Consider the following 57,671-nt stretch of genomic DNA (forward strand, 5'->3'; position numbering starts at 1 on the left):
GGTTTTAAACTTATTTATTTCGTTGCGTAAACACTTGAAAACAAACACCATATTTATCCGTAACAATTCCATAAGCTGGGCTAAAGGGCATTTCCCCGATCGGCAGGTGCACTACACCTTCTTCTATTAGTGCAGCATATATTTGTTCTGCTCTTTTTTTATCAGGTATGGTAATACAAATATTGACTTGTGTACCTGTTTGATGTGGAAGCTGAGGAATACGATCCGAGATCATCACTTTACTTTCCCCGATTTTTAAAACAGAATGGTCGACTCTATTTTCATCTGCTTGAATAAAAAGAACTTCAGCATCTAACGTTTTTTGATAAAAAGATATTGCTTCTCTTGCATTTCCATTTAACATAACAAAAGGTACCATTTCTAAACCCATATTTTCATCTCCTCTGTTTGTTCTACAACTATAGTTTAGTACTTAATAGTGTCAACTATTGTCACTGATTTAATTTTTTATCCTGACAATGCCTGTCAAGGCAGTTTAAAGTAATTTTATAAAGGCTTAGAGGAGATGATGTAAAATGAATTTTTCTAATGAATCTGATTTTCTACAATTGCCAGTTGAGATGCTAGCTTGATATAGTCGTAGAAAGAGAAAGGAAGGTGAAATAAATTGTCCTCTCCATTTCAAGTACTATTAAATTATTTTCATCGAGAAAACATGGATTTTTATCATTTATGTAAAGTTGCGATGAAGGAAAATTCAACATTACTACATGTCAAATTTGATTCAGGTAGTGACTTGGTTGATTCAACTACAAAAGTGTCCGTACTTCATATGGCTGCAACAACGGCAGAACCAGAAGTACTCCAGTATCTCATTAAAGAAAAAGAAATAGCTGTAGATAGTATAGATTTTTTGGGTAATACCCCTCTGCATTTTGCTGCATTGTCTGGTAATAAAAAAGCAGTAGATTTTTTGCTAAAAAAAGGTGCAAATAAGTATCATCAAAATGATTTAGAGCAAATGCCATGGCAAGTTGCTGTTACAGGAGAACTATTAAAGTTATTAATAGATCAAGAAACAAAACAAAGTGTTAAGTCCATACCTTCCCTTTCCTTACAAGAAGCAATCTGCGAGCAAAATATCTCGATTGTAAAAGATTTGCTAGAAATGGGAGTACATCCTGATATGTTGAATTACAAGGGATATCAATTGCAATATAGGTTACCCCTGCATCATGCAATTGAAAGTGGAAATAGGCAGATTGTAAAACTGTTACTAGAATATGGGGCTGATTTGTCTTATTCTAATGATTTTTTAGAACTAGCTCTGAGGCATACAGAAATTATGAAGTTGTTACTCGAATACGGTGCAGATCCAAATCCATATACCGGATCACTGAGTTTATTACATATTGCTACGAAAAATAATCAGCTAGAAATCATGGAACTGCTACTAAAAGCAGGGGCTGATACGGAAGCTCAGGTGAGGGGACATTATTTCTACCATCCTCCGCTTCGAGAGGCACAATCCAAAGAAGCAATTGATCTCCTTCTGCGGTATGGAGCAGAAGTAAATTCAGAATTAATGGGAAGGTTTAGTTTTTTTACCTGGCCTGTTGATCGTGGATTAGTGGAGGTTGTAGAGAGGTTTATCGACATAGGGGTACCGATTGATTCAGGGGATTTATGGGACATGGTTATTAGTGGTAGAAACAGCTATGAAATATGCAAATTATTTTTAGAAGCAGGTTTAGATGTCAACTTACCATTGAAATTTGATCCTTCTGTTTTATTTAAAGTAATCTCGTATAATAAATCAGATCTCATTCCTTTACTTCTTCATTATGGTGCCGATTTGGATATAAGGAATGACCAAGGATATCGCCCTTATGAATTTGCTCTGATAAGAGGAGATTATCATGCTATAATCCATATTACTGAATTTTGTAATAAACATAACAAACCATTGCCAACCTATGAAGAAATTCCTTCAATAAAAGAGATTATGCAGGAGGGGCATAATGAAGTTGTACAGTTAACTTGGTATCATTCCGCTGGGGTTTATGATGCGGATAAGTGGATATCAGCAATAATGGGGAGATTAGGATATTCAGCACGTATATTACCCAGACAAATGTATATTTCAAATGAAATAGATTATGAAGAGGATTTTGACGAAGAGACTTATGCCCCCCCTTTGATGTCCTATGATGTTGCTTTTGATTCACACGATCCGAGATATTTTATTCTGATAGCAACTTATTATGATGAGTTCAATTATGCTTATTCTTATGATTTTTATGTTCGTTGTCATCCGAACGATGTAAAAAAGCTAAAGGAAGCAGTCCACCAGATGTTTGATTCAGAAGAAGCTGGAGAAAAGATGATTTATATATCACATCAAGATGATGGAAATGCTACTTTAGAAATGAACAAAAAATGGATAGAAGGGGATAAACATTTAGTTGATTCACATTCCATTTTAATGGAAAGAAAATAGGTAGTTGAAAAGAGAGGGCGACCGTGACCAATTACTGGCCACGGTCGTTGCGTATGACAGCTGATTAATACTGTCCTACGATGTGCTCCTTGGAACAGGTACAAAAAGTAATGCCTCGAAGGGTGCAATGTTCCTTTCTGGTGGGATCGATTATCAAAAAGCTTCGAAGACCACTAGTGGGAACAATATGGTATATCTCTCCTGAGATGAGATGGGTGAAAATCAAGTCAGGGAAGTAGAGCTTCCATTTGTTAGACAGCGAAGTACATATTCCCCTCACTTGATATTGACCCAATGTGCCGACGACTTCAAAATTCTTTCTGTTACGTGTTTCGGGAAGATGAAGTGGCATCTGTACCTCTCTTTGGAGTCAGGTGAATTCCATTATAAAGGAAAATGGATGAAAGGGATAGGTTGATTGTAATTTAAAAGATTGTCACGTATATTATAGATAATTAGTGTCCTTAATGGGGGAGGAGGTATGGATGATGAATTTTAGTGTAGGTGTTGAATATGCATTGCATTGTCTTGTTAATATTATTCCTCTGAATAGACCAATTGGTATAAAAGATTTGGCAGAGTTTCAAGGTGTTTCCGAATCTTACCTATCTAAAATCTTTACCAAACTAGCCAAAGCTAGAATAGTACAATCTACACCAGGAGTAAAAGGAGGATATGAGTTAACCAAATCTCCTAAAAAAATTACATTTTATGATGTTGTTATTGCAATTGAAGGTTCGCAACCGATTTTCCAGTGCAAAAATATCATCGCAAAAGCGTTTACAAATGAAGCTCTAGAAGCTGAAGAAGATGAGGATGAAGTTCCATGTTTAATCAATCGTACCATGTTAGAAGCAGAACAGCAGATGTACAATTTTTTAAAGGAAAAAACGCTGATGTGGCTAAGAGAAACATTAGACAACGAATTATCTCCAGACATTCTGGAGAAAAATAGAGAATGGTTTCAAAAAAAATTAGTGCAGAATTGAATTTGAAAGCACACTTACTTTTGTTATTTTGGCAAACCGTAGCAACGAACCTTTCGAATAATGTAAGAAATCAGTAGATAAGCGAACAAACCTACCCTTATTTTTACATAGAAAGGGGTGGGTTTGTTCGCTTGAAACTTGACAAATGTAGTGATATATAATTATCTATTTTTAGACTATTAGTTCCATTATGCACAATTTTAAAAGGAGGTTCACCTGTTGAGTATAGATACATATAATTCTGATTCCATCCAATCACTGGGGATTTTAGGTGGTGTACGTGCCAAACCAGCTTCGATTGGACTAGAAAATCATAACCATACTTTTATTGAGATATTAGCAAACGCGATAGATGAATATCGAGAAGGATTTGGGAAAGAAATTATTATCACCAAATATCTAGATAAGTCTATTATGATTCAAGATTTTGGTCGTTCTGTTCCAATGGATAAAAATAAAGAAGGAGAATACGCTTACAAAAAAGTCTTTGATGAGTTGTGGTCAGGCGGAAAGTATAACAACAATGATACTACTGGAAACTACCAATTTTCATTAGGAACCAACGGAGTTGGAGCTACAGGAACAAACTACACAAGTGATTTTTTTGAATGTACTGCTATCAATCCAAATGGTTACAAGTATTACATCCGCTTTGAAAAAGGCTTACAGGTAGGAGACTTAATCAAAGAAAAGCACAAGCTTGACTATCGCGGCACACGTATTCACTGGCTGCCTTCTGCTGAAGTGTTTCGCGGTGAAAATGAAGTGGATACTGACTTTATTAAAGAAACACTAAAAAATCAAGCCATCGTCAATAGCGGATTAAAGTTTATTTTTCATAATGAGATGGATGAGACAACAGATGTGTTCCTTTATGAAAACGGTGTAAAAGATTATATTGCAGAGTTAAGCGATGGGAAAAACTTTACGGAAATCGTTCAATTTCGAACAGAGACACAAGGAAAGGAAAAGAATGAGGAGTCTGAGTTTAAGTTTAAAGCAGAAATTACATTTGTGTTTCATAATGAGGTAAAACAGATGCATTATTTCCACAACTCATCTTTATTAGAGCATGGTGGTACTCCAGAAAATTACATCAAAAACGCATTTACGAAAGCAATTGATAATCTTCTCAAAGATAAGTATACCAAAGGGGAGAAAAAGGTCAGTTTTGATGATGTGAGAGAGAGTCTGATTGTCATAAGCAATTCCTACTCTACTGTTTCGTTATATACGGATCAAACAAAGAAAAAGATGGAGTCTAAGTTTGTCCAAGAGTATATGACCCAGTATTTGCGTGAAAAATTAGAAGTTTATTTTATTGAAAATCCATTGGAAGCTCAAAAGATTGCCGATCAAATTCTCATCAATAAACGCAGTAGAGAAAAAGCAGAGAAGACACGGTTAGATGTGAAAAAGAAGCTTCAGTCCTCTGTAAACAATATTACCAATCGTATTGATGGCTTTATCAATTGTAAATCAAAAGATAAGAATCAAACGGAATTATATATTGTGGAAGGGAAATCGGCGCTAGGTTCTACTAAGCAAGGAAGAGACGCTGAATTTCAAGCCATTTATGCACTTCGGGGGAAAATTTTGAATTGTTTAAAGGCGGATTATGACAAGATTTTCAAGAACGATATTATTGTGGATTTGGTGAAACTTTTAGGCTGTGGAATCGAAGTGAAATCTAAATTTAATAAAGATTTACATACATTTGACCTTCAAAACCTACGTTGGTCTAAAATCATTATTACAACAGATGCAGACATTGATGGTTTCCATATTCGTACTTTATTGTTAACTGTAATTTATCGATTGATGCCTACTTTAATCGAATCAGGAAAAGTGTTTATAGCAGAATCTCCCCTTTATGAGATTACACACAAAGAAAAATCTTATTTTGCCTATAGTGATAAAGAAAAAGATGCCATTGTCAAGAAGTTAAAAGGAAAAGTAGTGATTCAACGTTCCAAAGGATTGGGAGAGAACACTGCAGAAATGATGTGGGAGACGACGATGAACCCAGCAACTCGTAAGCTGATCCAAATTGTAAAAGAAGATGTTGAATTGACAGGGCGTTATTTTGAATTATTTCTTGGTGATGATCTACAAGGAAGGAAACAGTATATCGAGGATAACTTACATGAATATATCGATATCGCGTTAGATTAGCGTGAAAAGGAGGGAATTATAGTATGATTTTACAAAATATAACGCAAAGTTTGAAAGATAATTATATGCCTTATACCGCACATGTTATTATGCATCGTGCACTGCCAGAAATTGATGGCTTAAAGCCCAGTCAGCGGAGAATTCTTTATACGATGTTCCAAATGGGTTTATTAAAAAGCGGTCGAAAAAAATCCCAAGGGGTAGTGGGACAAACCATGTTTTTACACCCTCATGGTGATATGGCGATCTATGAGACTTTGGTGAGGTTAACCAAAGACAACGAATCGCTGCTCCTGCCCTATATTGATTCCAAAGGTAACTTCGGAAAGCAATATTCTCGTGATATGAAGTATGCATCAGCCCGTTATACAGAAGTAAAGTTGGCAGACATTGCAGCAGAATTGTTTCAAGATATTGATAAAGATACAGTAGATATGATCGAAAACTATGATGGTACACTCCAAGAGCCCCGTCTGCTACCAGTGACTTTTCCATCGATCTTAGTAAATACATCAAGTGGTACAGCAGTAGGAATGGCTAGTAGCATTGCGCCATTCAATTTAAATGAAGTGATTGATTACACAATCGCTAGTATTAAAAATCCAGATACAGAAGTAAGCGAATATATTCAGGCTCCTGATTTCCCTACAGGTGGAAACATTATCTATCATGATAAAGAGATGAAGCATATCTTTCACACTGGTAAAGGCTCTTTCAAAATTCGTTCTTCTTATCGTATAGAAGGTAATTCGATTATATTTGAGGAGATTCCTTATACTACTACCTTTGAAGCGATTATTGAAAAGATAAGCTTGCTAGTAAAAGAAGGAAAAATAAAAGATATCGTAGACATTGATGATATTTATGGAATTCATACAAAAGGAATAGAGATTACTGTAAAGAACAGTACAAACAAGGAACTGTTGGTAGAAAAGTTATTTAAGATGACTCCACTGCAAGATACCTTTTCTTGTAATTTTAATTTAATTGTTAATGGTAGACCACAAACATTGGGAATAAAACAGATAATTCAAGAATGGGTTACTTTTCGTGGCAATGCTATCAAAAGAGGGGCCCAATACGATAAAACAAAGAAGGAACAAAAAAGACATCTTTTATTGGCTTTTAAGCAAGTATTACTTGATATCGATAAAGCAGTTGCTATTATTCGTGAGACAAACAAAAATAGCCAAGTTGTTGCAAACTTGATGGAAGCTTTTCACATTGATGTGCTACAGGCCGAGTATGTGGCAGAAATTAAGTTACGACATTTGAATAAGGAATATCTTCTTCATCGTATCGAAGAGATAGAAACGTTAGAAAAAGAGATTGCAGATTTGCATGACATCATTCATAACAAAACAAAATTGAATAAAAAGATGATCCAACAATTGAGAAATGTGAAAAAAACACATGGAATAGAGAGAAAATCAAGGATCATATTTGCTGATGATTTACCTATTGTAGCACCAGAAGAGATAACCATTGATAACTACAATGTTCGAATAAGTGTTACCAAAGAAGGGTACTTGAAAAAAGTACCTTTGACCTCACTTCGAGGTGGAAATGCGATGAAAGTAAAAGATGGAGATGAAATTATTTATCAATACAGTACTACCAATAATTCTGACCTCTTAATCTTCACGGACAAATACAATTGTTACAAATATAAAACGTATGAGATAGAAGATCATAAATTATCAAGTCTTGGAGAGTATCTTCCAACACTACTGAATTTACAAGATGAGACTATTCTTTTTGTAACTGTTACGAATGACTACAAGGGAGATCTCCTTATTGGTTATGAAGATGGAAAGGTTGCAAAAATAGCATTGTCGGCTTACTATACCAAACAAAATCGTTCCATGTTGAAAAATGCTTATGCCAATAAGAAAGCTCTCTATTGGGATCATATTTTTGAAGATAAGGAAATTTTGGCAGTTTCTACGATCAAAAAAGCAATTGTCTTCCATACTTCTATGATAAACTCAAAAACTAGCAAAACCACTATTGGAGTTCAAGCGATGAAATCAAAGAAAAATAGTGTGGTAAGAGGGTACTATGATCTCAGTGGTAGTGAATTCGAAGAAAAATCGTATTATATGACCAAAGGTGCAGGGATTGGCAAGTATTTAAAAGGAAACGATTTTGCTTCTATTCTCGATCAAGGTTCACTGTTTTAATTTTAACAATACAATGGATCTATGTATCATGTGAAATCTATCATGGTCTGTGATAAGGCCATGGTTTTTTTGATATAATTACAAAACATAAAGGAGATGATAAAACGAAAGTAGGAATCCTATGAAGATTTCTTTTATAGAAAGAATCCCAAATTCCACTGACCTATATAACCTTTATGAATACGAACATTGGAATGATTTTCTTCAATTATCAAAAGATCAGTTATACACAGCAATGAAAAATAGTTGGTACATACTGAGTGTTTATCATGGTGATAAGTTGATAGGTACAGGTAGAGTCGTATCTGATGGAATGATCATTGGCTATATCACTGGTTTAATTGTTCATCCTGATTATCGTAACAGGGGAATAGGAAGGGATATTATGCAAAAGCTTATAGCAAAGTGCAATCAATCTTATTTGACTATTCAGCTTTTAACAGCTAATGATTGTATTTCCTTTTATCAACAATTAGGTTTTCAGTCCTTTGCAAATGGGCTGATTTATGTGGAAAGATAGTGTGTACATAAAGGAGTTAAAAAATGGCGGACATACAATATGAAATAAAAAGAACATTAGGTGTACTATCTGAATCCCCAAAAGGATGGAAAAAAGAATTAAATTTGATCAGTTGGAACGGAAAAAAAGAGAAATATGATCTTCGTGAATGGGCTCCAGATCGTGAAAAAATGGGTAAAGGTGTTACGTTTACTACAGAAGAATTGAAGGTTCTACGGGATTTATTAAATAGCTTGGATTTATGATTTTTAATTGGCTGGGGTGTAGCAGATATGCAGTTACAAAACACAGATATACTCCATTATGTACGCAAAATTTGTTCGAATCTTTCAGAAGTCATGGAACATAAAGATGGTTTTGGTTATGTAACATTTCAAGTTCATGGAAAATCTTTTGTCAAAATAACAGATCGAGCAGGTTTGTGTTTTAAGTCCAATCGAGAAATGCAAGAATTACTCATACAAGAATCGAAGTTTTTTAAAACTCCGTATATTGGTCGCCATGGTTGGGTTTCCATTCGAAATCCGCAAGAAGAAGACTGGACTTACCTGATGGAATTGATTCAGGAAGCATATTTACGTGCAGCTCCAAAGTATTTAGGGCAAGAGTGGAGAAAGTTAAATCAAAGAAAGTTAGTTGAAGAAAAATGATCCTCTCTTCGGATCATTTTTTGTTTAAATCCTCTTTAAAAATTAGGGCAGAATAAATATTGACCTTTCCGTTACGTTAAGGTGTAGCATTTAAATTGTCAGGAGGAGATGAGATGGAATACACGGTTCAGAAACTGGCACACTTAGCAGGTATTAGCACAAGAACTTTGCGATTTTATGATGAGATTGATCTTTTAAAGCCGGCTAGGATCAACTCATCAGGTTATCGGATTTATGGAAAGAATGAAGTAGATGAGCTTCAGCAAATCCTCTTTTACCGAGAACTCGGATTTTCCTTAGATCAGATTAAAGAGATTGTGCATGCTCCAGAATTTGACAAAACCGAAGCTTTAATAAGACATCGTATTCAACTCCTAGGCAAAAAGAGGCAATTGGAAACATTGATTATCAATGTAGAAAAGTCCATTGCCGCTCGGGAAGGGAGAATAAAAATGTCAGATAAGGAAAAGTTTGAAGGTTTGAAACAAAATATGATAGATGAAAACGAAATAAAGTATGGCAAAGAAATCCGAAAAAAATATGGTGATGAAGCAGTTAATCGATCCAATGAGAAGGTAACGGATTATGAGGCAATCACTCATTTGGAGAAAGAAATGATTGAAACATTGGTGGAAGCTTTTCATGATGGAGATCCTGCTAGCCCAATTGCTCAAAAAGCGGTTGATTTGCATAAACAATGGCTTATGTATTATTGGCATGATTACAGTTTAGATGCTCATAAGGGGATCGCTCGAATGTATGTGGATGACGAAAGGTTTACTTCCTATTATGATAAATATCAACCTGGATTAGCATTATTTTTAAGAGATGCCGTTCAAATATATACAACCAATTAAAACAAAAACCTCAGCTATGATTTGATACATAGCTGAGGTTTTCACTCGACTCCGGAAATATCAGTATTTGGTATTTCATCATATCCCATCTGTCGAGCCATTGTTACGATTTGCCCTTTATGATGGAATTCATGAGTGATGGCATGGATAAAGAGTTTGTTTGGGGTAGTAGTGATAATTTCATCATTATTTCTCCATAGAGCTTCTCTTTCAATGATAATGTTTCTTTCATCAGTAGATAATGTTGTATAAAAATCGTTAACATATTTGTCAGCTAAAAAAAACCTCTCCCGAACAGCTTGGACATCCATCTGCCTAAGGAATTCTTTTGGAGTAAGTGGTTTTTTTGTTTTTAGAAGCACAAACGATCCTAGCCAAGCTATATAACAATCTGCAACATGAACAAGTAAATTACGAATGGATGAAAATCCGAATCCTGTCATCTGTCGGGTAAAGTCATTTGGCTCTATTTCCTCACAAAAATCTAAAAGAATATTTCTAGTCTGTTTCACCCATTCATAATGGTTTTGATCCATTTTCTACACCTCAAAATTAACTTCAAATTATGATATTATTATTTCATAAAATATTGAACTCGACAAAATGTAAAATATACCTACATGAACACACTTTATTTATTTTGCATTTTTTTGTCTAACTAATCAAAAGAGGAAGATAATAGTGAAGAAACCATCTATTGTGGGGATGATTTGGAGACCTCATGTGGAACTTGAACGAGTTCGGTTACATCCAGCAGTTTGGCTTCCATTGGCGATAATTTCTATTGTACATGTCTTAGGTATGTTAGGAATTACGAGAGTAAAAACAGAAGAATGGCCACTTAATTCTGTTCAAACACCTCCTACCATTACGTATTCGTATATGTCAATGGATCTTCTAATCTCTGATCTCATAACTTTTCTCTTATCCGTATGTATCGTTTCGCTCCTGATTTTTGCAATTGCCAAATCGTTTCGCAAATCAGTGACCCTCAAACAGGTATTATCTTTATCTGTTTTTCTACAAGTCATTCCTACATTAGGTTTACTCCTACAAGCAGCTGCTCATTTGTTGGAATGGGGAGAAAATATTTTTAGCTACAGTCTTCAAGATTTGTTTCATTTGACTTCTAGTCATTTTTCGTTTGTCTTTGGTTTTGTTACTATCTTTATCATTTGGAATTGGGTGATAACAGTAGTCGGACTTCACAAAGTTATTGGTTTTCCATCCATTATAGCTATTGTCCTTACAATTATTATGTGGTATTTACCTGTGTGGATCAGCAGTTTTTTTGTAATTCCTCAAGGATAGATAAATGCAGATCAATATTTTGTGATGTTTACTTATTTGTCCTTTGATGGAAATTGGGAGTGTGGTGAAATGATTCCAAAGTGTCCAGATGTTCCCCCTCTTACACAAGAGCAAATAGATCTTCTCACCAAAATTGTCTTTCTTGATGAAGATCAAGTTTTCCCTACGAATAAAAAATGTGATCTATTATTTGTTTTTGGCGGAACTCATCCGGGATGTTGGGAAACAGCATTTGAAATATATCAAGCCAAAAAAGTAGAACGAATACTCGTGACAGGAGGGATTAAACCTGGAGCAATTCGACATTCCACCTGGAAATATGGAGATCGTCCAGAAGCTCATGTGATACGTGAAAAATTACTAGAGTTAGGAGTTTCAGACAAAGTAATTTTGATCGAAGATCGATCTACTGATACACTAGAAAATATTACATTTGCAAAAGCGTTGTTCGACTTTTCCTCTATTCAAACACTTGGTTTTGTATGTAAAAGTTATGGAGCAGGAAGACAATGGAGAACTTTGCAGAAACAGTTGCCAGCAAACCTTTCCTACATTCCTTATCCATTTGATACTTCTCCATGGGAAAATCGACGTATTTCTCGATTCAATTGGATGCATACCCCAGAGGGCAAATCCTATGTTTATGGTGAGTATTTGCGTATTTTGCATTATGGTCAGAAAGGTGATCTGTCACCATTATCCAAAAAAATATCTGGACTGTGATAAAATAAAAAAAGATAAATTATCATCATCTCAGTGGTAGATTTATTTTGTATGGTTGAAATATCACACAAGAAGGCCTTTGCATGACTACTAATGTGAATCAAGTTGTTAAACTACATAATGGTGTTGAAATGCCTTTGTTGGGTTTAGGTGTTTGGAAGACCCCTGAAGGTTCCGTAGTAGAACAAGCAGTTGATTATGCAATCCGTTCTGGTTATCGTAGTATTGATACAGCAAAGATTTATCAGAATGAAGTAGGTGTGGGCAAAGGGATTATTCAAAGTGATGTGAAGAGGGAAGATCTTTTTGTTACGACAAAGGTTTGGAACAGCGATCAAGGGTACGAATTTACTCTAGCTGCTATTGAAGCAAGTCTTGAGCGTTTACAACTCGATTACCTTGATTTATATTTGATTCATTGGCCTGTAGCTGGGAAGTTTACTGAAACTTGGCGGGCGTTAGAAACACTATATAAAGAGAAAAAAGTTAGAGCGATTGGTGTCAGTAACTTTCAACCTCATCATCTGGATACATTACTTGAGAAAGCAGAAATAGTTCCAATGGTTAATCAGGTGGAATTACATCCCTACCTTACACAAATATAAGCGTACTCCAGCACAGATTATTCTTCGATGGGACATTGAAAACTCGGTAGTGACCATACCAAAATCCATTACCCCCAGTCGGATCGAGGAAAATGCAAACATCTTTGATTTTCAATTGGAAGCGGAAGACATTCTAGTATTAAATCAGTTAAATAAAGATCATCGATTTGGTCCAGACCCAGACAACTTTAACTTTTAATATCAAAATACCCTGTCGATACGACATGGTATTTTTGGTGCTTGATGGAAATGTCCGAAAGGTGGTACCATACAAAAAAAGCATTAATCTTTAAAGAATTTAGGGAGATAGGCAAATGGAAATATATCAAAATCGAAATAGAAGATTACAGATGTTAGTCATAAATATCTTCCTATTTGTTCTTTTTATAGTTATTACTTTTTTTCTTTTTTTTATTTTCCTCGGCTCAATTGCGGCAGATTTTGTACAAAATTCTATTATAAATCGCCAGGATTTTGTTTTACTTGCTCCTATTTTTTTATTTGGATTATCAGGGTTACTCTCTTTTTATAGTGTTCGAAAGCATTGGAATTTCCTAAAACTAAAAAATCCTATTATGACTGTTACCGACAAAGGGTTAGAAGTATATCATTCTTTTCATGATAAAATAATGAAATCTTGGGACGAAATTGGAGAAATTGAATTTCGTTTTTACATGAGGCATTATGGGCGACGCCGCAAAAGTTTGTTAATTAAAGATATGGATGATACACCATTGGCTAATGTTCCTATAAACATGTTAGATGCCAGCATAGAAGAAGTATTAGTAGAAATAGAGAAATATATGAAAGTAAACCGTACTTAATATAATTAGTTTCATTGATTTGAGGTTGTTTTTGCAAAAATGAACAAAAAACACAGCCCTTTGTATGAACGGCTGTGTTTTTTGTTTAGAATATTTCATCCAATAACTTTTTAGCTCTGTATTTGGAGATATTAAAGGATTGCCAATCTTTTTCTTTATCCAGTTGGCTTTTTATCATTTTAAGATTTTTATCAATAATGGGTTTTAACTTCGGTTCACTTCTCAATCTTATCAGTTGTGGAACTGCTGCATAGGAAAGTTGATTGAGATAAGAAATATCTACATATTCACTATAGCGATATCGATTCTTGTTACTATATGGAGCTGATGTTGATAGGTTTTGTTTTGTTGAGTAATATCTCTTTACATTTTGCTCTGCGATAATTTGATCGATGTTAATATAGTTAAGGGTAACATACCAGATTAGGATTACAATAGATGATATTCTTATCAGGGATATATCATTTTTCCATGTTTTCATGAGAGAGATTATCATGAAAGATAAAAGCAAGATCATAAAAGCATGAACTAAAATGCGAGTATAAGTGTACCCGTAAACTCCTTCATATAGAGAAAGCTTTTGAAATGCAGAAACCAAAATAAAAGCTGTACAAGCAGTCAATATACTCAGTAAAACTTGCACAATTCGGTATATAGTAATTTGCTTTTTTTGAACCAAGTAAATGACTAAGATCACAATGAAAATGTTTAATATGGTTACGATTACAAGTTGATAAAAGCCTTGTGTAGCATATTCTGCATACGTAACCCCAGTTGGTAATAAGCGTTTTGCTGCTCCAAATAAATAAGAAACTTGGATAGCCGTAAACAAGATATAAATAATATTGATAAGAAATAGGATAGTTAAGGTGATAATACCATCGATTCGAAATGGTTTTCTTTCGAATTCAACAGAAGGTAGTTCAATATCTTCAAATGGATGCTTCAATGACCAAAAAAAGGTGAATATAATGAAAAAGACAATTAAAATAAGAAATATTTGAAAAGGAATATCTCCGAAATCCATTTTCCAAAAAAAGTTAGGGATTTCATTTATCCAATGATTAAAAATACTGTCCGCAGAGGTGAGTAAGACTACAATAACCCCAATAAGTGGGAGGGAAAATAATATCCCAATGAGCACTTTTCCAATGACTCCATAAGCTGATTTATTGCTCTTTAACCGCACCCATTCTCCTATTATTTTGAATGGAACTAAAATATTTGCGATTGATTCCATGGTCTTATTAAAAACCTCACCAAGAAAAGGAAGTTTATACCAGGGGTGTTTATTGTTCTTTGTTAATAATATTGCTTGTACGATAAATAACAAAGAAACAATGAGAGCATTGAGTACGTGGAATTCGTCATTTGAATACAAAACAAAAGTTAAAATTAAAAAGAAAATGGGAATAGTTAAAAACCATGCGAAATTTTTATCGAATTGAATTTTTTCTTTGAAAATAAAGTAGAAAAAAACATAGAATAGAAGCCAAAAGATTAGAAAAGATATACCAACTGTTATGTCGTAAAACAGATAGTCAAAAAGAACTCCCATGAAAAGACTTCCAAATAAAAGAAATACATTGAGTTTTGTTAGTTTTGAAGACTCACTCATACATGATCTCCTTATTTTTATGTATATTTTAAATATTAATCATTATATTACAAAATGATAGATAATACGAAAATAATGTGGATGCCAGTATTTTTTTAATTAGTATTGCATGAAATGATTCATAGACATGGTATCAAATATATTTATTTGGCTCAGAAAATAAATGCGAGACTGGATAACAAGATATTGTTCGGTCAAAAGGTCAAAGAAATCACCTTACATATCCTGAGAGACAACAAATTTCTTCATTTAAAATTAAAATAATTGACATAGATATTCTCTTTTCAATAGTTGCATTTTTCGATATGCTAAGTATGTTATTTAAATAGAAAGAGGAGAAAAAGATGCAACGATTGAAGGGGTATGTTTACTTTACTTTCATTTTGACGTTTGCAATGTTAGTTGGAATTACTCTTCCGACTCATACAAATGCTGCTCCGGTCTCTTATAAAATAGAGATCAGCAAGACCACTGATAAAACACCTAGCAAACTATATCTTTACCGCAATGGAAAAGTAATAAAGGTTTATCCAGTGGCAACTGGAGCAAATACGGCAAAAATTCCAGCTGGTTCCAAAGTATTTCCAGCTTCTGCTACACCAGAAGGAACTTTTCCAATTGTGATGAAAACCGTAAATCCTCAATGGAAAAATGTCCCTGGTACGATCAACGGTAAACCAAATCCAAATAATCCTTTGGGTGTTCGCTGGCATGGGTTGAATGTAAATGGGGATGGGGGAAGATATTATGGTATTCATGGTACCAATAACCCTAGCTCGATTGGGAAACATGTTTCCCACGGATGTATTCGGATGTTCAATAAAGACGTAGTAGAGTTGTTTAACATCGTTCCATTAGGAACCCCTGTTTGGATTCATACAGGTCCCTCCACAGGAGTTTGGAAAGGGGATCCGAACGTAGGAGCAAAAACTTCAGCGAACAGTTATACAGCATCCTTTCCTGGCAAGCAATACTTTAAAAAAGGCGCAAGCAATAAATATGTTTATCAATTAGGTGTGATGTTGCAAAGAGTGGGAAAAGGGAAACATTATCGTGTTGGTCCATCCAACCAATTTACGGAAGCAGATCGTCTGAATGTACAAGAATATCAATTATCACAAGGCTTTAAAGGTACAAAACCAGGACAAGATGCGGATGGTTATCCTGGTCCAGAAACGTGGAATCGTCTTGTTAAACAAAGTAAGATTTTAGAGGTAAATACAACTAATAACTAATTGATAAAAACAACTACTGTAAAAAGGTAGTTGTTTTTTGTGTGTAGTAGCTTTTTTCTGTTTTGGCTTAAGGAATCACTTTTTTAAGTTGTTTGTCTTGATCGCGAATATAATGAGTGAGTTCTACGCTCATCTGCCAAAAGGAAAATGGTGTAATCAAGTAAATACCTCGAAATTTCTCCATTGCACCATCCAGTAAATCTTTTGTAATATCGATACCGAGTTGTCTTGCCTTTTCTGGCTCTGGTGTTTTTTCCATTTGAGCTAATACGTGATCTGTAATTTTAATTCCTGGAATTTCATTGTGCAAAAACAAAGCGTTTCGATAACTAGTGATGGGCATTATCCCGATAAATATAGGAATTGGAATGTGTTTGGTCGCTTCATATAAACGATGGATACTTTGATGGTCATACAGAGGTTGTGTCATCACAAAATCGGCACCAGCTTCTATCTTTTTTTCTAATCGTTCTACCGCTTTTTCAATTTTCCGTACATGAGGGTTAAAAGCAGTACCTACTATAAAATTGGCGGTTTGATTTAATCGTTTTCCTGAAAAAGAAAGTCCTTGGTTTAACTGTTTTACCATACGGATTAATTCAAAAGAAGTAACATCATAGATAGAACTAGCACCAGGTAAATCACCGATTCTGGATGGATCACCTGTGATCACAAGTATTTGATCAATTCCTAACGCATGTAACCCCATCAAATGTGATTGTTGACCAATTAGATTACGATCACGACAAGCAATATGAAGAAGGGGATTCAATCCGAGCTGGGATTTTAGGATTGCTCCTAGAGCTAAATTGCTCATTCGTGTTGTGGCAAGTGCATTATCAGCCATGGTGATAGAATCGACCCCGGCCTCATGCAATTTTTGCGCACCTACTAGAAACTCAGTAGTATCTAAATCTTTAGGTGTATCAAACTCGCAGATAATCGTTCGTTTTTGTTTGACTTTGGAAAGAATGGAGTCTTGATTTTGTCGATGAACCAACACATGTCGAGTATGATTAATGGAAAATTCATCAATTGATGGGTTGATGCGTTTGACAGGCTTTACATTTTCCACAATATCTTTCATTTGTGCGATGTGTTCAGGCGCTGTCCCACAACAGCCGCCGATGAGATTGACGCCTTGGCTGATCATTAGCTTCGATATCTCAGCAAAATAAGCAGGGTGGGATTTATACTTAACTTCTCCGTCTGTAATTCCTAGTCTGCCGGCATTTGGAAAAGCGGAAAGCAGGAGGGACTCTGGAACAATTGATTTTTCCAAACTACGTAAAGTTTCTACAGGTCCGAGCCGACAATTTAATCCTACTCCATCGACTTTTTCTGCGATTTCTTTAAAAGCTTCTGATAAGGAATAAGCATCACGCGTTCGTCCAACCTCAATTAAGGAAAATTGAGCGAATAAGGGTAAATCTGTGAGATTACGAATAGCCTTTACAGCTAGTTTTAACTCATGTACATCCAAAAAAGTTTCTAACAATATCCCATCTACGCCTCCATATAAAAGGGCAGTTGCTTGCTCTTCAAACAAATCTAGATATTCCTCTGGATCATACTCCATCACTCGCCCTGCTAGTATGGAACCAATAGATCCAAAGACATATGCATCCTCTCCAGCAGCTGTTTTGGCAATAGTAACGGCTTCTCGGTTGATCTTTGCTACTTTATTTTCCAAACCATAACGTGAAAGACGTTCTCGATTTGCACCATAAGTGTTAGTCTCGATCATCATGGAGCCTGCCTTCACGTATTTACGATGCACATTTTCAATGAGCGTTGGCTCGCTTAAATTTAGTTCTTCTTGGCAGGTGTGAACGGATATTCCCTGTTGGAACAAGTAAGTAGCCATCGCTCCATCGCCTAAAAGAATATGGTCTTTCATGTATGCTCGAAAAGGTATCAAGTTTATCCCTCCTAAATCGCATTGAAATAACGAGCTTGTGGGTGGGCAAATACCATTGCAGAGACAGATGCTTCGGGTTCCATCATAAATCCTTCTGTTAACTCTATTCCGATATCTTCTGGTTTTAAGAGATGAAATAATTTACTTTGGTCTTCTAGGTCAGGACATGCAGGATAACCAAAAGAGACTCGAATTCCTTGATAACGTGCCCCAAACCGTTCTTTCATTGTCATTTCTAGGGGATCTGGGAAGCCCCATGCGTTCCGCATGATCTGATGTATTCTTTCTGCAAAGGCCTCGGCTAGCTCTAAAGCTAAAGCTTGAATCATATGAGAGTATAAGTAAGATCCATTATTTTTCCAGTTTTCCGCGAGCTCTCGTACCCCTTTTCCAGCAGTGACTGCAAAAAATCCAACGGTATCCATCTCCCCTGAAGTTACTGGACGAAGGAAGTCAGCTAAACATAAATGAGGCTCTATCTGTTGTCTTGGAAAATGGAACTGTTCTACTATTTGCGATGTATTGGTAGGGTCATATATTAGTACAGTGTCTCCATCGGATTGTGCTGGGTAAAATTGATATAAACCTTGGGGTGACAAATATGAATTGGCTATAACTTCATTCCAAAGGTGATCCAATTGCTCTTTTAGTTCAACCGTTTTTGGATCACCACTTTCTAATAAATTTGCTACATTTCCTTTTATACCTAAGTGTTTTCCCAAGAGCATCTGTTCATTGATATAGGCTTTCAGATGTTGAAGGGGATAATTTCGTAAAACATGACGTGCATAATCAGGAGCAGCAAATAATTTTGCTTTTCGGTCGATTGGTGAGCGAGTCACAGGTGTTCGAGTGATGGGAACTACTGATTCTATGGTTTCTCGTTTTTCTTTTATTTGTTCTTTTCTCTGATGCATTTCCTCGACAATGGTTTTTCTTTTGTTAGGAGAGCTTAATTGGTTTGCTAAATCTAAGCCATGCATAGCATCTTTGGCATAAAGAACAGGTCCTTCATAAGCTGGAGCGATTCGGTTTTCGGTAAATTTCCTAGTTAAAGCAGCCCCACCTACTAAGAGAGGAATGTCGATTCCAACTGATTGTAGATCTTGAGCAGTGATAACCATTTGTTGTGCTGATTTTACTAAGAGTCCTGATAAACCAATTGCATCGGGTAGTTCTTCACGGCAAGCAGCAATTAATTGTTCTGGAGTTACTTTAATTCCGAGATTTACAATGCTATAGCCATTATTGGACAGAATAATTTCAACTAGATTTTTCCCAATATCATGAACATCTCCTTTTACAGTAGCTAAAATGATTTTTCCTTTGGAGGAAGTTTCTTTCTTGTCCATATGAGGCTCTAGATGTGCAACAGAGGCTTTCATCACTTCTGCACTTTGCAGCACTTCGGCTACGATTAATTGGTTATCATTAAAGAGTCGTCCGACTTCATCCATTCCAGCCATAAGTGGTCCATTGATGATATCCAGAGGAGAGTCCTTTTGTAGAGCCAGATCTAGATCGGCAATTAATCCGTCTTTGGAACCTTCTACAACATAATTTGCCAAGCGCTGTTCTAGAGTTAAGGTTTTCGCAGATTGTTTCTTTTCTATTTTTTTCTCGCGATAAAATTCAGTAAAAGTAGCTAATACTTCTTCATAGTTCGTTTTGTTTGTACCAAATAACAATTTTTTTGCTAGTTGTCTTTCTTCGTCAGGAATTGAAGCATATCGTTCAAGGCGCTCGGAGTTCACAATGGCATAATCGAGCCCGGCCTTGGTGCACTCATAAAGGTAAACTGCATTTAATACTTCACGACCAGCAGTAGGTAAACCAAATGAGACATTAGAAACCCCGAGTATAGTGGTACATGCTGGCAGGCTTTCTTTTATAAGGCGAATTCCTTCTACTGTTTCTAAAGCAGAGCCAATATATTGTTCATCACCAGTACCAACAGGAAAAACGAGTGGATCAAAAATAATATCTTGGGGATTTATTTTATACTTCTCTGTTAACAACTGAAAGGATCGCTGGGCCACTGCTAATTTTCGTTCTTTTGAAACAGCCATTCCTTCCTCGTCAATGGTACCAACTACTACAGAAGCTCCAAAACGATGGATCAAAGGGACAACTTCCGCAAAACGGTCTTCTCCATCTTCGAGGTTGATGGAATTAATAATCGCTTTACCTTGGGAGTAGGACAAAGCCATTTCTATTACTTTTGGATCTGTAGAATCTATCATCAGCGGCACTTTCACTTTCTTTGTCACAAATTTCAAAAATTGTTCCATGTCTTCTAACTCATCACGATCAGGATCTGCAAGACAAATATCGATGATTTGTGCTCCACCTTTTACTTGTTTACGAGCAACTTCAGATGCATCTTCGTATTTTTCTTCTGCAATCCATGATTTAAATAAACGTGATCCAATTACATTGGTACGTTCTCCGACAAGCAGGGGTCGATTGTCTTCCTCAACATAGACAGATTCTATACCAGAAACAGCAGGAAGGTGAGAGGGGGCAGGGTTGCGTGGCTGAAAGGCCGCAACAGCTTGTTTAATCGCACGGATGTGTTCAGGTGTTGTGCCACAACAACCACCGACTAGATTAAGCCACCCAGCCGCAGCAAATTCGCTTAATTTTTTTGCCAAAGCTGATGGAGTTTCCAAGTAATTACCGTCTTCATCTGGTAGACCAGCATTTGGATAACAAGAAACAGCACAAGTAGCTAGAGTGGATAAAGTGCGAATATGATCTTTCATAAATTCCGGTCCTGTCGCACAGTTTAATCCAACTGCAAGAGGATTAAGATGTTCGATCGACAAATAAAATGCTTCGATATTTTGCCCGGCTAGCATGGTACCCATTGGTTCTATTGTTCCAGAAATAATAATCGGAACACGTCTTTTCCTCGCTTGAAAAGCACGTTCCATTCCGATACAAGCAGCTTTTACATTCAAGGTGTCTTGTGAGGTTTCCAATAAAAGTAGATCAATGTCTTCCATCAAAAGTGCTTCCACTTGTTCGTAGTAGGAGTGAGCTAGCTCATGAAAAGTAATTCCGCCTGTCACAGTAAGGGTTTTGGTGGTTGGACCGATAGAGCCGGCTACATAACGAGGATGCTCTGCTGTACTAAAATGATCTCGGGCTGTACAAGCTATTCGGGCTGCTGCTTGGTTGATTTCTGTTGTTCGGTTTTGTAAATCATACTCCGCTAAAACAATGGAAGTTGCCCCAAATGTATTGGTTTCAATAATATCGGCACCTGCTTCTAAATATGATTTATGAATATTAAGAATTACATCTGGCCGGGTTAGATTTAATATTTCATTGCATCCTTCATATTCCTCACCATTAAAATCTTTTTCGCTTAACTCCGCACGTTGAAGCATTGTTCCCATCGCTCCATCGATGACAAGTATTTTTTCTTTCAGTCGCTCTACAATGGGCTTTCTGTTCATTACTATCATCCTTTGTGTAAGATCAAAAAAACCTTTCATCTAGAGATGAAAGGTGAACGATTGTGTCGCCAGCTCTCATCTCGCGGAATCCAATCATCCGCAGGATTTGGCACCATATTGATCCTTAGATCAATTGGTTGCCGGGTTTCATCGGGCCAGTCCCTCCACCGCTCTTGATAAGAGAAAGATTATATTTGGTTAAATTTGTTACTCCCAACTACTAATTATACTACAGGGTTATAAGAAAAAGAAGATTGATTATTTGCTATACAGAAATTTTCGAGTACTTGCTTTTGGGTTTAAGGATTTCTTTGGATGAATATACAATAATCGATGAACAGTTGCAATTCTTTTTGTTTAGGCGTTATACTTAACTTACATTTGGTGTCAACCAGAACTCTGGAGTCGTTATGCCGAACCGCCCTTCGAAGAAGCCTTGTGGTGTGCAAACTCTGGGTCCTGGAGCCCCTGGTCGTCTTTCCCACCGTATGCCGCTTGCAAGTCTCGACAACGGTCGAGGTCAGTCTGCCAGGCGCCAAGTGAGGACCACCATGGGGACTGCTGTCGTTGAAGCCATTTTGGCTAAGCTGAGCGCCGCATAACAAGCGCTCTCGGGGTTCTGTACTGATTGTGGATACCCACATCCACAATCAGTACCCCAATTCACAATAATATCGGATAATTTTGTTTTCGTATTTGACTTCTATCCGGATGTAGGATAACCTAAAAATAGCTAGAGCAAATCTTGAATAAAATAATATTTTGATAATTCTCTTATCGAGAGTGGCGGAGGGACTGGCCCGATGAAGCCCGGCAACCAATTGATTTATTCAATAAGGTGCCAATTCCTGCAGGAAGTATATTCCTGATAGATAAGGGAAGAGGAAACGATGGATAAAACTGGCCTCTTCTCTTAGGAGAAGGGGTTTTTTGATGCAAAAAAATAGGACAAGAACTTCAGTAGTTAATACGGATAAGTGCCTAGTAAAAAGAAATGGGGAGTGATTTGGATGAGAATAGAGACATTGTTATTGCATAATGGAAATGAGTTAGATCCACAGACAGGGGCTTCAAGTGTTCCCATTTATCAAGCTTCTACCTTTCATCAGTTTGATATTGATAAACCGGGACAATTCGATTATTCCCGAAGTGGAAATCCAACACGCCAAGCATTAGAAGATACCATTGCAAAGCTAGAAGGTGGTTGTCGAGGCTTTGCTTTTGCTTCAGGTATGGCAGCAATATCTACTGTGTTTCTGTTATTGTCCAAAGGAGACCATATCATTGTTTCACAAGATGTTTATGGTGGTACGTATCGTATTTTAACGCAAGTGCTCAGTCGATTTGGTATTGATAGTACCTTTGTCAATACAACCAAAACAGAAGCTATCACTCAAGCACTTCGTCCAAATACGAAAGCTATCTATATCGAAACTCCTTCTAATCCAACCCTTAAAGTAACAGATCTAAGTGAAATAGTAAGAATAGCAAAAGAAAATAAATTATTATCTATTGTCGATAATACATTTCTAACACCTTATTATCAGCGTCCATTAGCATTTGGATTTGATATCGTTGTGCATAGCGCAACGAAGTTTTTGGGCGGACACAGTGATGTAGTGGCAGGACTTGTAGCAGTAAGGGATGAACAATTAGCAGATCAAATGAAGACCCTGCAAAATGCGTTTGGAGCAGTACTCGGAGTGCAAGATTCATGGTTAATCCTTCGTGGATTAAAAACACTGCAAGCTAGGTTGGACATATCTTCCAAAAATGCAGAAAAGCTAGCAGTGTGGCTACAGGAGCATAAAGAAGTGGAGAAAGTATATTATACCGGTTTAGAGGAACATGAAGGTCATCGTATCCAGTGCAAACAAGCCAGTGGGCATGGTGCAGTATTATCTTTTGATGTAGGAAGTGGAGAAAAAGTAAGGCAACTACTTCAGAAGATTCGACTACCTATCGTTGCTGTTAGTTTAGGTTCTGTAGAAAGTATTTTATCTTATCCTGCATTGATGTCCCATGCGGCAATGCCAAAAGAAGTTAGATTAAAACATGGGATAACAGATGGGTTGCTTCGCTTTTCTGTAGGTTTAGAAAATGTTGAAGACCTTATGGAAGATCTATCCCAAGCATTGGATTCCAAGGTTTCTTTTGCTGTAGCAAGATAAAAAGTAAAGGTAGCACTTAAGACCATTGATAACAATGGTCTTTTGCTGTGAAGAAACAAACTTCAAAGGGAATGGGAGAGACGCTTATTTGGCTAAGATGGATATGCATCATATATTTTATTTTTGCTCATCTGAGCATGGGAGGAGCAGTCTAAATGAAGAATGAAGACTCGGTACGGACACTATATCTTAAGTTAATACAAGCATGGAATGATCGTAATGCGGAGCAAATGTCATCTTGCTTTGAGACAAATGGGGAGATGATTGGTTTTGATGGAACTTGTATTTCTGGACGTCAACTTATATTTGAACACTTAGATGAGATTTTTGCTCATCATTCAACTCCTCCTTTTACTTGTATCATTAAAAATATTCGCTTTTTGCAATCTGAAATTGCAGTTTTACGGGCGATTGCAGGGATGGTCCCAGAAGGAGAGTCAAAGTTAAATCCTGAATTAAATGCTGTGCAGACGTTAGTAGCAATTCAAAAAGAAGGGAAGTGGGAAGTGGCCCATTTTCAAAACACTCCTGCTCAATTTCATGGCAGACCAGAATTAGTCGAGCAGATGACAACAGAATTGGAGAAGCAGAGAATGGAAAAGAGTGCCTATTGAGAGACACTCTTTTTGTTATTTCTATTTTCTTATTCCGAGACTACTCTATTAACAATTTCTTTTACTTCAGTTCTACTAATTTTTTCTCTTCCTTGAGCTAAACCATCCAATGTACCATGAGCAAGAGCTAGAGGAATTTCACAAAAGTGGAGGATCGATCCTGGATTTAAACTTTCGATGTAAGTATCCCCTAATTCGAGATTTCGTTTCGCATAATCGAACATTTCTTTTTCCCCCCAACCGTCTGGGAAAAAATTGACTCCACGATCTTTATCTTCTGAACGATTTCTTAGTATATTCACTGATTGTAATCCTCTTCCAAAAGCAATGGCTAAATCTCTATCGGTTTTCGTTTCATCATGCCATTCCCAAATGTCTGAGAGCATGACACCGACTAATCCAGCAACATAGTAGGTATAATCATCTAAATCTTTTTCAGTTTTGATCTGCCAATCTTTCATCACCCATTCTGCCATTCCTTGTGCCATGATGGATGTCGCTTCTTTAATGCGTGTTTGAAGTGCTGGAGGGCATATTTTTAGCCAATCTGATAATCGAAGGGTTACCTCAGGAAGCTTCGATTGATAGGGCTTATAGAGGCCGTTCAAAACTTTTTCATCCATGTCTCCAGCATTTAATAATTTACTAATTTCTACTAGAAGATCATGTTTTGTAGCAGATGGAAGGTCAGGATGGTCTTCGATTTCGTCAATAGCTCTCATACATAAATAAGCAGAAGCTACAGCTTCTTTTAATCCGTCTGTTAAATAACTAATTGGAATAGAGAATGTTCGACTTGTTTTTTCTAAAACTTCAAATGCTTCCTTATATAAAGCGCTTGCGCTTGGTTTAATCATAATACTGTGGTCACCCTTTGTATCTGTATTTTCAAAAATCTTTTATATACATATTTTTAGAAGGAAGCATAGCTCTCTTCTATTATACTTTATTCGCCAGGACACGAAAGGAGATTCCCATAATTATTCTAAAACGAGCGATGGAAATATCTTCTTATTAGTATCGACCATCTTCAGGTTAATAAAACAAAAAATGTTAGTTGGAAACCTTTTTAATTTTATTTATAAATGTTATTATACAAAATGGATGACGGAAAGAAAGGAAGTACAAGAAATGTCTTCTCCGATCTCAGTAACCACACCTGAACATAACAAGATTGCGCTTACTACCTATAAGATATTGTTTATCATTAGTATTTGTCATCTTTTAAATGACACCCTCCAAGCAGTAGTTCCTGCGATGTTTCCTATTTTAGAAAAGGAAATGGGCCTTACTTTTACTCAATTAGGGGTAATTGCAGCTGTTTTAAATATCGTTTCTTCCTTATTTCAGCCTGTGATCGGTTGGTTTTCTGATAAAAAACCAAGACCCTATGCATTACCGCTCGGACTAGCATGTTCCTTGTTAGGAATGTTGATGCTGGCACTTATCCCCCGATATAGTTGGATTATTTTTAGTGTGGCACTCGTAGGCATGGGATCTGCTGTATTCCATCCTGAAGGCTCTCGAGTGGCACATTTAGCTGCTGGTTCCAAAAAGGGTCTGGCTCAATCCATCTATCAAGTAGGAGGAAACTCAGGTCAAGCTTTAGCTCCTCTGATTACAGCTCTTATTTTAGTTCCATTTGGGCAGTTTGGTGCTATCTGGTTTACTTTTGCAGCTGCACTAGCTGTCTTATTATTAACATATATTGCAAAGTGGTATCGAAATGAACTTCATGTACGTGTGATGACAAAGAAAAAAGCGGCAATAGGGTCTGCTAATTTGAGCAAAACGGTATGGATTGCCCTTATATTGACGATGTTTATCTTATTGGCCCGCTCATTGTACATTGTTTGTATGACCAATTATTACAGTTTTTACATTATTAAAACGTATCACTTTTCCATTACCACTTCACAAGCATATTTATTTGCATTTCTCATCAGCGGGGCAGTAGGAACATTTTTTGGTGGACCTCTCGGTGATCGATTTGGGAAGAAAAATGTAATTTTGTATTCTCTATTAGGAAGTGCGCCATTCACTATTTTACTTCCTTATGTTGGACCTATCAGTTGTTTTGTTTTGATACTTTTAATAGGATTTATCATGATGACTAGTTTTTCTGTATCTGTTGTCTATGCACAAGATTTAGTTCCAAGCAAGATTGGAACTATGTCAGGATTAACAGTGGGTTTTATTTTTGGATTAGGTGCAATTGGTTCGGTTTTATTTGGAAATCTAGCAGACCTAATTGGTATAACGAAAACCATATCAATCGTTGGATTTTTACCTATATTAGGTGTTCTAGGATTCTTTCTGCCTTCTGAAAAAAAGTTAGCAGAAATACACAAATGATGAAAAGGATGCTCCTAGCATCCTTTTTGCATAGAACGGGTTTTAAAAATCAGATTATTATAATTATTTCCTTTTTATAACCTATGTGTAGATGATTCTTGTATAATTTCTATTAGTAAATAAATGTTCTTATTGGTTTAAGGGGGTGAAAAAGATGGCAAGAGATGAAATATGTCGTTTAACTCTTGAAGAAATAGAAAAAATCAAAGGATTTAACTATGATGAATTTAATGATGAAGAATCAAATAAATATCCTTTACCACAATGGTATAACCGAATTAGACATAAAACATTGGCTGATTTAACGGTTTCTGACTTGTCCAGAGGGTTAAGACAAGATATTTTTTTGGATTACATAGGCTGGGAAATAGTTTATCGATTGGATAACGATATCTTGTTAGGTTACTTTCGAGATGGAGAGTTATTAGCCGGGATTGGTTTGTTACAAAAACATTGGGAACAAGATCTAGCATTAAAAGAAGAAGTTAAGAAGTTACTTTCTAAAACTTTTCAGAAAAAGCTCCTTTTAAAGGCTGTAAAATCTAACAAAATAACTTCAAATGATTATAAATACATATTGGATTCGTTATATCCTTTGATTCGAGAATTGGAACTAGGGAAAAAAATCATGGAAGAGCCTGGGAAAAAGGGATTGCGGATGAGATTATGGAGGTGATAGTTTCCTTATAAGTTTATCAGTCAAGGATATTGAAAAGCACATAAACTTCTTTAACATTTGTTGTATAGAAAAAGGATTACAAGTTAAAATTCGGTGTATCCAAAACAAACTGATCATTAACCCAGCTCAAAAATGTATTCAACCAAATGTTAGATAAATAAAAATATAAAAAAGACTTGAATCCTAATTCATACTAGGTCTTCAAGCCTTTTTTATTTCAACTTTTATTTTTAATCTGATTAAACTCTATCCCATCTTCAAGCCACATCTTAAATTGTTTTAGCTCGTCAGGGTGCATATGTTTGAAATGTGCTTCTGTAGGAAATTTACTCATCTGAAGATCTTGGATGTATAGTTGAAAGGACTCGAATATATCTTTGCGTAAATTGGCGTATTTTTTTGCATGCCGAAATGAATGCGGAGTTATTCCTAATAAATCATGTACGACCAAAACTTGACCATCCGTATAGCGTCCAGCACCAATGCCAATAGTAGGAATCCTTAATTTTTTCGTTATTTCGCTTGAAACTTCTTCGGGTACTAGTTCCAAAACTAATGACTTAGCACCTGCTTGTTGTATTCGAATGGAGTCTATTATCAATTGCTTAGCTTCGGAAAATGATTTCCCTTGTATCGCTGCTTTAGGCTGAAATTGTGCATTATATCCAAGATGAGCCCATACTTCAAATCCATTTGAAGTTAGGTGGTGAATAATTTCTTCGTGTGCTCCTTCTAATTTAATGCCATCAGCCCCCGCTGATTGCAATTTTATTGCATTCTGAAGAGCCATTTCTGGGTTTTGGTAGGTTTGATAAGGTAAATCAGCTACAACATAAGCTTTGGAAATACCACGACGAACTGCTTTTACATGATGAAGAATGTCCTCAATCGTAACTTCTTTTTCACTGTGATATCCTAACACGTTGGTACCTACACTGTCTCCAATCAATACGACATCAATATCTACATGATCGAGCAAAACTGCTGTAGGATAGTCATAGCAAGTTACCATTGAAATCTTTCTTTTTGATTTTTGAGCTTGTAAAAATTTTAAATCCTTCACCATCATTCATTCCTCCATCTCAGTCCTTAAAAGGATCCAAGTGTTGTTGTGTACTTACATCATGAGAAATAAAAAAATAAGTGAGATTCCATTCTGGATATCTCCTTATAGTAATTATAGCGTATATTATTTGGAGTGTTGGGTTTTATTTAATCAGAAGAGAAGTCTTACTGTTCTCTGTGGTATCGGATTTGATCAGGTGATGGAAGTTGATATAAAAAGATATCTTGATTATTTTGCTCAGATACTTTTGATAACATCTGAGATATTTCATCCCAATTTCCACCGGACAATCCAGCACCTATTCCAAATGGAAGTCCTATTTTAATCGTTCCCTCGTATTCAGATTGTATAAATTGAAGCATTGTATCTACCGCTTGTTGCAATGCTTCTACTTTTGTGTATGTTCTTTTTCTCCCATAGCGATTTTGTCCATATAAGTTGAAGATGAGGCGATTTTCTACTTTTTTATCCTTGACTTTAGTATATGAAAAACGTCCTAAGCGATCTGCGCCGTAAGGAATAGAAAAGTTTTTATCTGTCTCATGAACTTCCGGATACAATAGGCGTATTTGCTTTGCAATTCCAGCGCCCATTACTCCCCAACAATTGCATTGATGTCCGATGATGGTGCAATCGGATTTTAATAAGTCTCCGGATATAATATGAATCAAATACAAACCTCCTTTTGGTATGTACATGCAATATTAAAATTGTGACTATTCTGTTATAGTATAATAGAATGATTTAGGAAAAAGTAGAGTAGATAGAGGGGGGAACCCAATTTATGGGGATATACATATGAAAACAAAAACAATAAAAACCACTAAAGGGACAACGATTTCCTTTACAGATAAAGGAGCAGGAAACCCAGTAGTGCTGATTCATGGTTTTGTAGGAGATCTGCATTATTGGGATCATGTGATAGAGCCGCTCTCACAAAATTATCGAGTAATCGTAATTGATTTACCTGGACATGGAAGTTCTTCTTTATCTGATGAAACTTTTACTACTGAAGATTATGCTGATGAAGTTGCAAGTCTTGTCCAGCAACTAAACCTTACGAAAATATCGCTGATTGGACATTCATTAGGTGGGTACATTACTGTGGCTTTTGCTAAAAAGTATGCTTCTTTGTTAGAACGTTTTGCACTTGTGCATTCTACTGCTCTTCCAGATACGGAGGAAGCAAAAGCAGGTAGACTTGCTGGAATGGAAAAGATCAAATCAGATGGTCTCCAAGTATTTGTCGATGGTCTTGTTCCTAAATTATTTGCTCCTGATCATCTTACGAAATACGAACAAATTACAAAAGAAATTGGTTATAAAACTTCAACAGAAGGTGCACTAGCAGCTTTAGAAGCAATGCGCAGCAGACCAGATTTATCAGCTGTGTTAGCAACCGCAACTGTCCCTGTTCTTCTGGTAGCTGGGAGTAATGATAAGGTAGTTCCAGCCGAGCGAGTATTTGCAGCAGAAGGAGATCATATTAAAAAAGTAGTCATTTCATCGGTAGGTCACATGAGTATGTATGAGGCTCCTGAGGAATTAATCCGTGAGTTACAAGAGTTTTTAGGATAATTTCATTTAAAAATACCCACTTGGTATATACCAAGTGGGTATACTACTTTATTTCGGTGATTCGAATAATTCAAGTGATTCCTTATCAGGGCCATAAAAAAAGATATATTTTGCTCCATTAGGTAGAATTGTAATTTCTTCATCAGCAAAAGGCACATTAAGTTGCTTTAAACGCTCTATTTCCTTTTCTATGTTGTCAACTGCAAATGCTAGATGATGCACGACTCCTTCTTTTGGTAAATCATTTTTGTAACCATGTATAAGCTCTACTTCAGTTTCAGAAGAACTCGGAAAAGAAAGGAATACCAGTGTGATGCTTGGGTCCGTATGCACCAATGTACCCCGAATTTCCATTCCTATCACGTCACGATAAAATGCGATAGATTGTTCTAGATCTTGGACCATAATTCCTACATGTTCTAATTTTTGAATAGCCATTATATTTGCTCCTATTCTTGTACAGTTGTCTTACTGATATAACCTGTGGTTTGGTTTTTTAATTGCAGTTGATAAAAATCGTCTTGCACATCTTTGTAAGTTAAAATGGTTCCATATTTTACTTTCTGCAGGACTGTAGAGGAGGTATTTGGTTCTGAGCGGATATTTGCCAAGTCTACATCTACAATAATAGTAGACTTCTCTGCTGAAATAAGAAAGTTCTTTTGAATGAACGCGTATTTGTTATTCCCTAGCTTTACCTGCACCCAATTTCCGGATATTCCTGTTTTCTCAAGTGTAGTAGATTTATTTTTTGTAGTAGTGATAAACGAACCTATATTAGGGCCTGTCCATAGCTTTACTTTAGTTCGAGGTATGGTAACAGTTCCTGCCTCTTTTTGTAACCCCACTGATGCATTACCTCGCCAATGATTATCACTTTTTCCGCTATGTATCCATACGGGAGTGCCTTCATTCACGATTTGATAGAGTTCTTTGACATCCTCATTATTCATGCGAACACATCCACTTGATGCATGTTTGCCAATGGAATCTGGATCGTTGGTACCATGAATACCATAGGTGCGGCCGCGATCTCCATTCACTTCTAGACCATGCCATCTAGGTCCTAAGGGGTTTTTTGGATCACCGCCTGGAGTATCCTTCCATTTAGGGTCAACTATTTTTACAACCAAAGGAAAGGTGCCCTCTGGTGTTAAATCATTTGATCGTCCTGTAGCAACTGGATACGTTTTTTTTACTTTACCATCAGCGTACAAATAAAGTTTGTTTGTCTCTTTATTTATTTCAATTTGATAGTAGATGGGTTCATCTTGAGCTGCATAGGAGTTGTTTGGAGACAAAGTTAGCCAAGTTGCCACTAATAAAGATAAAGAAAGTAAAAGTTTAATAGTAACACCCCTTTCCATATATTCACTATATGGTTAATTATATGAATTATCCATAAGGAAAGGGGAAGTGTACTGTTATTGCCAATTTTTCATTCGTTCTTTTAGGGAGCCAGTGAAAATTTCCAATACAATACCGTCTGGATCTTGGAATTGAAAGGATAGTCCACCTCCGCGTTTGATCGGTTCTCTTACAATAGGAATTCCCTGCTTTTTCATTCGATTTACTAATCGATGAAAATCAGATTCCTCTACGGTAAATGCGACATGATCCATTCCTAATCCTTCATTAGGGAATTTCTGATCTCTCTTTTCCAATAGACATATCCACGCAGTTCCCCACTCAAGGTAAGCATCGGTTCGAGCTAGATGGACCAATGTCATTCCAAGTATATCGCAATAAAAAGTTAGACTTCTCTGAAGGTCACTAATACGTAAGGTAAGGTGATTAAAACCTTTCAACTCATGCAGTCCTTTCTAAATAAGTTGATATGGTCTAGCAACAACGCCTGATGCTACTATTCCCATATTTTTCATCTATTGCTTTTTGGTAAAATTTCTTTTCAGAAAGTGGCGTTCCACCAGGATGGTGTTTTTGAAAATGAATCAAATACCGTTTATAATTCGGTACACCTGCTATTTCATTTAGGTAATTAGCAACTGTTTTCAGCCATCTCATAATTATACCTCCTTTTTTATATACTTTGATTCATAGAGCTGAAGGGACTCTCGTTTTATTAGTATCGTGTACCATACACGTAGAGAATCAAGTAAAATAATCAAGATAAAGAGAATGAAGATGCCTGTTAACACTGCATCTATTCTGTTGTTGAAAACAATTTGGTTCATTTGCTCCATATTATTGGCAAGACCTAGAAGTTTACCGCTGGACATGGCAGTTTGGTATTTGTCGGATGCTGCCAAAAAACCAATTGCTGGGCTTGGATCAAATATTTTTTGCCAACCTGCTGTCATGGTAATGGTAGTTAACCAAATGAGAGGCACAGCAGTAATCCATGCATAAATGGCTTTTCCCATTTTGATCAATATCGTTGTTCCTACAGCTAAAGCGATAACTGCTAACATTTGATTGGCAATCCCAAATAAAGGCCATAGCGTGTTGATTCCACCAAGTGGGTCTACTACTCCTTGATAGAGGAAATAGCCCCACATTGCAACAATAATTGCACTTGTCAAGATATTAGCAGGGTACCAGTCTGTTTTCCCTAGTTTTGGAGCTATTCTGCCGAGTAAACCTTGTAACACAAATCGACCGACCCTTGTTCCAGCATCGATTGTTGTTAAAATAAAAACTGCTTCAAATAGGATTGCGAAGTGATACCATAGGGACATCCATGTTTTTCCTCCTATGACAGAAGAAAAAATAGTAGCCATTCCAATTGCAAGAGTTGGGGCTCCACCTGTTCGTGATAAAATGGATTCCTCGCCAATTTGATTTGCTAGATTTGATAGATCATGAGGAGTAATGGAAAAGCCAAACTCAGACACAACTTTCGCTGCACTGTTCACATCAGTACCAATAATGGCTGCAGGACTGTTGATGGCAAAATATGTTCCGGGCGTAATAATGCAGGCAGCAATCAGCGCCATGATGGCGACAAAAGACTCTGTAATCATACCACCATAACCGATCAATCGTGCTTGTGATTCACGCATGATCATTTTTGGAGTTGTTCCAGATGAAACAAGTGCATGGAAACCAGAAATAGATCCGCAGGCGATGGTAATAAAAACGAAAGGAAATAGATTTCCTGAAAATACTGGGCCTGTTCCATTGATGAACTTGGTGAGTGCAAGCATCTGCAATTCAGGCATCACCAGTAAAATGCCGATTGCTAATCCTAAAATAGTACTTATCTTAAGAAAGGTACTCAAATAATCGCGAGGAGCAAGAAGTAGCCATACAGGAATGACGGAAGCAACAAATCCATATAAAATCATCATCCAAGCGATGGTTGTTCCTTCAAAAGTAAACAAGGGACCTAATATTGGATGATTTGCAATGAATTGACCGCTCCAAAGGCAGATTAAGAGAAGAAAAAATCCGATCAGAGATGATTCGAGTATTTTTCCTGGACGAAGATAACGCATATAGATTCCCATGAATAAAGCAATTGGAATTGTCGATACAATTGTAAACATTCCCCAAGGGCTTTCTGCGAGTGCTTTGACTACAACTAATCCTAAAACAGCAAGCAAAATGGTCATAATTCCAATAATTGCAATGAGAGAAGTAAATCCCGCAACAGGACCTATTTCGTCACGAGCGATATCACCAAGCGATTTTCCGTTTCTCCGCATAGAACCAAATAAGATAATGAAATCTTGGACTGCTCCACCGATCACCACTCCAATAATAATCCAAAGTGTTCCTGGTAAATATCCCATTTGTGAAGCAAGAATGGGACCAACTAAAGGACCTGCACCGGCAATTGCAGCAAAATGGTGACCGAATAAGACCCATTTATTAGTAGGAACAAAGTCTTTTCCATCATTATAGACTTCAGCAGGCGTTTTCCGCTGATCATCAAGTTGCAGTACTTTTTTGGCTATATACAGACTATAAAATCGGTAAGCGATGGCATATGTACATACAGCAGCAGTTAATAGCCAGATAGAATTGACGGTTTCTCCACGATTTAAGGCAAGGACTGCAAAACACCCTGCACCGAGCATAGAAACGAAAGACCAAATAAGATAAGATTTCCAGTGATTCTTCATCATCTCATTCCTTTTCTATTACCATTATTCGAAAAATTACTAATAAAATCTTATTCTAATATAAATTATCTAATTTTGGATACGTATGCTAATCATGAAAAGAATTTCAACTAATGAAATGCGATATAAATCAAATAGATTCATGTAATGATGATAAGTACATTATTGGTGAGGAAGAACAGAAAGGAAAAATGTTTAGAAGGGAAAGGAGAGAAAAGGAGAATGAGCATTTTCTAATGTAATAAAATGTGAGGAAACTCTTTTTTGTTTCAGCTCTAGCCCAAACAGCGGTTTATTTGTTACACTTACAGGTAACGATTTTTTATATGTATAGATGAGGAGAGTATAGGATGAGGTATTTAACAGCGGGAGAGTCACATGGACCACAATTGACAATTATTATAGAAGGATTACCAAGTCAATTACCATTTTCCAAAGAAAAATTGGATAATGAATTACATAGAAGACAGTTAGGACATGGTCGTGGTCGAAGGATGCAAATTGAGACAGATCAAGCTCAAATCCTGTCTGGTGTTCGCTTTGGAAAAACAACTGGAGCTCCAGTTACATTAGTGATTGAAAACAAAGACTGGACCCATTGGCAAAAAATCATGAACCCACTAGCTGATCCTGAGGAGGCTGGTAAACGTCGGATTTCTCGTCCGCGACCTGGTCATGCAGATTTAAATGGAGCAATCAAATACAATCACCATGATATGCGTGATGTACTAGAACGTTCGAGTGCAAGAGAGACAGCCTCTCGAGTGGCTGTCGGTGCAGTAGCGAAGCAGATTTTAGAACTATGTGGAATTCGTATTGGTGGTCATGTGGTTCGAATTGGAGAAGTAGAAGCAGAAAGAGTAGAGCTCAGTTTAGAAGAATTAATAACACGTTCAGAACAGTCTTCGGTTCGCTGTGTTGATCCAAATGCAGAGCAACCAATGAAAGATTTGATTGATCGAGCAAAGAAAGAGGGAGATTCTTTAGGTGGTATTGTTGAGGTAATTGTCGAAGGTGTTCCTATTGGACTTGGAAGCTTTGTACATTGGGATCGAAAGTTAGATGCGCGGATTGCTGGGGCAATTGTCAGCATTAATGCATTTAAAGGTGTAGAGTTTGGAATCGGTTTTGAAGCTGCAAAACGTCCTGGTTCTCAGGTGCATGACGAAATTATTTGGTCAGAAGAACAAGGGTTTGGTCGAACAACTAATCGATTAGGTGGTTTTGAAGGTGGGATGACAACAGGACAACCGCTTATTATTCGCGGAGTGATGAAACCAATTCCCACATTGTACAAACCATTGATGAGTGTGGATATAGACACCAAAGAACCTTTTGCTGCAAGTATAGAGCGTTCCGATAGTTGTGCGGTACCAGCTGCAAGCGTAGTAGCTGAAAATGTGGTAGCGTGGGAAATAGCACAAGCAATGCTGGAGAAATTTCCAGCCGATACGATTGACGAATTGATTGAACAAGTTACTCAATACCGAGAAAAAACAAAGAGGTTTTAAGAAATGAGAGAGCTACAAGTTCAAACGAAAACTCGAACTTATTCGGTTTATGTTGGTGTTGAGTTATTATCAAAATTACCATCACTTCTTAGTCAACATAGTATCGAAACAACTCAAAAGCTGTTTCTCGTAACAGATAGCCATATCTCTGCTTTATATGCCAAGCCATTATTAGAATCACTTCGTTCGACTGGTTATGATGTTACCCTCTCAGTCATTCCAGCGGGAGAGAGCAGTAAATCTTTAGAGACCTTAGACCAGCTATATGAAGAAGGGATTAAAGCTGGTTTAGATCGCTCTAGTGTTGTTATAGCACTTGGGGGAGGGGTGGTAGGAGATCTAGCTGGTTTTTTTGCTGCTAGTTTTATGAGGGGCATTCCATTTATTCAATTACCAACTACTTTATTAGCTCATGATAGCAGTATTGGAGGGAAGGTTGGTATCAATCATAGGCTGGGTAAAAATTATATGGGTGCTTTCCACCAACCATTGTTTGTTTTATTTGATGTCAGTCTTTTATCTTCTTTGCCTGTTAGAGAACTTACTTCTGGATTTGCTGAGGTTGTGAAACACGCATTGATCTGGGACAAATCATTTGTTTCTTGGTTAGTGGAAAATAATCAGGCCTTAAAAGCGAGAAATCTTTCTATCTTGGAAGAAGCGATCTACCGTGGTTGTAAAGTGAAAATTAGTGTGGTCTCCGAGGATGAAACGGAAAAAGGAAAACGTGCTATTTTAAATTATGGTCATACTATCGGTCATGCCTTAGAATCTATTTCGAATTACAGCCATTATACCCATGGAGAAGCAATATCGATTGGTATGGTGGGTGCAGCTATGCTAAGTGTAGAGATGTTGGATGCCCCTGCGCAATTAATCCAAGATACGGAATCTTTGTTACAAAGTTTTTCTTTGCCGACTCGAATCGAAGAGCCGTGGTCAGATGAAGCTTTGTTACAAATAATGAAGCGAGATAAGAAGGCAAAACAAGGCAACTACACCTTTGTATTGAGTAGGAGACTGGGGAACGTAGAAATAGTAAATGAGATTCCAGAAACAAAGATAAAAAAAGTCTTAAAAAAGCTTAAAGAGGTGGGTACTTAAGTGGTTCGAGGAATTCGTGGGGCTACAACAGTTTCAACAAACACAAAAGAGGAAATATTAAAAGCAACAAAAGAGCTGTCTTTAGCTCTTATCGAACGGAATGATTTACATGCAGATGATGTAGCCAGTATTTTGATAACAAGTACCCCTGACTTAAATGCTGCTTTTCCTGCTGCCGCTATACGTTCTTTAAAGGGATGGGAATTGGTACCTTTGATGGGCGCTAGTGAAGTAGATGTGCCAAATGGATTAGCCCTTTGCATTCGTATGATGTTCCTTGTCAATACGGACAAATCAGCAAATAAGATTCGACATGTTTATTTGAATGAAGCGGTAAAGTTACGACCAGATTTGAAATCGTAAAGTTCCCATTGACAGGGAAGAGTGTCCTCATATAGAGTATGAGTTAGTAATTGTTAAAGTAGAGATTGAGTCTGAGTAGATGAGTAGAGTAGAGATCGGGATATAGTTAGCGGAGTAGAGCTGAGTTTACGATGACAAACCACAGCCAAAGCATCCGGTGCTTTGGCTTTTCATATTTATTTTCCCTCTATATCCTTCTCTCTCCTACCTCATTAGGAGGGAAAAAGTCCATTGATTTATCCAACCAAAATAGAAGTAGAGGCTTTAGCCAAACAATATTCCCATATTCCCATTTGTAAAAAAATCCAAATAGATACAGTTACACCAATTCAGTTATTTCATGCGTTAGACAAAGATGAGTATTCTTTTTTATTGGAAAGCGTAGAAGGAAGTCAAAAATTTTCTCGCTATTCCTTTATGGGATCAAAGCCTTATTGTATATTAACGGGTAAGGAAGGTATGCTTACTGTCACTATTGCCGATAAAATAAAAGTTTTTCCAGCAGACGATCCATTACCTTTTCTACAAAATTTAATGGATGAAAGTACTTCTCCAAAATATGACGGCTTTCCGCCTTTTCTTGGAGGAGCTGTAGGATATTTTAGTTATGAATTGATTCAAGCATTTGAACCGAACTCATTGCTCGTTAATTCTTCAGGAAAGTCGAAAGCGTATGATACACATCTGGCTTTTTATGATCGTCTAATTGTATTTGATCACTTAGAACAAGTCTTATATTTGGTTATGCATGTGAAAGCAAAAAATGGCGAAGTGATGGATTATGATAAAGTAGTCGATCAATTGGAGAAATGGAAGGATCGTCTGCAAACGATACATCCCCTCATTGAACCATTGCCTAATTTAGTTCGTGAAGAAGTGGATTTTAGCCATATTACCTCTAATTTTACACAGGATACTTTTTGCAGAGCAGTGGAAAATGCGAAGGAATACATCCGTGCAGGTGATATTTTTCAAGTTGTGCCATCCCAAAAGTATACCGTTGAATGTACTCCGGATCCCATGATGGTTTATCGCATTTTACGATATTTAAATCCTTCTCCATACATGTATTATCTACAAATGGGCGAAGAGCAGATTGTTGGAACATCTCCGGAAATATTAGTTCGGGTTCAAGATCGCTTAGTAGAGACAAGACCGATTGCAGGTTCCAGGCCGAGAAGTCAAGACGCTGTTGAGGATGAGGAGTTAGCAAAGGAACTGCTTGCAGATCCAAAAGAAAATGCCGAGCATCTCATGTTGGTGGATTTGGGAAGAAACGACGTCGGTCGTGTATCTACCTATGGTACTGTTCAAGTAACAGCATTTAAACATGTAGAGCGATATTCTCATATCATGCACATGGTTTCCCAAGTAACAGGAGAATTGTCAAAAGAACATACACCATTAGATGCATTTCGAGCATGTTTCCCGGCAGGTACTGTGTCCGGCTCACCGAAAATTAGAGCGATGGAAATCATAGCAGAATTAGAACCTGAAGCACGTGGGATTTATGCTGGAGCGGTAGGGTATTTTGATTTTGCTGGGAATGTGGATACATGTATTGCGATTCGAACGATTTATTTTCGAGACAATAAGGCGTTTGTGCAAGCAGGCGCGGGGATTGTCTATGATTCTGATCCAATAAAGGAATATGAAGAAACACGCCATAAAGCAAGTGCGATGTTACTTGCGATCCAATTAGCCAAATCAGCTCAGACAAAGAATTAGGAGAAGAGGAGGAGTAACAGATGTTTTTAACTTTACTCAATCAATTACTAGAAGGCAAAGACCTGACGCAAAAAGACACTTATTATTTAATGGAACAAATGATGAGTGGTTCACTCAATGATGTACAAATTGCGTCCCTTCTCACGGCACTTCGTATCAAGGGAGAGACAGTGGAGGAATTGATTGGATTAGTGGAGGGTATGAGAGCATATGCAACTCCTCTGCCTCATTTAGTAGTGGATAGTGTGGATACGTGTGGAACAGGTGGAGATGGAGGAAAAACATTTAATATCTCTACTGCTACGACTTTTGTCGCCGCAGCAGCTGGTGTATCCATTGCTAAGCATGGAAATCGAGCTATATCTAGTAAAAGCGGAAGTGTGGATGTATTAGAGGAACTTGGCATAACCCTGGATTTAACTCCAGATGAATCGAGCAAACAGCTAAATGATACAGGAGTTTGTTTTTTGTTCGCTCCTCAATATCATCCCGCAATGAAATATGTCAATCCAACACGTAAAGCTTTAGGATTTCGGACTTGTTTTAATTTACTAGGTCCCTTGGCTAGCCCTGCAGGTGTACAACGTCAATTGATAGGGGTATTTTCACCTAAGTACACAGAGAAGGTGGCAAAAGTATTACAGGCTCTAGGTAGCAATCATGCACTTATTGTTTCTGGACTAGATGGATTGGATGAAATCTCCCTTACATCACCAACGCAAGTAAGCGAATTAAAAGATGGACAGGTGAATACTTATACTGTCTCTCCTCAAGATTTTGGGTTATCCCCTTGCATGATCGAAGATTTAGAAGGTGGATCACCAAAAGAAAATGCAGCGATTATTCGAGAGATTTTACAAGGGAAGAAAAGCGCAAAACGCTCTATAGTGGAAATAAATGCCGCAGCTGTTCTCTATGTTGCTGGAAAAACAGATAGTCTCCAAGCGGGAGTTCAACTAGCTGCAGAGGTGATTGATACTGGTTTGGCGCTGCAAAAATTAGAACAAGTAGCAAAAAGTTCCCAAGAGGTGAAAACACATGTTTCTTGAAAAAATGAAGGCTATTAAACATAAAGAAATTGCCCTTTTAGAACAAAAGTACAACAACGTATCGGACTGGGATTCTGCTACTTCTATGCCAAAAGGTCGTTCATTTCGTGCGGCGATTGAATCTTCACCATTTGCTGTGATAGCGGAAGTAAAGCCGGCATCTCCTTCAAAAGGTGTTATTGCAAGTAATGTAAATCCAGTTGAACAAGGTTTACGTTATGAAAAAGGCGGGGCAAATGTCATATCGGTTTTAACAGAGACGGAATACTTTCATGGAAGCCCAGAGTCTCTTATTAAGGTCAAAGATGCAGTATCTATCCCTGTTTTGCGAAAAGATTTCATTTTGCATCCTCTACAAGTTTTGGAAAGCAAATTTCTAGGTGCTGACGCTATTTTGCTCATCGTTGCTTTTCTGAATCAGGATAGTTGTACACAACTTTCCAATTTAGCTCATCAACTAGGGATGGAAGTTTTGGTTGAGGTTCATGAAGAGTCTGAAGTGGAAGTAGCTTTACAGGTAAACGCTGATGTTATTGGAATAAACAATCGTAATCTGCACACTTTAGCAGTAGATTTGGAGACTACAGCCAAATTAAGGCCTTTGATAACCTCTCCTGTTCCTGTAATTGGAGAAAGTGGGATACTCACTTTAGATGATGCGAAAGTAATGGCAGATGCAAGCATCAATGGCGTGTTAGTGGGTGAATTTCTCATGCGTCATCCGGAACCTGCCAAAGCAGTCGCTGAATTAAAGAGAGTAGGTGAACAACAATTAAGCAAATCGCAATGAAATTTTGTGGATTTAAAACGATAGAAGAAGTGGAGTTCGCTTCTACTTTACCTATACAAGCAATTGGTTTTATTCTCGTTCCGAACCGTAAGCGAACAGTTTCATTGGAGCAATTGGCATACTTATTACCTATCATTCCTGATTCTATTTGGCGGGTTGGCGTTTTTCAAAATCCTAGCCTGGAGGAAGTAGGTAATGCTGTATCCCTAGGTTTATCCATGGTACAACTACACGGACAAGAATCGCCGGCGTTTTGTAAACAAGTAAAGGAAAGTTGGCAGATTCCCATTATCAAAGTATTTTCGGAAACTCAGTTACAAGAGATACCATCCTATAAAGATGTAATGGATATCGTTTTATTGGATCATGCTTCTGGCGGGAAGGGTGAGCTAATTGATTGGAGTTATATACCTCAAGCAAAGCGAGTAACGGAATCTCTTCATCTTCCTTTGTGGATCGCAGGTGGCTTGAATGAGTCCAATATTGACAACCTTTACAGTAATTATGAATTAGATGGGGTGGACCTCTCTTCAGGAATAGAAAGTAACGGAAGAAAAGATAATCAAAAGATGATCAAGTTAGTAGAGAGGATGAAAAAGCATGACAAAGTCGAATGGTAGATTTGGTTCCTTTGGTGGCAGATTTGTACCAGAAACGTTGATGAATGCTGTATTAGAACTGGAAAAAGGGTTTGAAGCGATTTTAGATGACCCAACTTTTGAAATAGAGATGCGTGATCTTCTAGTGAATTATTCTGGAAGACCTACACCGCTTACGTTTGCAAAAAGATTGACTGAGTATGCTGGAGGAGCAGAGATTTATTTAAAAAGAGAAGATTTAAATCATACTGGAGCACACAAAATTAACAATACGATTGGTCAAGCTCTACTAGCTAAACGAATGGGCAAAAGAAAATTGATTGCAGAGACTGGTGCAGGTCAGCATGGTGTTGCTTCTGCTACGATTGCAGCTTTACTTGGTATGGAGTGCAAAGTTTATATGGGAGAAGAAGATGTGCGTCGACAAGCACAAAATGTCTTTCGAATGGAATTACTAGGGGCAGAGGTTATTTCTGTTACATCTGGCTCTCGAACACTAAAAGATGCAACAAACGAGGCGATGCGAGCATGGGTTGCTGCTGTGGAAGATTCTTTTTATCTTATTGGATCTGCCGTTGGACCACATCCATATCCGCAAATGGTTAAATATTTTCAACGTGTTATTGGTGATGAAGCACGTGCGCAAATGTTGGAACGAACAGGTAGTCTACCAACAGATGTAGTCGCTTGTGTCGGTGGTGGAAGTAATGCAATTGGAATGTTTACGGCTTTTATCGATGATCAAGCTGTGAAAATTCATGGGGTAGAAGCAGCAGGAAAAGGGTTGGATACAAAAGAGCATGCTGCAAGTCTTAGTATAGGAAGACCTGGAGTATTACATGGATCGTATAGTTATATGCTTCATGATGAGCATGGTCAAATTATTCCAGCTCACTCGATTTCTGCAGGTTTGGATTATCCAGGTGTGGGGCCTGAACATGCTCATCTAAAAGAAATTGGACGAGTACGGTATACTGCAGTAACGGACGAAGAAGCGATGGAAGCAGTGAAGCAATTATGTGAATTAGAAGGAATTATTCCAGCTATTGAATCAGCACATGCCTTATCAGAAGCCATCCGTTTAGCTTCAAATGGTAGCGCAGCAGAGAAAATATTGGTGTGCCTTTCTGGTCGTGGAGATAAAGATATGGAAACAATCCGAGCATATTTTCAAGGGGGTATCTGAGTGACTACATTAGCAAAGTCTTTTCAGTCTAATAAAACGAATTTAATTCCTTATTTAGTCGCAGGATATCCATCAAAGCAAGTGACTATTGATCTTATTCATTTACTTTCTGAAGAAGGTGTAACAGCTATTGAGTTAGGTGTTCCATTTTCAGACCCAGTAGCAGATGGTCCTATCATCCAACAAGCTGCCGAAAAAGCATTGGCTAATGGTGTCACTTTAGCAGATGTTTTTTCGATTGCCCAAACTGTGCGTGAACAAGGAAATCATATTCCGCTTATCTTATTTTCTTATTACAACCCGTTGCTCTCTTATGGATTGAATCAAGTTGCTCGAGATGCAGCTAAAGCAGGTTTTGCAGGATTTATTGTACCAGATTTGCCTTTTGAAGAAAGTGATGAACTTCGGAATCAATTGGATCAACTGAATATGGATCTTGTACCATTAGTAGCACCGACTTCTAAAGAACGGGTAGCAAAGATCGCTTCTACAGCAAAAGGATTTGTTTATTGTGTATCCTCATTAGGGACGACAGGAGTTAGACAGTCGTTTGCTTCCAATTTAGATGCGTTTTTGCAGCAAGTCCGATCGAATAGCCCTGTACCAATAGCGGTTGGATTTGGTGTTTCTAGGGCATCTCAGGTGCAAGAATTACAGAAAAAAGCAGATGGCGTCATTGTTGGCAGTGCACTAGTAAAACAAGTGATGGAATTGGAGCAAGGGCTCTGCAAAAAAGAAGAGAAACAAAAATCACTTGAACAGATTCGCGTATTTGTCAAGGGGCTATTAAGCTAGTAAGATAGAAAGAAAAAATGTTGGGGGATTATCATGATATCAGCCAAAAAATCTATCCAAGGCTTACCCGTTTATCAACCAGGTAAATCACTAGAGGAAGTGAAACGGGAGCTTGGATTAGAAAAAGTTATCAAATTAGCATCGAATGAGAATCCTTTTGGTTGTTCACCTAAAGTATGGGAATCTCTCACTCAAATAAAAGATCAATTTCATTTATATCCAGAGGACGACGCTCCTTTATTGCGTCAAAAATTAGCAGAGTCATTAGAAGTAGATGAGCGCCGATTAATATTTGGAAATGGCTCGGATGAAGTTATCCAAATGATAGCACGTGCATACTTAGAACCAGGTACAGAATCTGTAATGGCTACTCCTACTTTTCCTCGATATGAAACGGCGACGAGAATCGAAGGAGCAGTTCCTGTTGAGGTACCATTGAGAGAAGGGAAACATGATTTAGATGCAATGCTTGAAGCAGTTAATGAAAATACAAGACTGGTTTGGGTTTGCAATCCGAATAATCCTTCTGGAACATTTGTTGATCATGAGTCATTGAGCAACTTTATTGATCAGTTACCGGAACATGTCCTTGTTGTTTTGGATGAAGCTTATGTAGAGTATGTAACTGACGATACATTTCCAGATTCCCTTTCTCTCCTAGATTACAATCCTAGAATTATTGTTTTACGTACTTTTTCAAAGATTTATGGATTAGCTTCTTTCCGTGCTGGATATGGAATTGCTCATCCAGAAGTAGTGCAACAATTATCTCGAGTTCGCGAACCATTTAACCTAAATCGTCTAGCTCAAGCTGCTACATTAGCAGCTATTTCGGATGAAACCTTTGTACTTTATTGTCGAAATCAAAATCGAATGGGTATGAAGCAAATAATGGAACGTTTGGACGAATGGGGGATTGGGTACTATCCATCTCAAGCCAACTTTCTGTTGATTAATACTGAATACAATGGGGATGAGGTCTTTTCTTACTTGTTGAAGAAAGGAATAATTGTTCGTTCTGGAAAAGCACTTGGTTTTCCAACATATTTACGGGTCACCATAGGGAATAAGGAAGAAAATGAAGTATTTCTCTCGGGGTTAAGCAATTTTTTACAGGAGAAAAAGAGTAGGGTGTCACAATGAGAAAGCGAATAGCTGTCTTAGGCGTCGGATTAATTGGAGGATCTCTCGCCTTGTCTTTTAAAGAAAGAACAAATCATCATGTTATCGGTTTTGATACACATGCTGATACTGTACAACAAGCTTTAAACTTGGGAGTTATCGATGAAGGAGTTACCTCCCTTTCTCAAGCGGTTATAAATACTGATTATATTTTTATAGCGGTTCCTGTAGGTCATATTGGGATTTATATCAATCAGCTTGCAAACTTGAAATTAAAAACTGGGGTAATTATTAGCGATGTAGGCAGTACAAAAGCAGAGATCACAACATATGGCAAAATTCTTACGGAACAGGGCTACACTTTTATTGGTGGACATCCAATGGCGGGGTCGCATCGTTCTGGAGTACAAGCTGCACATTCACTGTTGTTTGAAAATGCATATTATGTATTGACTCCAGAACCAGATACATCACTTATAGATGTAGAGAGATTGAGTCAATTACTCAAGCAGGCAACTCATGCGCAACTAGTGGTAATGGACGCTGAATATCATGATAAAGTTGTTGGAGCTATTAGCCATTTGCCTCATGTCATTGCAACTGGACTTGTTGCTCAAGTAGGAAATTATAATGATGAAAACGGTTGGTTTCATCGCTTAGCAGCAGGTGGTTTCCGGGATTTAACACGGATTGCCGCAAGCCATCCAATCATGTGGAGAGATATTCTTCTCAGCAATCGAAAAGAGATGTTAATGCTGTTAGAGGATTGGATCAAGCAAATGACTGAGTTTCAGCATGCTATCGAAAAAGAGGATGCAGAATGGATTGAAAAAATTTTTGCTCGCTCTCGTGACCTCCGTCAAAGACTTCCAGAAAAGAAACGTGGTTTACTTGCTCCAATCTATGAATGTTATATTAATATTCCCGATGAACCAGGACTGATTGGAAAAATAGCTACTTTGCTTGGAGAGCATCAGATAAATTTGAGTAATATAAGTATCATGGAAAATAGAGAAGAGGTACATGGTATTCTTCGGTTGACTTTTCGCCGTCTGGATGATTATGAACGCGCAATTCCTGTTTTAGAAGAATCTGGGTATACCACATATACAGAAAATGAAAAGGAGGCTCAGCATGTCGACCTTAACAAGTAACCGGATCAAGCCGTTTCGAAAAGTGATTACAGTTCCTGGTGATAAATCCATTTCGCATCGGGCTATCATGTTCGGTTCCCTAGCGAAAGGTATTACTACAGTCGAAGGTTTTCTCCCTGGAGCAGACTGTCTCTCAACCATAGCTTGTTTTGAAAAGCTGGGGGTTCAGGTAGAGAAAACTTCGGCTACTAGTGTAAGAGTCATAGGAAAATCAATCGACGGTTTACAAGCGCCGATATCTACACTCGATGTTGGTAACTCTGGTACAACTATCCGTCTCATGATGGGGATACTAGCTGGTACCTCTTTTACGAGCATACTTGAAGGGGATGCCTCCATTGGAAGACGACCAATGGATCGCGTTGCAAAACCATTGCGTATGATGGGGGCAAAAATTAGTGGGAAAGAAAATGGAAAATTTACGCCACTTACAATTAAAGGTACACCACTCCAAGGAATTATATATGAAAGCCCAGTTTCTAGTGCTCAAGTAAAATCAGCAATTTTGTTAGCTGGTTTATCAGCATCTGGAAAAACGACAGTGTTAGAACCGACGACTTCCCGTGATCATACAGAGCGAATGCTCAGTGCTTTTGGGGTACAAGTAGAGCGTTTCAATAATGGTGCAAGTATCGAAGGGGGACAAGAGCTTACAGCTACTAAGGTTATTGTACCAGGAGATATATCTTCTGCTGCCTTTTTCCTTGCAGCTGCTTTAATGGTACCAGGTAGCACGATAACGATTGAAAACGTTGGATTAAATCCGACGCGTACTGGTATTATCGATGTATTTAAAGCGATGGGTGCACAGGTAACAGTGGAGAAACAACAAGAATCCTCTGGTGAACCAATCGGTTCTATCACTATAACCTGTGAGGAATTAAAAGGGGTTGAAATTGGGGGAGATCTTATTCCTCGGTTAATTGATGAAATTCCAATTATTGCAGTAGTAGCAACTCAAGCAAAAGGAAAAACAGTTATTCGAGACGCAGCAGAATTAAAGGTAAAAGAGACCAACCGAATTTCCACTACTGCAAATGAATTGCGAAAACTAGGAGCTCAAGTGGAGGAGACCGAAGATGGTTTGATCATTGAAGGAAAAACTCCACTTCGTGGAGCTATTTGCAGTAGCTATGGAGATCATCGTATCGGCATGGCAATGGCAATTGCTGGGCTAGCAGCAGATGAACCAGTAGTAGTGGATGGTTCTGAGGCAATTCAAGTATCTTTCCCAGGATTTTATGAATTATTGAAACAATTATAATAGTGATAGAAAAAACAAATTATATAGTGAACCCCAAAAGTTAGACCAACAAATCTAACATTTGGGGTTTAAAACATTATTATAGAAGGTTTATTTTACGCATCTGCCAATAGCTTGCGAATACAAGTAGGTAGTAGATCTGTTAATATTTCAACTGTATAAGTTACATTAAGACGTTCTGTTCGTTGGTGAGCATCTTTTCCGACTGAACCTAAATTAATAACAGGGACATTAAACTGTTCTAATTCTTTAAGTGGAACGGAATATCCCTTTTCCCATAAAGGCATATTGTTAACAAAGGACTGAATGGAATTAATTGGATATTGCAACCCTACATAACTCAAGTCTGAGATTCCACCAAAATAATTAATTTTCTGCAAGGAGATATCATGTTTTTCTCTCGCGTAGGTTATCATTTCAGATGTAACTTGTTTTATTAAACTATTATCACGTGAGCAAATAGCAGGATAATAGGGAGGTGCAAAGAAAAGTACGATCATAGGTGCTAGTTCTTTACACAAAATAGCTAGTTGATCTACTAATTCAATTGTCAACTCCCGCTCATCGTTTTCTTGGTCTTTTTGGTTCATTACTCTTTTTTCGATTTGTTGGACTTGCTCTAGTCCATGATGTTCGACCGCATAGTATAGCAAATCTTGGTATGTGAGAGTACGTATTTCAACCGTTTGTGGAGTATATGGTTCATATTGCACATAACTTTTGGCATGTTTTTCATAGTTTCGTTTAATGTCTACTGCCACTTTTTGTGCGCTTTCTAATAAAGAATGAACAATTTCATCCATTTTTTTCTCTAGAATAAAGAGATTAAATAAGGTAACAGCTCGGTGAGGAATTTTAACCGAATAGTCTCTTTTTAGCCCTTTCTGAATGAGATTAGTCGGAGGTGGAGATGCTTCTCCTTCTACTACTTCACAGAAGTCAGTATTTAATTCTAATTCACAGGTGAGCTGAGAAGCCATAAAATTGGCGTTCAATCCCAAAAATGGTTCTCCTACGTGTGTTTCATCCCCATAACACAAAAATCCCGGCAGTACTTTTCCTATTGTTCCAGTATAAATATATTTATTTTGGTCTCCTGGGAAACGGGTAAACATCGATTCAGAATTCAATACTGCTTTATATTCTAGTTGATAGGTTTGAGCTAGTTCCAAAAGAGCAGGGACAGCTGCTCTCATTCCAACAGAGTTCACTTCTTCATCTGGAACTGTTAACAAAATAAGATTTCCATCGAACTTACCTTCAATAGCTTGTTCGATCATCGACATATGAATGGCTAATCCACATTTCATATCCATTGTGCCTCGACCAAAAAGCATTTCACTGGCATTCATTTCGTTTTGAATATCTTCTGGTAGTGATTCTTTTTCATCATAAAACATTTGGGTAAGATGTTTTGCGTCGAAAGCGCTTTCTTTCCAGAGGCCATAATCTTCTACGTCGACTACATCAAAATGACTAACGAGAATAACGGCCTTTTGTATATCTCGCTTTGATTTAACCATTGCGATTAGAAACTCTCGTCCATCGCCTGTAGGATATAACCGTAAATGATCGGGGTGTTGCTGGAAATAAGACAAAGAGTTCAATTGTTGGTGTACATATTTCGGAAATACAATCTCTGCTTCGGTTCCGGTTACACTAGGAATTGCAACTAAATCACAGAGAAGATCGATCAACTGATTCTTGGTTTGCCATTTACTCATTTTCTCTCTCCTTTTTCCGCATATCGGAAACATTTTCCGTTATATGACCAAAAATTATTGTTGTTTCCCTAGCCGTATAGATATTTCTTTCGCTGTTTTTTGAACTTGTGAAATGAGGTAAGAAAGTCTCTCCTCTGTGATGGTATAACTCAAAATCCCAATGCTCAATGCACCAATAATTTGATTATGATATCCGATGATCGGCGCAGCAACAGATGCAGTTCCCTCTGTTTTTTCCCCATAGCTCAGTGCATATCCTGATGCATGGATTTTGTTCAGCTGTTCAAGAAATTTTGTACGAGTAAGAGAGTCTGTAATCAATTGATTCAAAATTCCAACTACTCTATCTTTCGGCATGTTGGCTAATATCGTTTTGTTTGCTGCACCAACGTTTAATGGGATGCGTTCTCCTAAGTTATCTATGATTCTTACTTTTAGTGGACTATCTACTCGTTCAATAATAATAGAGTCGGTTTGATTTGGGATATTCAAGTAGATGCTTTCCTCTACTTCGAGTGCTAATTGCTCCATATAAGGCCGAGCTACTACACGAAAATCTAGATTTTCCAACATCCCAAGGCCGATTTCCATCCATTTGTTCCCGATTTTATACTGTTTAGTTTCGGGGAGCTGTGTAACGAGTTCGTAGCGAATCAGACTGCTAATCAAGCGATGAGCGGTACTCAAAGGTAATTCCGTATGGTCAGCTATTTCGGAAATTTGCCAATAGCTCTTATGTGGATCCGAAATTAAAAGTTGAATAATTTTCATCGCTCGATCAATGGATTGGACCATTACACTGCCCCTTCAAATAAAAATATGTTACTCATATTCTTTGTATCACATACTTATATTCAAAATCAATATAAGTATTTTAATTAAAAACATTTAATTATTAAATAAAAAATAACTGTATATTGTTAGTGTTGTTTAAACTGACAACTTGGATTTGTATATATTAATAGTATAAGAAATAATTTTTTATCGAAAAATGAGAGAGTAAAAGGGAGAAGCATCTTGTTATTTTTTGCAGATTTTTGATGCGATGGGGATGATTGACCATGTGTATGTTTTTAAGTAGAAGAGGGTATACAATCAGATCCATTATGTGATTACAAGAAATAACTGCAAGCATAGCAGCTGAGTTGTTTATTGATTGTTTGACAAATTCCTTTCCATGGAAATGGTAAGGGCCATAAGTTGTCTTGATTTTTTCATTTGTACTATTCATATCTTGATTTTTCATAATATAACCTTTATAATCTTTCTTACAGTATGGTTTCTCTCTATTCCTTTCCATAATACATATAAATGTAACCGTTTTCGGAAGGAACGGTTCTTTTTTTTGTCTAATTTTCCGCTTTTTCGGCCAAACTGGTGCTGTGAAGTTTTGGTTGGAAGGGTGTATCAATATGCGTATCGCGGAATGGTTAACGTATACCAGTATGGAACAACTGAGGCAAATTAGCAGAACTTATCATGGTGAAGAGTTAATTACGCATTCCAAGTATGATCTAATTCGCTCTTTATTGCCTAAGTTAGGAAGAAAAGGAAGTTATCAAGAACAATTAGGCAAACTATCAGACATAGAGTGTCGATTTTTGCAGTTGCTTGTATTTGACACTTCTCCCTCCTTTACGATGGAAGAATTACTTGCAAAAGGAAGGGCTGCACTTTGTCAAGAAGAAGGAGAACCACGTTCACTTGTAGTTCAGGCAATCAAAAGAGGTTGGCTTTTCCAAGGTTACTCCCATCATACACAGTATCTTTATCATGTTCCTAGCGATACCAGAAACCAAATGATTGATTGTTTCCTTAGTCCCTTTTATGAAGAAGTGATGATTCGACCGCCATTGTACTATCGAGATGAAGAACAACAAATGATACATGACTTAAAAATGTTTTTAGAATTTCTAGGAAAGCACATCGTTCGTACAACAGATGGAGGAGGAATTTACCGGAATCAATTGCGGCAGATAATGGATACTTTTTCAGTATCAGAAGAGCTTTTAAATGGCAGAGGGCCTCGATTCGGTTTTGGACGAAGCTATCACTTATATCCAGATCGTTTTTCCCTGCTGTATGATTTCGCTTTTTATGAGAAATATTTGATTGAGGATTCCAGAGGATATTTGTGTTTAGCAGAACAAAATTTCGGGAATATATCCAATACCGATGAGGAAGGTTTGATTTTATCCCTTTATCGGTTTTGGATTCGATTGTACAATCGGCCAATTCCTAATTTGCCAATTATATTGAAATGGATAGGGTCGCTTGCTCACTTAGGTTGGTTTCCTGTAGAGACAATTAAGAAAGTAGTTTACCCTTGGATTCGCCCTTTTTATTATGAAACTGAAGAATCGCTGTTTACACGACTCCTCAAGATGCTTGCTCATTTAGGCGTACTAAAGATCGGGGAAGAGAGTACAGGCGAACGGTTTTTAACACTTACTCCTACAGGTATAAAGATCTTTTCAGATGTATCCGCTTTCCAAGAGAAAGTCATTGATGTAGCTTTTATTCAAGGTAGGGATTAAAAGCCTAATTGTCGAATAAATAACTACTGGTGACTATCATTTGGGAGGTTGGGAATTGAGCACCATAAGCGTTTCAGAGAAAAAGGAGTTTATTCATTGGTTTTTAGGGCATCATGAACTCCGAAAAAGGGAAGTTGCATGGTTGCTAAGTTATTTATCGTCTAAGGACGAATTACTTAAGAGAGTTCATTTTGTAGAACATGTTTCTCAACTACCAAAATCAATTGTTATTTCAACGAAATGTTCAGACATGCCACCTTTTCAGTTTTCTCGAAAAAAGCGTGTTGGTACAGATGTAGAATCTGTATTTTATGATCTACAACTTTTCCCGGATGAAGAGATATACATTGGGTTGTATTTTCAGGATAGGACAACATGTCCTAAATTTGCCGCCGTATTGGAGGGTAATCCCATGGAAAGACAAGACTTGGTGCAAGACCAATTGCTCAGTCTGTTTGCGGAGATGCTTCTCGACCAAGCGGTACGCCGGTTCCAAAAAAAGCAATTGTACGCTAGAATAGATGAATCACTAAAAAATCAAGATAAAAATGCGTTTCTAGAATTAAGCACAGAATTAAATAAACTGCTTGATGAGAGCAAGTAAGCAAACTACAAGTAGCTCAGCATAGCTGAGCTTTGCTTGTTTTTGGAGGACCAGATGAGACTACTAGAACAAAATGAGACAAACTGGACATCTATCGCTCCTTATTTGGATACGGTATGTCTGCCTGTATATCAGTATCGAATGGTACATAAAGAGTTACAATTGGAAGAAGCGAATTTGATCGAATATATAACAGAGGAATTAGAAAAAAAATTAATAGGGAGAATGTTATTATTACCAGCTTGTAGTTTGATAGGTCGGGATGAAAAGCTACTGCAGACTGTTATTACGAGTTTTGATAAAGAATTGGTACATAGTGGATTTCATTATAGGTTCTTGGTAATACTAGAAGAAACTTGGGGCAAAAATAAACTGGATACATCTTTTCATCTGTTATCAGTTCAAAAAGATGTAGACAAAGAAGTGGAACTGGAACGATTGTATGAAGAAATTTTACATATCTGGCAATCTGTTTGAAAAAAGAAAAAACATCATTTTTCATTTTTGAAAACATCCTGTCGGATTCCTTGATTTTGTTTTATCGTTTCGCTATCATGGATATGTCCTAGTAAAGTATTTTCATGTCCTATTGAAGTAAGGTTCCAGTCCGTTGGACGGTGATGTTGTTATAGAGGGAGGTCAGATGTGTCGTGAGCAAGAAACTTTCCCGTCGGCAGTTTTTGACGTATACATTAGGCAGTACGGCGGGTTTCCTAGGTGCTGGAATGCTGTTTCCTATGGTGCGTTTTGCTGTTGACCCTGCTCTAAAAAAGGGACAAGGTGGTAATTTTATAGATGTAAATTTACCACTATCAGAAGTAACAGACAAACCAAGATCAGTGCAGTTTAAAGTACACAAAAAAGATGGCTGGTACTCTTTTGACGAAGTATTGACAGCATGGGTTTTGCGGGATAAAGGTAAAATTATTGCTCTTTCTCCTATTTGTAAGCACCTTGGATGTACGGTGTCTTGGGAAGCAAACCCTCAGTATCCTAATACTTTTTTCTGTCCTTGTCACTTTGGTCGTTATACCAAAGATGGCACAAACATACCTGGTACGCCACCACCGAAGCCGCTTGATCGCTATGAAACGAAAGAAGCAAATGGAAAACTTTTGATTGGACCATTAATGCAGACATAATTGTTCGTCTGATTGGAGGTGACATGCTTATGTTACGCGCCATTTACGACTGGGTAGATGAGAGATTAGATATTACGCCTCTCTGGCGTGATGTTGCAGATCACGAGGTTCCTGAACACGTGAACCCAGCCCATCACTTTTCGGCGTTTATTTATTGTTTTGGTGGATTGACTTTTTTTGTTGTAGTCATTCAGATTTTATCTGGAATGTTTCTGGCAATGTATTACGTTCCTGATATTATTAACGCGCATGCGAGTGTTAAGTTTTTACAAAATGAAGTAGCTATGGGCGCGATTGTTAGAGGTATGCACCACTGGGGAGCGAGTGTGGCCATAGTGATGTTATTCCTACATACGCTTCGAGTTTTCTTTACAGGTTCATACAAACATCCACGTGAATTTAACTGGGTAGTGGGCATGTTGATTTTCTTTGTGATGTTAGGACTTGGTTTTACAGGTTATCTTTTACCATGGGATAACAAAGCATATTTTGCAACCAAAGTAGGGGTGCAAATTGCTGCATCCGTTCCATATCTTGGACCCTACATTGCTACATTTTTGCAAGGTGGAGATATTGTAGGCGCTCAGACAATTGCTCGTTTCTTTGCTCTACATGTATTTTTCTTCCCTGCAGCACTTCTTGCACTACTTGGAGCACACTTTATACTTATTCGTCGTCAAGGAATTTCCGGACCACTATAAACTTCGCGAGAGGAGGGAATCCACTTGGCACATAATCAAGATGGAAACCATAAAGAACAAGTCCACTATGTCGGAGACTCTCGCGTACGTGCTAACCGGAAGAAGATGTATCCCCCGGACTATACGGAGTTTCCTCATAAATCGGAGGCATTTTTCCCTGACTTTCTTCTGAAAGAGTGGATGGTAGCAGCTGTATTTTTAGTAGGTTTTATGACATTAGTAATGGCAGAAGAGCCTCCGCTTGGTGATATTGCCGATCCAACTAATACTGGATTTTTACCAGTACCAGACTGGTATTTCTTGTTTATGTACCAGCTTTTAAAATATAAATGGGCATCAGGTCCATTTGTAGTAATTGGTACACTCGTTCTACCAGGAATTTTGTTTACATCGCTCATTCTCGCACCTTGGTTAGATCGAAGCAAAGAGCGTCGTCCATCGAAACGACCTGTCACCATTGGTTTGATGCTTGTTGCCATCGTTTCCGTTTGCGCTCTCACTTGGGCAGCAGAAGCAGAGCATGAAACACAATTGGAATCTGCTGTAGGTAGTCCTACTAAAAATAAGCAGATTGTAGATGCAAATTCAGAAGGACATAAACTTTATCAAGAAAATGCATGTATCCGCTGCCATGGTGAACAACTTCAAGGTAAGAACGGACCTCCTCTATTAGGAGTAGGTAATCGTAGAACTGCGGAACAAATCAACGAGTATATCAATGAAGGTAAAGGTGGCGTAATGCCAGCTGGAATGTTCCAGGGCTCGCCTGAACAACAAAAGATATTAGTAAATTGGTTGATGGAACAAAAACAAAAGTAGTTTGACAAATACCCCGGATTTCCGGGGTTTTTTCTAATAGGAGAGAGAATAAAATGTATGCATTACAGGTATTTCTTAGTTGGAGACAGCAGCGTTGGTTTTTATGGACGCTTTTTGTTATTAACTTTTTAGGTACAGTCTATGGATATTACTGGTATGGAAACCAGATGCAGCAGACCGATTGGAAGTTACTTATTTTTGTTCCTGATAGTCCTACAGCTAGCTTGTTTTTTACTGTGGTTATATTTTTATATCTTTTAAATAAGAAGAGCCTACTACTCGAAGCATTTGCAGCAATAACGTTATTCAAATACGGTATTTGGGCAGTAGTAATGATTTTATGGGGAGCAGCCTTAGACTCGAACGGTTTTATTTCCTCACTCACATGGGAACATTATATGTTGATGTTTTCTCACCTAGGTATGGCTGTTCAAGCATTACTTTATGCTCCTATTTTTCGTTTTGGCTATCGTCAGTTAGCGATTGTTTCTATATGGACCTTATTAAACGATGCATTGGACTATGGCTTAGATATACATCCTTGGCTGACTCCTGAATTAGAGGTCTATGATCATCTAGTCGGATGGTTTACATTAATACTGAGTTTCACCACTATTTTTCTGTTTTCAATTTTTATAGAAAAAAGAAAAGCAAATAAGACTTCTAATTTCGAGACATAGGAGCATAAATTTGTATCAATAAGGCCGAAAAAGGTGATCTTATTGGTACGTTTTTTTTGTATGATCATGATGAGTTTGTTTCTTTATCCAAATTTCGTACAGGCTAAGCAAATGTGGAGTGAATCCGACACGAAATTGTGGGTGTCCTCTGCTATGCAAATTGCCAAAGAAGTAGATGCAGGTCGGTATGTAGAAGCAAGGCAAATATTAGATGAGTTAGCAAAACATTTTTCCCATTCAAATTTCGCAGAAAAAGAGTTGAGTGTCCAAGCTATTCAAGCTTTATCAACTTCCATCATCGATTTAGAAGGAAGATTAAATCGAATTACACCAAATCCAAATGAGTTAAACTTTTATGCAAAGCGATTATTAATGACATTTGACGCAGTTGGTCATCCTTATCAGCCAATGTGGAAATCCTATTATCCTATATTAAAAAGACAAGTAGATAAGATGATTTCGGATATTAAACAAGGGAAAGATATAAGGGAAGAACGAAATATTCTGCATAATCACTATGTAATTTTGCGACCTGCATTAGTTGTTACAAAAACGCCTACTACTGTACAGAAAGTGGATTCTTTATTTCTTTTTTTAGAACGTGATTCAAACAAAGATCACCAGTTGATAGCATTAAATCAACTTCGTAAGTTATGGTATCCTTTATTTTATGGTTCAGAACAAGATGTATTAGCAGTTACAAATCCAGACGGTAAAGTGCCTGTTTCCACTTTTTTATCGGTTATTAGTGTTATTATTATTGGGATTTTGACTTTTGTTTCTTGGAGAAAAAGAATGCAGTCTATTGTTTCGTAATACTAAAAAAGATAGGCTGAATTAGCCTATCTTTTTAGATTGATGTCCGCTCAAAAGAAAAACCTTCTCCGTGTACTTCTCGGGCATCATTTACAACAATAAACGCTTGTGGATCGATTTTATGTACAATTGATTTTAGCTTCGGCATTTCCCGAAGAGATACAACTACATATAGTACTTCTTTTTCATGTCCAGTGTAACCGCCAGTTCCTTTTAACTTTGTCACACCACGATCCATTTTTTCTGTAATTTGATCTGCTAATGGCTGAGGAGAATGGGATATAATAAAGGCAGCTTTTGCTGTTTTTCCGCCTTCGACCACATAATCAATGACCCTAGAGCCTACAAAAACAGCTACTAAGGTGTACATTGCTTTATCGAGTCCAATTAAGTATATGGATACGAGGATAACTGTACAGTCGAACATCAAGAAAGTACGACCTAAGTTCCAGCCAAAATAACGATCCATCAAACGAGCAATGATATCAACACCACCTGAAGTACCACCAACACGGAACATCATGCCAGCACCTATACCTACTAAAACACCTGTGAATAAAGCGGCAAGCAGGAGATCATCGGTAGGCTTTTGCCAAGTCTTGGTTAATTCCAAGCATACCGATACGGATGATATACCTACAACGGTATACCAAAATGTTCTTTTGCCAAAAACTTTGTATCCAACAATAAGTAAAGGAATGTTCAAAAGGAATACCACTAGACCAGGAGACCATTTAAAAAAATAGTATAGAATCAAAGCAATTCCTGTAAATCCACCTTCTGCAAGCTTATTGGCAAGAGCAAAACTATTGATTCCAAGAGAATAGATGAAACCACCAACAAAAATAGTTAATATGTTGCGTAGATGAATGAGAAATTTTTGCAAGGTTTTCGCCTCTTTCTTATGCAGTTACCTATTTACTTTACTATAGATTCCCCAAAATTCCACGCAATATGGTTGCCGAGATGGAATTAGTGGTCTAACATGGATGGGTAAGGAGGAGAATGTATGGCTCAAAAAACAATAAATGAAATGCAAAAAGATGTTGATCAATATATAAGCCAGTTCAAAGAAGGGTATTTTCATCCACTATCCATGTTAGCTAGAATGACAGAAGAAGTTGGAGAACTCGCTCGAGAGGTAAATCATCGATATGGTGAAAAACCAAAAAAAGCGAGTGAAGATGAAAATACGATTGAACAAGAGTTAGGGGATCTACTTTTTATTATTTCCTGCTTTGCCAATTCTCTAGGAATTAGTTTAGAGGCTGCTTTTGAACAAGTTATGGAAAAATACAATACTCGAGACAAAGATCGATGGACGAGAAAATAGAAGGAGATATACATCATGACGATTCGCATCATCGTGGCAGGCGCTTCAGGGAAAATGGGTCAAGAGGTTGTTAAACTGATAGAACAAACCGAACATTTCCAGTTAGTGGGGGCTGTTTCACGTACATACGCCGAACAAGAAGTAACTGCAGATGCAAAGTATTATGCGACTTTAAAAGAAGCAATCGAAGCTACTAAAGTAGATGTTGTAGTTGATTTTACTAGCCCCGAAATGATTATGAAGCATTTACAAATTTGTTGTGCTTATCAGGTAAGACCTGTAGTAGGAACAACGGGTCTTACGGAGGATGAACTAAATGCTTTAACGGCAGAGTTCAAACAAAATAAGTTAGGTGGAATTATCGCTCCAAACTTTGCTATAGGAGCTATTCTCATGATGAAATTTGCAGCTCAAGCTGCAAAATATTTGCCTCATGTAGAGATAATCGAATCTCATCACGATCGTAAATTGGATGCACCATCTGGGACAGCACTTAAGACGGCTGAATTGATTACGGAGAGTCGTAAACAATTAAAACAAGGTCACCCAAGCGAAATGGAGAT

55 protein-coding genes, 1 pseudogene and 2 riboswitches (1 of these 58 running past the window's edge) are annotated in these 57,671 nt (G+C 37.4%); of the genes and pseudogenes, 40 read left to right on the top strand and 16 right to left on the bottom strand.

The features are described 5' to 3' along the window. Nucleotides 1–10: 10 nt before the first annotated feature. Nucleotides 11–391 (bottom strand): VOC family protein, encoded by a 381-nt coding sequence (locus tag MK805_RS10720; protein ID WP_240875892.1) that lies wholly within the window; start codon nt 389–391, stop codon nt 11–13. Between the two features lie 315 nt (nt 392–706). On the opposite strand from MK805_RS10720, the gene MK805_RS10725 reads away from it, so the two are divergent. From MK805_RS10725 to MK805_RS10760, 8 genes are all read left to right on the top strand, one after another. After that, nucleotides 707–2,461, top strand: a complete 1,755-nt coding sequence (locus tag MK805_RS10725; RefSeq protein WP_240875893.1) for an ankyrin repeat domain-containing protein — start codon at nt 707–709, stop codon at nt 2,459–2,461. A 488-nt stretch (nt 2,462–2,949) separates the two neighbouring features. After that, entirely contained in the window at nt 2,950–3,450 is a 501-nt protein-coding gene (locus MK805_RS10730) for an RrF2 family transcriptional regulator (RefSeq protein ID WP_240876104.1), read from the top strand. Between the two features lie 219 nt (nt 3,451–3,669). Then, nucleotides 3,670–5,625 carry a toprim domain-containing protein gene (locus MK805_RS10735; protein WP_240875894.1) on the top strand — a complete coding sequence of 652 codons (1,956 nt, stop codon included), beginning with the start codon at nt 3,670–3,672 and terminating at the stop codon, nt 5,623–5,625. A gap of 23 nt (nt 5,626–5,648) precedes the next feature. Further along, nucleotides 5,649–7,808: a DNA topoisomerase (ATP-hydrolyzing) subunit A gene (locus MK805_RS10740; protein ID WP_240875895.1), complete on the top strand. Its 2,160-nt coding sequence runs from the start codon at nt 5,649–5,651 to the stop codon at nt 7,806–7,808. A 121-nt stretch (nt 7,809–7,929) separates the two neighbouring features. Then, nucleotides 7,930–8,328: a GNAT family N-acetyltransferase gene (locus MK805_RS10745; protein ID WP_240875896.1), complete on the top strand. Its 399-nt coding sequence runs from the start codon at nt 7,930–7,932 to the stop codon at nt 8,326–8,328. Nucleotides 8,329–8,351: 23 nt separating this feature from the next. Beyond that, on the top strand, nt 8,352–8,573 hold the full coding sequence (locus MK805_RS10750; protein ID WP_240875897.1) for a YdbC family protein: 222 nt from the start codon (nt 8,352–8,354) through the stop codon (nt 8,571–8,573). 27 nt (nt 8,574–8,600) lie between these two features. Next, the gene (locus tag MK805_RS10755) at nt 8,601–8,978 is read left to right on the top strand and encodes an MmcQ/YjbR family DNA-binding protein (protein WP_240875898.1); all 378 of its coding nucleotides are present in this window, start codon (nt 8,601–8,603) and stop codon (nt 8,976–8,978) included. 113 nt (nt 8,979–9,091) lie between these two features. Further along, complete coding sequence (locus tag MK805_RS10760; RefSeq protein WP_240875899.1) at nt 9,092–9,835, top strand: MerR family transcriptional regulator; 744 nt, start codon at nt 9,092–9,094, stop codon at nt 9,833–9,835. Nucleotides 9,836–9,876: 41 nt separating this feature from the next. On the opposite strand, the gene MK805_RS10765 is transcribed toward MK805_RS10760, so the two are convergent. Further along, nucleotides 9,877–10,371, bottom strand: a complete 495-nt coding sequence (locus MK805_RS10765; RefSeq protein WP_240875900.1) for a DinB family protein — start codon at nt 10,369–10,371, stop codon at nt 9,877–9,879. Between the two features lie 145 nt (nt 10,372–10,516). Here MK805_RS10765 and MK805_RS10770 point away from each other — a divergent pair, with 145 nt between their 5' ends. From MK805_RS10770 to MK805_RS10785, 4 genes and pseudogenes are all read left to right on the top strand, one after another. Continuing rightward, nucleotides 10,517–11,146 carry a YIP1 family protein gene (locus tag MK805_RS10770; protein WP_240875901.1) on the top strand — a complete coding sequence of 210 codons (630 nt, stop codon included), beginning with the start codon at nt 10,517–10,519 and terminating at the stop codon, nt 11,144–11,146. Between the two features lie 69 nt (nt 11,147–11,215). After that, nucleotides 11,216–11,869 (top strand): YdcF family protein, encoded by a 654-nt coding sequence (locus MK805_RS10775; RefSeq protein WP_240875902.1) that lies wholly within the window; start codon nt 11,216–11,218, stop codon nt 11,867–11,869. Between the two features lie 83 nt (nt 11,870–11,952). After that, nucleotides 11,953–12,673 (top strand): annotated as a pseudogene (locus MK805_RS10780) (aldo/keto reductase). Between the two features lie 115 nt (nt 12,674–12,788). After that, a complete protein-coding gene (locus MK805_RS10785) occupies nt 12,789–13,298 on the top strand; it encodes a hypothetical protein (RefSeq protein ID WP_240875903.1) in 510 nt (169 codons plus the stop codon). Between the two features lie 85 nt (nt 13,299–13,383). Here the strand turns inward: MK805_RS10785 and MK805_RS18040 are convergent, their stop codons facing one another. Next, complete coding sequence (locus MK805_RS18040) at nt 13,384–14,916, bottom strand: DUF4153 domain-containing protein (protein ID WP_338057498.1); 1,533 nt, start codon at nt 14,914–14,916, stop codon at nt 13,384–13,386. A gap of 344 nt (nt 14,917–15,260) precedes the next feature. Between MK805_RS18040 and MK805_RS10795 the strand changes: the two genes are divergently transcribed. After that, the gene (locus MK805_RS10795) at nt 15,261–16,151 is read left to right on the top strand and encodes a L,D-transpeptidase family protein (protein ID WP_240875905.1); all 891 of its coding nucleotides are present in this window, start codon (nt 15,261–15,263) and stop codon (nt 16,149–16,151) included. Between the two features lie 67 nt (nt 16,152–16,218). Here the strand turns inward: MK805_RS10795 and MK805_RS10800 are convergent, their stop codons facing one another. Beyond that, a complete protein-coding gene (locus MK805_RS10800; RefSeq protein WP_240876105.1) occupies nt 16,219–18,051 on the bottom strand; it encodes a bifunctional homocysteine S-methyltransferase/methylenetetrahydrofolate reductase in 1,833 nt (610 codons plus the stop codon). A gap of 32 nt (nt 18,052–18,083) precedes the next feature. Next, entirely contained in the window at nt 18,084–21,536 is a 3,453-nt protein-coding gene (metH, locus tag MK805_RS10805; RefSeq protein WP_240875906.1) for a methionine synthase, read from the bottom strand. A gap of 72 nt (nt 21,537–21,608) precedes the next feature. Continuing rightward, nucleotides 21,609–21,719: riboswitch (SAM riboswitch) on the bottom strand. Nucleotides 21,720–22,307: 588 nt separating this feature from the next. Beyond that, a riboswitch (SAM riboswitch) is annotated at nt 22,308–22,415 on the top strand. A 131-nt stretch (nt 22,416–22,546) separates the two neighbouring features. Here metH and metC point away from each other — a divergent pair. Together metC and MK805_RS10815 are read left to right on the top strand one after the other, a co-directional pair. Beyond that, the gene (metC, locus tag MK805_RS10810) at nt 22,547–23,707 is read left to right on the top strand and encodes a cystathionine beta-lyase (protein ID WP_240875907.1); all 1,161 of its coding nucleotides are present in this window, start codon (nt 22,547–22,549) and stop codon (nt 23,705–23,707) included. Nucleotides 23,708–23,862: 155 nt separating this feature from the next. Then, entirely contained in the window at nt 23,863–24,321 is a 459-nt protein-coding gene (locus MK805_RS10815; RefSeq protein ID WP_240875908.1) for an SgcJ/EcaC family oxidoreductase, read from the top strand. A gap of 29 nt (nt 24,322–24,350) precedes the next feature. On the opposite strand, the gene MK805_RS10820 is transcribed toward MK805_RS10815, so the two are convergent. Further along, nucleotides 24,351–25,178, bottom strand: a complete 828-nt coding sequence (locus MK805_RS10820; RefSeq protein ID WP_240875909.1) for a squalene/phytoene synthase family protein — start codon at nt 25,176–25,178, stop codon at nt 24,351–24,353. Nucleotides 25,179–25,452: 274 nt separating this feature from the next. Between MK805_RS10820 and MK805_RS10825 the strand changes: the two genes are divergently transcribed. Together MK805_RS10825 and MK805_RS10830 are read left to right on the top strand one after the other, a co-directional pair. Continuing rightward, nucleotides 25,453–26,676 carry an MFS transporter gene (locus MK805_RS10825; RefSeq protein WP_240876106.1) on the top strand — a complete coding sequence of 408 codons (1,224 nt, stop codon included), beginning with the start codon at nt 25,453–25,455 and terminating at the stop codon, nt 26,674–26,676. Between the two features lie 154 nt (nt 26,677–26,830). Beyond that, a complete protein-coding gene (locus tag MK805_RS10830) occupies nt 26,831–27,352 on the top strand; it encodes a contact-dependent growth inhibition system immunity protein (protein ID WP_240875910.1) in 522 nt (173 codons plus the stop codon). 220 nt (nt 27,353–27,572) lie between these two features. On the opposite strand, the gene panB is transcribed toward MK805_RS10830, so the two are convergent. Together panB and MK805_RS10840 are read right to left on the bottom strand one after the other, a co-directional pair. After that, complete coding sequence (gene panB / locus MK805_RS10835) at nt 27,573–28,424, bottom strand: 3-methyl-2-oxobutanoate hydroxymethyltransferase (RefSeq protein WP_240875911.1); 852 nt, start codon at nt 28,422–28,424, stop codon at nt 27,573–27,575. 161 nt (nt 28,425–28,585) lie between these two features. Continuing rightward, on the bottom strand, nt 28,586–29,092 hold the full coding sequence (locus tag MK805_RS10840; RefSeq protein WP_240875912.1) for a macro domain-containing protein: 507 nt from the start codon (nt 29,090–29,092) through the stop codon (nt 28,586–28,588). Between the two features lie 127 nt (nt 29,093–29,219). Between MK805_RS10840 and MK805_RS10845 the strand changes: the two genes are divergently transcribed. Next, nucleotides 29,220–29,999 (top strand): alpha/beta fold hydrolase, encoded by a 780-nt coding sequence (locus MK805_RS10845; RefSeq protein WP_240875913.1) that lies wholly within the window; start codon nt 29,220–29,222, stop codon nt 29,997–29,999. Nucleotides 30,000–30,047: 48 nt separating this feature from the next. Here the strand turns inward: MK805_RS10845 and MK805_RS10850 are convergent, their stop codons facing one another. From MK805_RS10850 to MK805_RS10870, 5 genes are all read right to left on the bottom strand, one after another. After that, nucleotides 30,048–30,437: a VOC family protein gene (locus MK805_RS10850; RefSeq protein ID WP_240875914.1), complete on the bottom strand. Its 390-nt coding sequence runs from the start codon at nt 30,435–30,437 to the stop codon at nt 30,048–30,050. Between the two features lie 11 nt (nt 30,438–30,448). Then, entirely contained in the window at nt 30,449–31,318 is an 870-nt protein-coding gene (locus MK805_RS10855; RefSeq protein WP_240875915.1) for a L,D-transpeptidase family protein, read from the bottom strand. Between the two features lie 105 nt (nt 31,319–31,423). Then, on the bottom strand, nt 31,424–31,807 hold the full coding sequence (locus tag MK805_RS10860; protein ID WP_240875916.1) for a VOC family protein: 384 nt from the start codon (nt 31,805–31,807) through the stop codon (nt 31,424–31,426). Between the two features lie 34 nt (nt 31,808–31,841). Continuing rightward, nucleotides 31,842–32,024, bottom strand: a complete 183-nt coding sequence (locus MK805_RS10865) for a YbdD/YjiX family protein (protein WP_240875917.1) — start codon at nt 32,022–32,024, stop codon at nt 31,842–31,844. 2 nt (nt 32,025–32,026) lie between these two features. Then, nucleotides 32,027–34,090, bottom strand: a complete 2,064-nt coding sequence (locus MK805_RS10870; protein ID WP_275092332.1) for a carbon starvation CstA family protein — start codon at nt 34,088–34,090, stop codon at nt 32,027–32,029. Nucleotides 34,091–34,437: 347 nt separating this feature from the next. On the opposite strand from MK805_RS10870, the gene aroC reads away from it, so the two are divergent. The 12 genes from aroC (at nt 34,438) to aroA (ending at nt 46,752) form a co-directional block, all read left to right on the top strand. Beyond that, nucleotides 34,438–35,598, top strand: a complete 1,161-nt coding sequence (gene aroC / locus MK805_RS10875) for a chorismate synthase (RefSeq protein ID WP_240875918.1) — start codon at nt 34,438–34,440, stop codon at nt 35,596–35,598. 3 nt (nt 35,599–35,601) lie between these two features. Further along, nucleotides 35,602–36,702: a 3-dehydroquinate synthase gene (gene aroB / locus MK805_RS10880; protein ID WP_240875919.1), complete on the top strand. Its 1,101-nt coding sequence runs from the start codon at nt 35,602–35,604 to the stop codon at nt 36,700–36,702. After that, on the top strand, nt 36,703–37,065 hold the full coding sequence (aroH, locus tag MK805_RS10885; RefSeq protein WP_240875920.1) for a chorismate mutase: 363 nt from the start codon (nt 36,703–36,705) through the stop codon (nt 37,063–37,065). A 231-nt stretch (nt 37,066–37,296) separates the two neighbouring features. Continuing rightward, nucleotides 37,297–38,793: an anthranilate synthase component I gene (gene trpE, locus MK805_RS10890; RefSeq protein ID WP_240875921.1), complete on the top strand. Its 1,497-nt coding sequence runs from the start codon at nt 37,297–37,299 to the stop codon at nt 38,791–38,793. 20 nt (nt 38,794–38,813) lie between these two features. Continuing rightward, on the top strand, nt 38,814–39,842 hold the full coding sequence (gene trpD / locus MK805_RS10895) for an anthranilate phosphoribosyltransferase (protein ID WP_240875922.1): 1,029 nt from the start codon (nt 38,814–38,816) through the stop codon (nt 39,840–39,842). Then, nucleotides 39,832–40,632 (top strand): indole-3-glycerol phosphate synthase TrpC, encoded by an 801-nt coding sequence (gene trpC, locus MK805_RS10900; protein WP_240875923.1) that lies wholly within the window; start codon nt 39,832–39,834, stop codon nt 40,630–40,632. Before trpD ends, trpC begins: the two co-directional genes overlap by 11 nt. Further along, complete coding sequence (locus MK805_RS10905) at nt 40,629–41,252, top strand: phosphoribosylanthranilate isomerase (protein WP_240875924.1); 624 nt, start codon at nt 40,629–40,631, stop codon at nt 41,250–41,252. The genes trpC and MK805_RS10905 overlap by 4 nt, the downstream gene beginning before the upstream one ends. Continuing rightward, a complete protein-coding gene (trpB, locus tag MK805_RS10910) occupies nt 41,233–42,417 on the top strand; it encodes a tryptophan synthase subunit beta (protein WP_240875925.1) in 1,185 nt (394 codons plus the stop codon). Before MK805_RS10905 ends, trpB begins: the two co-directional genes overlap by 20 nt. Beyond that, entirely contained in the window at nt 42,418–43,212 is a 795-nt protein-coding gene (gene trpA / locus MK805_RS10915; RefSeq protein ID WP_240875926.1) for a tryptophan synthase subunit alpha, read from the top strand. Between the two features lie 36 nt (nt 43,213–43,248). After that, the gene (gene hisC / locus MK805_RS10920; RefSeq protein ID WP_240876108.1) at nt 43,249–44,355 is read left to right on the top strand and encodes a histidinol-phosphate transaminase; all 1,107 of its coding nucleotides are present in this window, start codon (nt 43,249–43,251) and stop codon (nt 44,353–44,355) included. Next, nucleotides 44,352–45,488, top strand: a complete 1,137-nt coding sequence (locus MK805_RS10925) for a prephenate dehydrogenase (RefSeq protein ID WP_240875927.1) — start codon at nt 44,352–44,354, stop codon at nt 45,486–45,488. Before hisC ends, MK805_RS10925 begins: the two co-directional genes overlap by 4 nt. Continuing rightward, the gene (gene aroA, locus MK805_RS10930) at nt 45,469–46,752 is read left to right on the top strand and encodes a 3-phosphoshikimate 1-carboxyvinyltransferase (RefSeq protein WP_240875928.1); all 1,284 of its coding nucleotides are present in this window, start codon (nt 45,469–45,471) and stop codon (nt 46,750–46,752) included. The genes MK805_RS10925 and aroA overlap by 20 nt, the downstream gene beginning before the upstream one ends. 95 nt (nt 46,753–46,847) lie before the next feature. Here aroA and MK805_RS10935 read toward each other — a convergent pair whose 3' ends face one another. Together MK805_RS10935 and MK805_RS10940 are read right to left on the bottom strand one after the other, a co-directional pair. Continuing rightward, nucleotides 46,848–48,476 (bottom strand): M20/M25/M40 family metallo-hydrolase, encoded by a 1,629-nt coding sequence (locus MK805_RS10935; RefSeq protein WP_240875929.1) that lies wholly within the window; start codon nt 48,474–48,476, stop codon nt 46,848–46,850. A 54-nt stretch (nt 48,477–48,530) separates the two neighbouring features. After that, nucleotides 48,531–49,271: an IclR family transcriptional regulator gene (locus MK805_RS10940; RefSeq protein ID WP_240875930.1), complete on the bottom strand. Its 741-nt coding sequence runs from the start codon at nt 49,269–49,271 to the stop codon at nt 48,531–48,533. A gap of 617 nt (nt 49,272–49,888) precedes the next feature. Between MK805_RS10940 and MK805_RS10945 the strand changes: the two genes are divergently transcribed. The 8 genes from MK805_RS10945 to MK805_RS10980 all read left to right on the top strand — a co-directional run bounded on the left by MK805_RS10945 (nt 49,889) and on the right by MK805_RS10980 (nt 55,775). Beyond that, the gene (locus MK805_RS10945; RefSeq protein ID WP_240875931.1) at nt 49,889–51,013 is read left to right on the top strand and encodes a hypothetical protein; all 1,125 of its coding nucleotides are present in this window, start codon (nt 49,889–49,891) and stop codon (nt 51,011–51,013) included. Nucleotides 51,014–51,068: 55 nt separating this feature from the next. Continuing rightward, on the top strand, nt 51,069–51,617 hold the full coding sequence (locus MK805_RS10950; RefSeq protein WP_240875932.1) for a ReoY family proteolytic degradation factor: 549 nt from the start codon (nt 51,069–51,071) through the stop codon (nt 51,615–51,617). A 54-nt stretch (nt 51,618–51,671) separates the two neighbouring features. Continuing rightward, a complete protein-coding gene (locus MK805_RS10955; RefSeq protein WP_240875933.1) occupies nt 51,672–52,094 on the top strand; it encodes a DUF2487 family protein in 423 nt (140 codons plus the stop codon). Between the two features lie 173 nt (nt 52,095–52,267). Continuing rightward, entirely contained in the window at nt 52,268–52,759 is a 492-nt protein-coding gene (locus MK805_RS10960) for a QcrA and Rieske domain-containing protein (protein WP_240875934.1), read from the top strand. Between the two features lie 29 nt (nt 52,760–52,788). Continuing rightward, on the top strand, nt 52,789–53,460 hold the full coding sequence (gene qcrB / locus MK805_RS10965; protein WP_240875935.1) for a menaquinol-cytochrome c reductase cytochrome b subunit: 672 nt from the start codon (nt 52,789–52,791) through the stop codon (nt 53,458–53,460). 24 nt (nt 53,461–53,484) lie between these two features. Beyond that, the gene (locus MK805_RS10970; protein ID WP_240875936.1) at nt 53,485–54,279 is read left to right on the top strand and encodes a menaquinol-cytochrome c reductase cytochrome b/c subunit; all 795 of its coding nucleotides are present in this window, start codon (nt 53,485–53,487) and stop codon (nt 54,277–54,279) included. A gap of 53 nt (nt 54,280–54,332) precedes the next feature. Further along, a complete protein-coding gene (locus MK805_RS10975; protein ID WP_240875937.1) occupies nt 54,333–54,959 on the top strand; it encodes a DUF1405 domain-containing protein in 627 nt (208 codons plus the stop codon). A 66-nt stretch (nt 54,960–55,025) separates the two neighbouring features. Continuing rightward, nucleotides 55,026–55,775 carry a sporulation protein YpjB gene (locus tag MK805_RS10980; RefSeq protein WP_240875938.1) on the top strand — a complete coding sequence of 250 codons (750 nt, stop codon included), beginning with the start codon at nt 55,026–55,028 and terminating at the stop codon, nt 55,773–55,775. A 34-nt stretch (nt 55,776–55,809) separates the two neighbouring features. Here the strand turns inward: MK805_RS10980 and MK805_RS10985 are convergent, their stop codons facing one another. Beyond that, nucleotides 55,810–56,661, bottom strand: coding sequence for a YitT family protein (locus MK805_RS10985; RefSeq protein WP_240875939.1), 852 nt, complete (start codon nt 56,659–56,661; stop codon nt 55,810–55,812). Between the two features lie 123 nt (nt 56,662–56,784). Here MK805_RS10985 and MK805_RS10990 point away from each other — a divergent pair, with 123 nt between their 5' ends. Further along, nucleotides 56,785–57,108, top strand: a complete 324-nt coding sequence (locus MK805_RS10990; protein ID WP_240875940.1) for a nucleotide pyrophosphohydrolase — start codon at nt 56,785–56,787, stop codon at nt 57,106–57,108. A 15-nt stretch (nt 57,109–57,123) separates the two neighbouring features. Further along, nucleotides 57,124–57,671, top strand: the 5' portion of a protein-coding gene (gene dapB / locus MK805_RS10995) for a 4-hydroxy-tetrahydrodipicolinate reductase (protein WP_255724610.1). Its footprint extends 232 nt past the window's final position; 548 of the gene's 780 nt are visible here — the first part of the coding sequence; the start codon lies at nt 57,124–57,126; its stop codon lies off the right edge, out of view.

The organism is Shimazuella soli (assembly GCF_022511585.1).
Classification (GTDB): Bacteria; Bacillota; Bacilli; order Thermoactinomycetales; family Thermoactinomycetaceae; genus Shimazuella; species Shimazuella soli.

Excerpts from the sequence above, each read along its gene's own strand:
- MK805_RS10870 (WP_275092332.1), bottom strand. The coding sequence starts at position 34,090 with ATGATGAAGAATCACTGGAAATCTTATCTTATTTGGTCTTTCGTTTCT.
- metC (WP_240875907.1), top strand. The coding sequence starts at position 22,547 with ATGAGAATAGAGACATTGTTATTGCATAATGGAAATGAGTTAGATCCA.
- qcrB (WP_240875935.1), top strand. The coding sequence starts at position 52,789 with ATGTTACGCGCCATTTACGACTGGGTAGATGAGAGATTAGATATTACG.
- metH (WP_240875906.1), bottom strand. The coding sequence starts at position 21,536 with ATGAACAGAAAGCCCATTGTAGAGCGACTGAAAGAAAAAATACTTGTC.
- MK805_RS10775 (WP_240875902.1), top strand. The coding sequence starts at position 11,216 with ATGATTCCAAAGTGTCCAGATGTTCCCCCTCTTACACAAGAGCAAATA.
- MK805_RS10755 (WP_240875898.1), top strand. The coding sequence starts at position 8,601 with ATGCAGTTACAAAACACAGATATACTCCATTATGTACGCAAAATTTGT.
- MK805_RS10720 (WP_240875892.1), bottom strand. The coding sequence starts at position 391 with ATGGGTTTAGAAATGGTACCTTTTGTTATGTTAAATGGAAATGCAAGA.
- aroA (WP_240875928.1), top strand. The coding sequence starts at position 45,469 with ATGTCGACCTTAACAAGTAACCGGATCAAGCCGTTTCGAAAAGTGATT.
- MK805_RS10820 (WP_240875909.1), bottom strand. The coding sequence starts at position 25,178 with ATGATTAAACCAAGCGCAAGCGCTTTATATAAGGAAGCATTTGAAGTT.
- MK805_RS10760 (WP_240875899.1), top strand. The coding sequence starts at position 9,092 with ATGGAATACACGGTTCAGAAACTGGCACACTTAGCAGGTATTAGCACA.
- aroC (WP_240875918.1), top strand. The coding sequence starts at position 34,438 with ATGAGGTATTTAACAGCGGGAGAGTCACATGGACCACAATTGACAATT.
- MK805_RS10815 (WP_240875908.1), top strand. The coding sequence starts at position 23,863 with ATGAAGAATGAAGACTCGGTACGGACACTATATCTTAAGTTAATACAA.
- MK805_RS10850 (WP_240875914.1), bottom strand. The coding sequence starts at position 30,437 with ATGGCTATTCAAAAATTAGAACATGTAGGAATTATGGTCCAAGATCTA.
- trpD (WP_240875922.1), top strand. The coding sequence starts at position 38,814 with ATGTTTTTAACTTTACTCAATCAATTACTAGAAGGCAAAGACCTGACG.
- trpC (WP_240875923.1), top strand. The coding sequence starts at position 39,832 with ATGTTTCTTGAAAAAATGAAGGCTATTAAACATAAAGAAATTGCCCTT.
- MK805_RS10955 (WP_240875933.1), top strand. The coding sequence starts at position 51,672 with ATGAGACTACTAGAACAAAATGAGACAAACTGGACATCTATCGCTCCT.
- MK805_RS10740 (WP_240875895.1), top strand. The coding sequence starts at position 5,649 with ATGATTTTACAAAATATAACGCAAAGTTTGAAAGATAATTATATGCCT.
- MK805_RS10990 (WP_240875940.1), top strand. The coding sequence starts at position 56,785 with ATGGCTCAAAAAACAATAAATGAAATGCAAAAAGATGTTGATCAATAT.
- trpB (WP_240875925.1), top strand. The coding sequence starts at position 41,233 with ATGACAAAGTCGAATGGTAGATTTGGTTCCTTTGGTGGCAGATTTGTA.
- MK805_RS10750 (WP_240875897.1), top strand. The coding sequence starts at position 8,352 with ATGGCGGACATACAATATGAAATAAAAAGAACATTAGGTGTACTATCT.
- MK805_RS10730 (WP_240876104.1), top strand. The coding sequence starts at position 2,950 with ATGAATTTTAGTGTAGGTGTTGAATATGCATTGCATTGTCTTGTTAAT.
- MK805_RS10765 (WP_240875900.1), bottom strand. The coding sequence starts at position 10,371 with ATGGATCAAAACCATTATGAATGGGTGAAACAGACTAGAAATATTCTT.
- MK805_RS10800 (WP_240876105.1), bottom strand. The coding sequence starts at position 18,051 with ATGAAAGACCATATTCTTTTAGGCGATGGAGCGATGGCTACTTACTTG.
- MK805_RS10925 (WP_240875927.1), top strand. The coding sequence starts at position 44,352 with ATGAGAAAGCGAATAGCTGTCTTAGGCGTCGGATTAATTGGAGGATCT.
- MK805_RS10865 (WP_240875917.1), bottom strand. The coding sequence starts at position 32,024 with ATGAGATGGCTGAAAACAGTTGCTAATTACCTAAATGAAATAGCAGGT.
- MK805_RS10940 (WP_240875930.1), bottom strand. The coding sequence starts at position 49,271 with ATGGTCCAATCCATTGATCGAGCGATGAAAATTATTCAACTTTTAATT.
- MK805_RS18040 (WP_338057498.1), bottom strand. The coding sequence starts at position 14,916 with ATGAGTGAGTCTTCAAAACTAACAAAACTCAATGTATTTCTTTTATTT.
- MK805_RS10725 (WP_240875893.1), top strand. The coding sequence starts at position 707 with ATGAAGGAAAATTCAACATTACTACATGTCAAATTTGATTCAGGTAGT.
- MK805_RS10795 (WP_240875905.1), top strand. The coding sequence starts at position 15,261 with ATGCAACGATTGAAGGGGTATGTTTACTTTACTTTCATTTTGACGTTT.
- aroB (WP_240875919.1), top strand. The coding sequence starts at position 35,602 with ATGAGAGAGCTACAAGTTCAAACGAAAACTCGAACTTATTCGGTTTAT.
- MK805_RS10905 (WP_240875924.1), top strand. The coding sequence starts at position 40,629 with ATGAAATTTTGTGGATTTAAAACGATAGAAGAAGTGGAGTTCGCTTCT.
- MK805_RS10945 (WP_240875931.1), top strand. The coding sequence starts at position 49,889 with ATGCGTATCGCGGAATGGTTAACGTATACCAGTATGGAACAACTGAGG.
- MK805_RS10975 (WP_240875937.1), top strand. The coding sequence starts at position 54,333 with ATGTATGCATTACAGGTATTTCTTAGTTGGAGACAGCAGCGTTGGTTT.
- MK805_RS10745 (WP_240875896.1), top strand. The coding sequence starts at position 7,930 with ATGAAGATTTCTTTTATAGAAAGAATCCCAAATTCCACTGACCTATAT.
- MK805_RS10980 (WP_240875938.1), top strand. The coding sequence starts at position 55,026 with ATGATGAGTTTGTTTCTTTATCCAAATTTCGTACAGGCTAAGCAAATG.
- MK805_RS10845 (WP_240875913.1), top strand. The coding sequence starts at position 29,220 with ATGAAAACAAAAACAATAAAAACCACTAAAGGGACAACGATTTCCTTT.
- panB (WP_240875911.1), bottom strand. The coding sequence starts at position 28,424 with ATGATGGTGAAGGATTTAAAATTTTTACAAGCTCAAAAATCAAAAAGA.
- MK805_RS10935 (WP_240875929.1), bottom strand. The coding sequence starts at position 48,476 with ATGAGTAAATGGCAAACCAAGAATCAGTTGATCGATCTTCTCTGTGAT.
- MK805_RS10785 (WP_240875903.1), top strand. The coding sequence starts at position 12,789 with ATGGAAATATATCAAAATCGAAATAGAAGATTACAGATGTTAGTCATA.
- MK805_RS10830 (WP_240875910.1), top strand. The coding sequence starts at position 26,831 with ATGGCAAGAGATGAAATATGTCGTTTAACTCTTGAAGAAATAGAAAAA.
- MK805_RS10825 (WP_240876106.1), top strand. The coding sequence starts at position 25,453 with ATGTCTTCTCCGATCTCAGTAACCACACCTGAACATAACAAGATTGCG.